Raw genomic sequence first — 57671 nt, 5'->3', positions numbered from 1 at the left:
CCTTGGATTAGAAGGCCAGATGCAAAAATCGGGGACACCAACAATGGGTGGTATCATCATTATCCTTGGCATCCTGATCCCCACATTGCTGTTTGCTAAAATTGATAACATCTACATCATTATGATGCTGGTTACCACCATTTGGCTGGGTGCCATAGGTTTCCTGGACGATTACATTAAAGTATTTAAAAAGAACAAAGAAGGCCTTGCGGGCAAGTTTAAAATAACAGGCCAGGTTGGTTTGGCGCTCATCATCGGGTGGACGATGTACTTCCATACCAACATCACCATCAGGCAGGAAGTTAAGCTGCCGGTGAAGTATGATGTACCGGTTGACTTTCATATGCGTGGCGATAAACAGGTTTTGACCCAGGATATAAAATCTACCAAAACCACCATGCCGTTCTACAAGAACAACGAGTTTGACTACGCCAAGGTATTAAAATTTATAGGGCCGGGTTATGAGCATTATGCCCTGTTGGTATTTATGCTTTTTGTGATCGTTATTATCACCTCGGTATCAAACGGGGCTAATATTACTGATGGTATCGATGGCCTGGCGACAGGAACATCGGCTATAATTGGGTTGACGTTAGCCATATTGGCCTATGTATCCGGTAATACATTCTTTGCCGATTACCTGAACATTATGTACATCCCCAACTCTGGCGAGCTGGTAATTTTTGCCGGTGCGTTTGTTGGTGCTTGTGTGGGCTTCTTGTGGTACAACTCGTACCCCGCGCAGGTATTTATGGGCGATACAGGCAGTTTGGCTATCGGTGGTATTATAGCTGTGTTCGCTATTATCATCCGTAAAGAATTACTGGTGCCGGTACTATGCGGCGTATTCCTGGTAGAGAACCTATCGGTAATAATGCAGGTGGGCTGGTTTAAATACACCAAAAAACGTTTCGGCGAAGGCCGCAGGATCTTCCTGATGGCGCCGCTGCACCACCACTATCAAAAGAAAGGTTTCCATGAATCCAAGATCGTAACCCGGTTCTGGATCATCTGCATCTTCCTGGCGATAATAACAGTGATAACGCTGAAATTAAGATAAGAGAATCAAGAATCAAGATACAAGAATCAAGAAATAAGACAAAAGCAACATTGACCGGGAACAAAAACATATCAACTCCATCAACTCCCTCTCCTTCGGAGAGGGCCGGGGAGAGGCTATGTATTCTTGGTGCCGGCGAAAGCGGCGTAGGGGCGGCATACCTGGCTTTGCAGCAGGGTTATGATGTTTTTGTATCGGATTTTGGTGCGATAGCAGCGCATTACAAACAGCAGTTGAAAGACTGGAATGTAAAATTTGAAGAGAACGGCCATACCGAAGCGGAGATACTATCTGCTGCCGAAGTGGTTAAAAGCCCCGGCATCCCGGATAAGGCGCCAATGGTGAAAAAACTGTTGGAAAACAACATTCCGGTGATATCCGAGATTGAGTTTGCAGGGCGCTACACAGATGCTAAAATGATATGCATAACAGGCTCTAACGGTAAAACAACTACCGCCAGCCTTACATATCATATCCTTAAAAACGGGGGCTTAAACGTAGGCCTTGCGGGCAACATCGGTAAAAGCTTTGCCTACCAGGTAGCTACCGAAAAGTACGATTACTACGTGCTGGAGATTAGCAGCTTTATGCTGGATAGCATGTACAAGTTCAGGGCGGATATAGCGGTGTTGCTGAACATCACCCCTGACCACCTTGACCGTTACGATTACAAACTAGAAAATTACGCGGCATCTAAATTCAGGATAATGCAGAACCAAACCGGCCACGACCATTTTATATACTGCGCGGATGATGCAGAAACAAAAAAGGTAATGGAAGGCAAACTGATACCGGCAAAACAACTGCCTTTTTCAATAGAAGATAAAATTGAAGCGGGAGCATATCTCGACGACGATAACCTAATTATAAACGTACACCAAGAACATTTTCAAATGTCAATAAACGAACTGGCCCTGCAGGGTAAGCACAACATCTACAATTCAATGGCATCTGGTATTGTTGCCAAAGTGCTTGAGCTGCGCAACGAAACGATGAGAGAGAGCATGGGCAATTTCCGGAACATTGAGCATAGATTGGAGTCGATAGGTAAAATATCGGGCATCAGTTTCGTTAATGACTCCAAGGCTACAAACGTAAACTCTACCTGGTACGCGCTGGAGAGCATGAGTAGTGATGTGGTATTGATTTTAGGCGGCGTTGATAAAGGCAACGATTATAGCATGCTTAAATCGTTGGTTAAGCAAAAGGTGAAAGCCATTGTATGCCTGGGTAAAGACAATAAGCGCATCCACGATGCCTTTGAAGATGATGTAGAAATCATAGTAAACACCATGTCGGCAGCAGAGGCAGCACAGGTAGCGTACCACCTGGCAACCAAAGGCGATACGGTATTGCTATCACCAGCCTGCGCAAGTTTCGACCTGTTTAAAAATTACGAAGACAGGGGACAGCAATTTAAAGACGCGGTAAAGGAACTGTAATTAGCCCCACCCAAACCCTCCCCGATGGAGAGGGCTAAAAAAGGCTGAAGGAAAAATAAGATTAACAATTAAATAAAAAGTCTCCCCTATCGGGGGAGATTTAGAGGGGGCTTTATGAATCAAATACTCAGTAACGTAAAAGGGGACCGCTGGATATGGCTTATCGTCATTGTGTTGTCTGTACTGTCATTGCTGGCTGTGTATAGCTCAACGGGTACCATCGCCTACAAAAACCATAAGGGTGCAGAGTCGTACCTGTTGAAGCATACTTTAATGATAGTAGGCGGTATCGCACTGATGTATTTTTCGCATTTGTTAGATTACCGTTATTACGCCGGGATCTCTAAAATACTGATGGTGGTAACCATCCCTTTATTGTTGTACACATTGATATTTGGTAGTCACGTGAACGATGCAAGCCGTTGGATAGCTATCCCTGGCACAGGCTTAACCTTCCAAACATCCGATTTGGCTAAGCTGGCTTTAATAACCTTTTTGGCGCGTACACTATCGCGCAAGCAGGAAAACATTAAGGACGTTAAAAACTCCTTCCTGCCTATCATGGGCTCGGTGTGTGTGGTGTTTATATTGATCGCGCTGGCTAACCTTTCTACAGCGTTGATGCTGTTTGGGGTGAGTATCTTATTGCTGATTATTGGCCGTATCAGCATCAAGCAAATAAGTGTGGTTTGTTTGGCAGGCGCCGTATTGCTTGCAGGGGTAATGTTATTAGGCCCGCGCCGTACAACCTATATGTCGCGGATCCATGCCTTTATGCACCCGGAGCTGGCAAACCCCGATAAGTCGTTCCAGTCAGATCACTCTAAGATAGCCATAGCTACCGGCGGTGTGTTTGGCAAAGGCCCCGGCAACAGTACCGAGCGTAATTACCTGCCGCATCCGTACTCGGATTTTATTTATGCAACCATTGTTGAAGAATATGGTTTAGTAGGCGGGTTTATGCTGGTAGGCATCTATTTGTTCTTGTTATATCGATGCATCAAAATTGTAACTAAAGCACCAAAAGCGTTCGGGGCATTACTGGCCGCGGGCTTAAGCTTTAGTTTAACCATACAGGCATTTGCAAACATGGCGGTTGCCGTGGGCTTAGGCCCTGTAACAGGGGTGCCGTTGCCATTGGTAAGTATGGGTGGTACATCCATCTTATTTACGAGTGTGGCCTTTGGTATTATCCTATCGGTAAGCAGGGATATAGACGAACCGAAGAAGGTTGTAGTAGGAGAGATAAGTATAGCTTAAGCCCCCCGGCCCCCTGAAGGGGGAGCAGGATTATTATAAAGACAAAAAATAAATTTATAGAGTGGCATCAGATAATAAAAATATTGCAAATCAAAAGCTCCCCCTTCAGGGGGCGGGGGGGGCTGCGCCACGTATTATCATAAGCGGCGGCGGTACAGGGGGGCATATCTTCCCGGCTATTGCTATAGCCAATGCTTTGAAAAAGCTTGACCCTGAAACGGAGATCTTATTTGTTGGCGCCAGCGGCCGTATGGAGATGGAAAAAGTACCGGCGGCTGGTTATAAAATTATTGGGTTAGATATCCAGGGCATCCAGCGTAAATCAATTTGGAAGAATGTGATGTTCCCGATCAAACTGCTCAAAAGCGTGCGCAGGGCTATCCAAATCATTAAAGATTTTAAGCCTGATGCCGCTGTAGGTGTGGGTGGTTATGCATCCGGTCCGTTGTTGTACGCCGCATCGTTAAAGGGCATCCCAACGCTGATCCAGGAGCAAAATTCGTATGCCGGTATCACCAACAAATGGTTGGGTGCCAAGGCGAAAAAGATTTGTGTGGCATTTGATGGGATGGAGAAGTTTTTCCCGTTCGATAAGATTATCAAAACAGGCAACCCTATCCGCAAAGAATCGGTAAATATTGCCGGGAAACATATGCAGGCGCTGGAGCTTTATAAGCTATCATCGTTCAAAAAAACGATACTGATAACCGGGGGCAGCCTTGGCGCACGTACGTTGAATAATAGCATACTGGCAGGCATGGATAAAATAATTGCTGCCGATGTGCAGGTGATCTGGCAAACAGGCAAGTTTTACCATAAAACCATTATGGAACAATTAGGGCCAAATAAGCACCCGGATATTTGCGTGGTGGAGTTCTTGAACCGTATGGACCTGGCTTATGCAGCTGCGGATGTAGTGATATCGCGCGCAGGGGCGGGCACCATAGCAGAGCTTTGTGTGATCAAAAAACCGGTGATACTGGTGCCATCGCCAAACGTGGCCGAAGACCACCAGACCAAGAACGCGCTGGCATTGGTAGAGGAAAACGCCGCCTTATTTGTGGCCGACCGCGATGCCGAAACAAAATTAATAGATAAGGTGCTTGCACTTTTAAATGATAAAGATTTACAAAAAACATTAAGCAATAACATTGGCAAGCTGGCACTGCCCATGGCTGATGAGGTTATTGCGAAAGAGGTTATCCAAATAACAATCAACAATTAAATGGCTAATCTCCCCAAAAACGATTGGGGAGATAGCCTTTTTTAAAAAAGACAAATGGAATTAAACAACATAAAAAGAGTTTACCTGGTAGGTATAGGCGGCATAGGCATGAGCGGCCTTGCGCGCTATTTCCACCATTTAGGCTGTGTTGTTTGCGGGTACGATAAAACCCACACGCCACTTACAGATGACCTGCATAACGAGGGTATCTATGTGGTGTTTGAGGACAGGCAGGACTGGATCCCGATGAGTTTCCAAAATATTGACGAGGGTACGCTTATTATCTATACCCCGGCTATCCCAAAAGATTCGGAGATCCTCAATTATTTTAAAAGAAAAGGGTTCGATCTGCAGAAGCGTTCGCAGGTGTTGGGAATCATCAGTAAAAGCATGTACACCATCGCGGTGGCAGGCACACATGGTAAAACCACCACATCTTGCATGATAGCGCATATCCTAAAAGATTCGGGTAAAGATTGCTCGGCTTTTTTGGGTGGCATATCATCCAATTACCAAACCAATGTGCTGTATGGCGCTAATAATATTGTAGTGGTAGAGGCTGATGAATACGACCGTTCGTTCCTGACCCTGCACCCTGATATTGCCATCATCACCTCGATGGATGCCGATCACCTGGATATCTATGGCGATCACGCACAGTTAGAGCAATCGTTTAAGCTTTTTGCTTCGCAGATAAAACAGGGTGGCACATTAATATACCATAAAGGCTTGCCATTGGGCGAGGGTGTAACCTACGCCATGAATGCCGAGGCGCAGGCAATGGCAACCAATGTTCGTATCGAAGAAGGTAACTTCTACTTTGATTTTAACGACGGCAAAACCAGCATCCCTAATATAAAAATGGGTATTGCCGGTTTACATAATATAGAAAATGCTACGGCGGCTATTGAGGCTGCCCTGCATGTGGAGGTTTCTGCGGATGCTATCCACGAAGCGTTAGGCTCGTTCAAAGGCGTTAAACGCAGGTTTGAATACATTGTGAAGAACGACAGGCATATTTATATTGATGATTACGCGCACCACCCCGAGGAATTGAGGGCCGCCATCACATCAGTGAAACGTTTGTATCCGGATAAGAAACTAACGGTAATGTTTCAGCCGCACTTGTTTACCCGCACCCGCGACTTTGCCGATGGCTTTGCCGAGGTGTTGGATATGGCTGATGAATTATTGTTGTTAGATATTTACCCGGCGCGCGAGCCGCCAATAGAAGGTGTGGACAGCGACATGATCCTAAACAGGATGAAAATGTTGAATAAACGCAAATGTGGAAAACAAGAAAGCGTTGATATTGTGGCGTTTGAAAAACCTGAGTTACTTTTAACGGTGGGCGCAGGCGATATCGATACATTGGTTTCGCCGTTAAAACAAGTATTAGAAAATGTTTAAGAAACACATTTGGAAACCGCTGCTTATTGGTTTTGGCTGGCTTATTAGCCTGGCAGGCCTGGTGGTGCTTATGAGTTTCATAGAGATCAAAAAAAATGAACTGGTTTGTAAAAAGGTAAATGTGTTTATCCCGGGCAACCAATATTTTCTGGATAGGCAAGAGGTGGATAACATTCTGCAAACCACCAGCAATTCGCTTATTGGCCGCAGGTTAGAGAATATAGATATTCACCGCCTCGAAAACAAATTGAAACACAATCCCTTTGTTGAGTTTGCCACGGTTTATGTAGATATGGATGGTGTTATACAAGTGGAAGTGAGCCAGCGCCAGCCTATCTTGCGTATGATGAACCGGTTTGACCAGGACTTTTACGTGGATATGCACGGTTTAAAAATGCCGCTATCGCAAAACTTTACAGCAAGGGTATTGGCCGTTAATGGGTATATCGACGAGCTGTTTGCCAACAAGGTAGATTCGTTACGTACGCCGCTGGCTAAAGAGATCTTTAAAACGGCCGATTTTATCCGCAAAGATTCACTATGGGACGCGCAGATAGCACAGCTGTACATCAATCAGGATCATGAGATTGAATTGGTGCCGCGTGTAGGCAACCAGCGCATACTGCTGGGCAATGCCGATTCGCTTGCTACCAAATTTGCCAACTTAAAAGTATTTTACAAGCAGGCTTTACCTTTGGTTGGGTGGGATGCGTATAAACTGATCAACATTAAATATATAAACCAGGTAATAGGGGTAAGGAACGAAACATTGATCGATTCGCTAAAACACCGCAAACAGTTTATGGCCGATTCGGCAAAGACGGCAACTATCAAGGCATTTAAGGATTCGACAGGAACGGGCGATGATATCCCGGTATTACAAAATAACAAAGAGAAGATATCTATTAAAAACTAATTATATGGACAAAAGTTCAACACAAGAAAAAAGTTCGCCAATTGTAGTAGGCCTTGATATAGGAACCACTAAAATTTGCGCGATAGTTGGCCGCAGAAGCAAAAACGGCAAGATAGAGGTATTAGGTATTGGCAAGGCCGAGTCGGCAGGGGTAACGCGCGGGATGGTATCAAACATCGATAAAACCGTGCAGGGTATCACCGCCGCGGTTGAAATTGCAGGTACGCAGTCAAATGTCGAGATCAGGATAGTTAACGTAGGGATTGCCGGCCAGCATATAAAAAGTTTGCAGCACCGTGGTTTAATTACCCGTAAGGATTTGAGCTCCGAAATAAGCCGCAAAGATATTGACAAGCTGGTTGAGGATATGTATAACCTGGTAATGCCCCCGGGCGAGGAGATCATCCACGTATTGCCGCAGGAATTTACGGTAGATAACGAGCCGGGCGTAAAAGACCCGATAGGCATGGCAGGTGTGCGTTTAGAAGCCAACTTCCATATTATATCCGGCCAGGTAACCGCCATCAAAAATATTGTTAAGTGTGTAAACAAAGCCCAGCTGGAAAGCCAGGAATTGATATTGGAGCCTTTAGCATCGTCAGAATCTGTGTTGAGTGACGAGGAAAAAGAAGCCGGTGTAGTTTTAGTAGATATAGGCGGTGGTACAACAGACGTGGCAATCTTCCACGAAGGCATCATCCGTCATACCGCGGTTATCCCGTTTGGTGGTAACAGCGTAACCGAAGATATCCGCGAGGGTTGTTCGGTAATGCGCAACATTGCAGAGCAGTTAAAAGTAAGGTTTGGTTCGGCTTTAGCAGAAGAGAACAAAGAGAACGAGATAGTTTGCGTACCGGGCTTGCGCGGCCGCGAACCCAAAGAGATCTCGGTTAAAAACCTTGCCTTTGTTATCCAGGCCCGTATGGAAGAAATTGTAGAACATGTGTACTACGAGATAAAATCATCCGGCTACGAAAAGAAACTGATAGCGGGTATTGTAGTAACGGGTGGTGGTGCGCAACTGAAGCACTTAACCCAGCTTATTGAATACGTAACAGGTTTAGATTGCCGCGTAGGTTACCCTAACGAGCATTTGGCTAAGAACGAGTTTTTACCAAAAAACATCTACGAAGACCTGCAAAGCCCGACTTTTGCAACAGGTATAGGCCTGCTTATAAAAGGGATCCAGAAAATGGAGTACAACGGTGTTAAAGAGGTGCCTGCCGCGGCAGCAATCAAAGCCGAAAAAACTAAATATACCGACGACAGGAAGTTTGGCCTATTAGGTAAGATCCTGGAATCGGGCAAGAAATTTATTAAAGACGATATTAAGGACGAGGACTTTTTGAAATAGGGAGGCCTCTCCCCAGCCCTCTCCGAAGGAGAGGGAGCAATAAAAAAGAAGTCTCCCCTATCGGGGGAGATTTAGAGGGGGCTGCTTATTTATTCACATCCATAAACTTATCCACATTATGCACATTTGTGGATAAACCTTGTGGAAAAAGTCATAATATTACAATAAGAAAATCTATCTATTCACCAGAATATACATAGCTGAAAATAAGGATTATGCAGTTTGAGATGTTAAAGGAAAAGTCGTCGATCATCAAAGTAATTGGTGTTGGCGGTGGCGGCGGTAACGCAGTAAACCATATGTACAGGCAAGGGATCACCGGTGTTGATTTCATTATTTGTAATACCGATGCCCAGGCGCTCGAGCTGAGCCCTATCCCCAACAAGGTACAGTTAGGTGCAAGCCTTACCGAAGGTATGGGTGCAGGTTCGATACCAGAAGTTGGTAAAAACTCTGCCATCGAAAACATCGACGATATTAAGCAAATGCTTGGTTCAAACACCAAAATGCTGTTCATTACAGCAGGTATGGGTGGTGGTACCGGTACAGGCGCAAGCCCTATCATTGCCAAAGCAGCCCGCGAAATGGATATCCTTACCGTAGGTATCATCACTACCCCGTTCTCGTTTGAGGGCAAACGCCGTAAAATGCAGGCCGATGCGGGTATGGAAGAGCTGAAAAAATATGTAGATTCTTTCCTGGTGATCTCTAACGACAGGTTGCGCCAGATCTTTGGTAACTTAACCATGAGCTCGGCTTTTGGCCAGGCCGATGATATCTTAACAACTGCCGCTAAAGGTATTGCCGAGATCATCACACTGCCGGGTTACATAAATGTGGATTTTAAGGATGTGCGCACCGTAATGAAAGACAGTGGCGTATCTATAATGGGTAGCTGCACTGCCGAGGGCGAAAATCGCGCTTTAAAAGCTGTAGAAGGTGCTTTATCATCTCCACTATTAAAAGATAACGAAATTGAAGGTGCACGTTACATCTTGTTAAATATAAGTTCGGGCCTTAAAGAGGTTACCATGGATGAGGTAAGCGTAATTACCGATTACATCCAGGAAGAAGCCGGTTTGGCTGCCGACCTGATATGGGGTAACTGTGTGGACGAAAACCTTGGCGAAAAATTATCTGTTACCATTATCGCTACAGGTTTCCAAACCAAAGACGAGCGCGAGAAAGAAAACAGTAATAAAAAAGTAGTATCGATGCTGGTGCCTGAGAGCGAGCCATTGGTAAAACCTGTGAATGAGTTTATCACCCCGGTTAAAGCTGATGCCGAAATGGATGCTAACCCATACATAAAGCTTAAGGACGAGCCAAAACAGACCGGTTTATTTGACCTGTTTGCCCGTGCCGAAGAGCAGGATGCAGCAGATAGCGGTATCATCAAATACGACCTTAACGAAGAAACACCTGCCGCTGCCGAAGAGAATGAAGTATCTGAGTTTACCTTTAAAGTGACAGAAACGGTAATGAACTTTGAGCCTGTTGTTGCCCAGGTACAAGCGCCTGAGCCTGAACCGGAGGTTGTTAATGCCGACGAAAATAAAACAGACGAATCTATAGAGGAGCAGTTACGCAAATCGCGCGAGCGCATTATGCGTTTGAAAGACCTGAGCATGAAGCTGCGTAACGGTAACATCCAGGAACTGGAAAACATCCCTGCCTATAAACGTAAAGAGATCGCTTTACAGCAAACCCCTGCCAGCGACGAAAGCCAGATATCAAGGTTCTCATTATTGCCGGATAGCGATGGCAAAACAGAGATCAGGAACAACAACTCGTTCCTGCACGATAACGTTGACTAATTGATCTGAACCCAAATATGAAGCCCCTCGCAACAATGCAGGGGCTTTTTTGTTATAGGTTTAAAACGCGGATAGTATTTATATTTGCAAAAATTTACATTCAGCAAAACATTCAAAATTGGACCTGTTTAAAAAGATAAACAAAAGCATGGGCGGCCCCATCGGGCAGCACCAAAAGTGGTCGCACGGTTACTTTTCCTTCCCTCGTCTGGAGGGTGAGATCGGTCCCCATATGATATTCAATGGCAAAAAACAGTTGGTTTGGAGCCTTAACAATTATCTTGGTTTAGCAAACCACCCCGAAGTGCGCCAGGCCGACGCGCAGGCCGCTGCCGATTATGGCATGGCATACCCAATGGGCGCCAGGATGATGTCTGGTAATACTAAACACCATGAAGAACTGGAAGATAGCCTTGCCGAATTTGTAGGCAAAGAGGCGGCTTTCCTGCTTAATTATGGCTACCAGGGTATGGTATCTATTATAGATGCACTTGTGGACCGTAAAGATGTAATCGTTTACGACGCCGAGTCGCACGCCTGTATCATTGATGGTGTACGCCTGCATATGGGTAAACGCTTTGTGTACCAGCATAACGATATCGATAGCTTTGAGAAACAACTGCAACACGCGCAGCGCATGGTAGAACAAACTGGCGGAGGCATCCTGGTGATAACCGAAGGCGTTTTCGGCATGTCGGGCGCGCAGGGCAAACTCAAAGAGATCATCCAACTTAAGGAAAAATATACCTTCCGATTGTTGGTTGACGATGCACACGGCTTTGGCACTATGGGGCTTAAAGGTTCGGGCACACACGAGGCTCAGGATTGTGTTTACGGGGTAGATCTTTACTTCGGCACCTTTGCTAAATCAATGGCAGGGATAGGCGCGTTTATAGCGGCCGATACCGGGATCATCAATTACCTGCGATATAATATGCGGTCGCAAACCTATGCCAAAGCATTACCTATGCCGATGGTGATTGGGTTGAAGAAACGATTTGAAATTTTAAAATCTAACCCGCAACTCCGCGAAAAACTTTGGACTATTGCCCGCGCGCTTCAGAACGGGTTAGTTGAGCAAGGCTTTGATATTGGCGTAACCAACAGCATGGTTACCCCTGTATTCCTGAAAGGCGACCTGACCGAGGCAACAAGCTTAACTATGGAACTGCGCGAGAAACACGGCATATTCTGTTCTATTGTAGTGTACCCGGTTATTCCTAAGGGCTTAATTATGCTTAGGCTGATACCAACAGCGTTACATACCATTGAAGACGTACAGCAAACGCTGGATGCATTTAAGGCGGTATCAACCAAACTAATGGAAGGGCATTATAAAATGGCCGCGGCATAGCAGCATTTGTAGCAGTATTATTAAAAAGCCCCGCAAATATTTGCAGGGCTTTTTGTTTGGGGCCCAAATATCTGATTAGTACGGTTTTAATAATAAAAAAGTGGAATTGTTAAGCGATAAATAAAATTATCGCCACTTAGGCAATAAATCCATAACAATATGGTTGTTGGGTTGAAATTGGAGAATTTAACGGTTAGCAAATTAAGCCGGTTTTTTGATTGTTTAGGCGCATAATGTGGAAAAAAACCACTTTAAAGGCACTATTTTTATATTGCAAAAGTTTTTTATTACTAAAAAACACATTAGATTAGCTTTTACAAAACAATAAACCTCAAAAATTAAAGGAGAGTCACAATGAAAAAATTCACTGAAGTAAAAGAGCTGGTTGCATCACTTGAAGCTGATGCCGACAAATTTTATAACAAAGGTAACAGCGCTGCTGGTACCCGTGTGCGTAAAGGCATGCAAGACCTAAAAAACTTGGCGCAATCTATCCGTCTTGAAGTTCAGGATTCGAAAAATAAAGCGTAATTAAATAGTCGAAAGGTTATTTTACTTTAAATAAAAATCCGGGTAGCTGTTGGCTATCCGGATTTTTTATGTTTGTGTATCCCCTTTGCGTCATTGCGAGGTACGAAGCAATCTCTACATAGGCCGAGCGGCTCTGTAAAGCAAAGAGATTGCTTCGTACCTCGCAATGACGGGTTTGTAATTGAAGTGTTACTTCACTACTTTTAACTGTTCCTCTATCTTCTCCTCAGCATCGGCGCCAACATTTACCAATGGTAAACGTAAAGTATCGCCACAAACGCCTAAAGCTTTCAGTGCAGATTTGACGCCAGCCGGGCTGCCTTCGGCAAACATCAGGCGGGTAAACTCAATCATGCTGTAGTGCGAAGGCTGTGCGCCTTTAAAATCGCCGGCAAGGCATTTTCTGATCATGTTACTAAACTGCTTTGGCAACGCGTTGCCCACAACAGAGATTACACCAACACCACCCATCGCGATCATTTGCAGGCTAATGGGATCATCGCCTGATATCACCAAAAAGTCCTCGGGCTTATCGCGGAACAGATGGTTCAGTAACTCAAAATTACCGGATGCCTCTTTAATGCCGATGATGTTCTTAAAATCGGTAGCCAGCCTAACGGTAGTTTCGGCGCTAACGGTGCTGCCTGTACGGCTTGGTACGTTGTATAAAATTATCGGCAAGGTGGTAGCTTCGGCAATTGCTTTGTAATGCTGGTAAATCCCTTCCTGCGTTGGTTTATTATAATGCGGGCTTGCCGATAGTATGGCATCGTATCCTGTGGTATCAAAAGCTTTAATTTCTGCAACGGTTTCAAGGGTGTTGTTACCTGCAATACCTGCAACTAACAACACACGTTTATTCACGGCTTTGGCAGTAAAGGCGAAGACCTGCTTCTTCTCTTCTTTACTCAATGTGGCGCTCTCGCCGGTTGTACCAAGTGACACCAGGTATTCTACCCCGCCGTCGATCAGGTGGTCTATCAGCTTTTGTAAAGCATCATAGTCTACCTGTCCATCTGCCTGAAAAGGAGTGATCATCGCAACTCCTGTCCCGTGAAATTTGTTCATGTGCTCGAAATGTTATATGGCCGCTAAGATAGTAAAATGTGCAGATGTGCGGATATGCGGATGTGCAGATAATTTTGACTGATTCAATAACAGCTCAGCATAAATTACCAGTTAAATAGTATTTTGCCGGCATGTGTAAAATCTTAAAGATCTTATTATCAGACCAATACGGTCGTTCGCTGCGCGTTATAAAATATAAATCACTGATTATAAGGTAGATACTCGTGTTCACGGGGCGCACATGGCCGTGAACGTGAACACGTTGGTGTTACAAAGGCCGTTTTTAGGATGATTTAGGTCGCGCTTTCTTCCCTTATATCAACCCGTGCAGCACTCCACCTTTTTCGCCCATCTTATCTACCAGTTTCTCAACTTCCGGGTCGCGTTCTAATACTGGGGCGTGGTGTGGTTTTATGCGGGCATCAATAATGAGCGGGCCGTTGCAGCCCCAATGCTTATGTTCGGTAAAGCTGTTGATGCCGTAAATGTCGTGGCTTGGGTTGCTGCGGGTAAAGGTTACCCATACAAAGTTATTCAGGGTTTGCGCGGTAAAAGCTGCATCATCACACAAAACCATTAGTGGTAAGCCACTTAATTCGGCTTCTGCTAAATGTTCCTGCAAAATCTCCAGCATTAAGGGCATATCGCTGGTGCGGATGTTTTTTGGTACTTCTACAGCCAATATACCCGGCATCACCATTTTGTAGTTCACAAACGGGCGGGGAAGGGTAAAGGTAGCCGGTAATTCGTTCCAAAGCTCGCGTTTAATATCGCCGGCTACGGTAATGGCAACCTTGCTGCCGCTGTTTAGGCCGTCGCCGCTGTAATCAAGGGTATCTATGGTGGTACGGGTATGGAAATGCAAGTCGCGGGTAAGGTCTATGCGTTGCAAAATATGTTTCAGGAATGCGCCGATATCGTTCACATCCAGGCTTGGGTTATCTTCCTTAGCGGCGATGAACAAGTATTTAGCCAAACTCAATTGCCCTTTGCCTAAAATATGATTGGCAATAGTGATGATCTCCTGCGGATAACGCTCTTTAACATAAGGCGTGTATCGCTCGCTGCCAATGGCGAACAAAAGCGGGTGCACGCCTGCCGCGTCAACCGCGTTTACGGCATGCAGGCCGGGGATCTCTTTTGGTATCGCGCTGCCGGTTATCTCGTGGATCAAGGCGCCAAAGCTTGTATCTTCCTGCGGCGGGCGGCCAACTACCGTGAACGACCATATCGCATCCTTCTTGTGATAAACGTTGTGCACTTTCATCAGCGGGAAGGGATGCGCCAAACTATAGTATCCTAGGTGGTCGCCAAAAGGGCCCTCGGGTTTATTCTCCATCGGCATCACGGTGCCGGTTATCACAAAGTCTGCATCCGCAGAAATGCAGAACCCCTCGTCATCATAAAAATAACGGAACCTGCGGTTACCTAAAGCACCGCCAAAGGTCATTTCGCTTAAACCTTCGGGTAATGGCATCACCGCTGCAACAGGGTGCGCCGGTGGGCCACCTACAAATATGCTCACCTTAAGCGGCTGGCCTTTTGCATTGGCCTTGGTTTGGTGCACGCCAATACCGCGGTGCAGCTGGTAGTGCAGGCCAATTTCTTTATCCTGTACGTAATCATTGCCACCCAGTTGGATGCGGTACATCCCCAGGTTGGCGTTCATAATGCCGGGCATATCGGCATCCTCGGTGTAAACCTGTGGCATAGTTACAAAAGGGCCGCCATCTTTAGGCCAGTTCACTATTTGAGGTAACTCGCTTACCAACGTTTTGCCGAAGCTTATCGGGGAGTCCTTGCGCACTTTCATGGGGAGTGCCGATAGCGCGGTTAAGGCAGTATTGGCATATTTAAAAGGATGTTTAATAGCCTTCATCGGATCGTTTTTAATGTCGACCAATGTTTTGATCTTATCCAGCGTGTCCCTGAAAATAAACCGCGACCTATCCAGCGTGCCAAACAAATTTGATACCGCCGGGAACTTACTCCCTTTTACATTCTCGAACAATATGGCAGGGCCTTCATGCTCAAAAACACGGAGGTGTATGGCAGCCATTTGCAGGTAAGGGTCAACCTCTTCCTTAATGCGGATGAGGTGGCCGTTTTTTTCAAGATCGGTAATGCAAGCCTGTAAACTTTTGTAACCCATGTTTGCTATTTAAAAGCCAAAGATATTACACATTTTATTGTTTTTTGCGATATTGAGGTCATGAAACCGCTTATCGTATTACTGGCCGTGTTTGGTGTGAGTTCGTTGGCAACATTTATTGCCGGCCATCCGCCCGATTATTATTTCTGCGGCAGGCTGGCCATGGGGGTGATGCTCATCTTCGCGGCCACAGCCCACTTTAAATTTACCAGCGGTATGATGCTGATGGTGCCCACGTTCATCCCATACAAAAAGGCGGTTGTACACATCACCGGTTATATCGAGATCCTGGCTGCTATAGGGATGCTCGTCAAAAACGTGCGCGAACCTGTAGCATGGTTTGTGATATTCTTTTTAGTGATGTTGTTGCCTGCCAATATCCACGCGGCGAAAAACGAAGTAAACCTGGAGAAACCGGATGCCTGCGGAAACGGCTTAAACTACCTTTGGTTCAGGGTCCCGCTGCAAATATTTTTTATTGCCTGGGTGTACTTCTTCGGGGTGATGCATTAAGTATCCGGCCAAGAAAAGTTAGACGATAGATTTACTTCCTTTTTTTCATTAAAAAAGTTATATTACTTTTACGGTTCAAACCAATTGATGGCCGTATGTCGGTACTTATTTTTACTTTAATTATTCTTGTTGGGGCGTATTTTGCGGGCTTGCTGGGTTCACTTACCGGGCTTGGTGGTGGCGTTGTAATTATTCCTTTGCTTACGCTTGTATTAGGCGTTGATATCCATTATGCTATTGGTGCTTCGTTGGTTTCGGTTATAGCAACATCATCGGGCTCGGCAGCGGCATATGTAAAAGAAGGCATTACAAACATACGGCTTGGTATGTTTTTGGAAATAGCCACAACAATTGGGGCTTTGGCAGGCGCGTTAATAGCAGTTTATATCCCTGTGCAGTATATCGCTGTATTGTTTGGGGTGATCTTGATCTTCTCGGCTATAATGTCGTTACGTAAAAAGGCAGAGAATATCCTTACCGAACCAACCTACCTTGCAGCAAAACTAAAACTTTATGGTAGCTACCCGGATGGTAATGGCGGACAGATCAATTATGGTGTAACCCGTGTGAGCGGCGGTTTTTTCATGATGCTTTTTGCGGGGATCATCTCCGGTTTATTGGGCATTGGCTCGGGTGCGTTAAAAGTGCTGGCGATGGATACTATTATGCGCATCCCTTTTAAAGTATCAACCACCACCAGTAATTTTATGATAGGGGTAACGGCAGCCGCAAGCGCGGTAGTTTACCTGCAACGTGGTTACATTGATCCCGGTATTGCCATGCCGGTGGTAATAGGCGTCCTCTTCGGCGCCATGACGGGTTCCAAGATCCTCGTCCATACCAAATCATCGCGGTGGTTGCGTTGGGTATTTGCCATTGTGGTAACCTTTTTAGCCAGCCAGATGATTTACAACGGGTTGAATGGAAAGATATAATTTTGTGAGTGGTGAGTAGAGGGTGGTAAGTAGTTTTTGATTTTTATCGTTTATATTGCAACCACACTCCAATAAACCACCCATTATTCAACAACCCATGAAACGCCTGTTTAGCAACCTTACCTTCCAGGTTATTATCGCCATTATATTAGGGGTTTCGGTGGGTTTGTATTTTAAAGACTTTGCGCCAACGGCGCAGATGATCAGCAAGATCTTCATCAGCCTGATAACAATGCTGATAGCGCCCATCATTTTCTTCACCATTGTGCTGGGTATTGCCGGCATGAGCGATATGAAAAAGGTTGGCCGCGTAGGCGGTAAGGCCCTGCTTTATTTTGAACTGGTGACCACGCTGGCGCTCATTATAGGTGTAGCTGTTGCTAATATTATTAAGCCGGGTGCCAATTTCATCAATAACCACGTTAAGGTTGATGCTGCCAAACTTGCCGCTTATGAAAAAGCCGGCAACGAAATGAAATGGGGCGATTTCATCACCCACATTGTACCAAACAACACGTTCGAAGCTTTTGCCAAAGGCGATATTCTGCAGATCCTTTTCTTTGCCATACTTTTTGGTTTCGGCTTAAGCCGGATGGGTGAGACGGGGCAATCCATCATCACCACATTTGATAAACTCTCTAAAGTGTTCTTCAACATCATGAAGATAGTGATGAAGGTAGCACCGCTCGGCGCCTTCGGTGGCATGGCTTATACCATAAGCACCTATGGGCTGGCGACGCTTAAACCTTTGGCTTTGCTAATGGGTTCGGTGTACCTCACCATGTTCCTGTTCATTTTTGTGGTGCTGAACGTTATTGCCTACCTATATAAATTTAGTTTGTGGCAATATCTGAAGCATATCAAAGAGGAGATCCTGATCGTGTTGGGTACATCTTCGTCAGAATCGGCGCTACCGGGGATGATGGAAAAGCTGGAAAAGTTCGGCTGTTCAAAATCGGTAGTGGGTTTGGTGATCCCCGCGGGATATTCCTTTAACCTGGATGGTACAACCATTTACTTGTCTATGTCTGTAATATTTTTAGCCCAGGTTTTTAAGATAGATCTTTCTATCGCGCAGCAGCTAAGTATTATCGGTATCCTTATGATCACCTCTAAAGGCGCGGCAGGGGTAACCGGTAGCGGTTTTATTGTGCTCACATCCACATTGGCGGCCATCAAAATAATCCCCGTTGAGGGCGTGGCTATTCTATTAGGTGTAGACCGTTTTATGAGCGAGGCCCGCGCCATCACCAATGTAATAGGCAACGGGGTGGCAACTATTATTGTAGCGAAAAGTGAGGGGGAGTTTGAAACGCCAACTCCTGAAGGGAGAGTTTTTGAATAGCTTAATCGCTATTGTTTGTCGTATCTACCTTAAAATCCGGCTTTGTAATTTTCGCAGTTACGGCTTTACTGTTATATTTCTGTAGGCAATCTTTAATGTATAGCACCATATTATAGTCGGTCATTACATCAATTTGGGCAGGGGTGGGGCGGTATTCGGTGATGAAATCATTTAATGGGTCGCCACGCAGGTTGGTAACACGGCCAACTAAAGCCTTGTTAAAACGTTGCGCGGTATGGTCCTCGCGTTCGTAACGCAGCATGTTTTGTTGCAGTTTGTAGGCGTTGGTATTCTTTTTATTCGCCGCTTTAAATAACGACAGCAGATCTACCGTTGCCCAGGCAAAAGGCACATTCACAGCAGTTGGGTGCACCACTTCAACAAAGCTTGGGCCTTTAAATGCAAACTCTTTGGCAAACTGCTTGCGGTTGTTCACGCTATCGCGGACGAAGTTGCGTTTAGCCACAATGGCTACTTCGTTCAGCCGGATGGACGCTGTTTCAAGTTCTATCAGCTTTAAATTTCCGCTCCAGGGACTGATAATTTTGGTGTAGGGTTTGTACCCCATGGTTTTGATACGCAGGGTATCGGTCACTTTAGAAATGCGAAGAACAAACGCGCCCTGCTCGTTGGTAATAGTATTTGAAGTAGTTGCCGAAACTATTATATACTCGATAGGCTTGCGGGTCTTTTTATCGATAACAAAGCCTGTAACTGTTTGGGCGTGGGCGTTAAAGCACAAGCAAACAAATAGCACAAATAGTAAATACCTCATATCCGATGCAGCTATATGATAAAGATAGTTCTTATGATAGGTATTAAGTGCTGATTAACAAAAATTTAACATTAGCAGATTAATAAAAAACTGCAGCAAAATTACTGCAGTTTGTTTATGCTTTATCCGATGCTTAATTGCAAACGATCTTCAGTTTTTTGGTATAGTCGGGGTCAAGCGGCTCGTTAGTTTGTGCAAGGCGTTGGGCGCCTACATTAGCGGGGCAGGCAATGCCGTTTGGTGCATCGTAAATTAAACCCGGTTTAGTACTTACCAACTCCTGCGGTACAAAGATCTGTACCCTGGTAATGGAATACCCACTCGGGAAATAACGGATGTAATAACCATCGGGGTGTAACGACCACGTGCCAGATGGTACATCAGGGTCTGGTTGCGAGGCAATGCCAGCCAGTACCGCGTATTTCTCCATTTCCTCGTAAGATGAATTCCCCGATGCCGCCAGCCTGCGGATGTTGTTTTCGGCTTCAAAAATGCTTTGTATGGCAGATGGTAACTGCCCTTTGGCTTTATCCATAAGGCTTGCCGGCAATACACCAAGCGCGCCGCCTTCCAGCATAAGCAGTTCCTGCGGGGATAGTAATGTATTTGCAGTCAGTTTAATATCGGTACCCATGTCTACAAAACGGGTGCGGGCAATAATAGCCCATAATAATACCTGTATATCGTGCTGTTTAACGTTGGGGTGCAGTTCGGCATGTTTTAAAATCAGTATCACCACGTTACTTTTAGGGCCTAACACGGGTGCAAGCATGTAGCCATCGCCTTTACTTGGTCCGCGTGTGCCCGCATGCAAGCAGTAGCTTTTGTTGGTCATTTCGAAAAAGCCGGCGCAAAGTTTAAAACCACCACCCGGTGCTTTTGGCAACAAGTATAATGGCTGGGGTTGCTGCCCGTCTAAATAAGAAGGCGGCCTGGAGCCTGTTTTGTTTACATCTTTAAAACTGGTAGTAATAGCCTGTGGCTGCTTTAAAATTTTGTTGAGCCCGCCGCCGGATACCATGTCGGTACCCTTATCAAGTAGTTTTTTTCCAAATTCGCCAAATTGCGCATGAGCCGTTGTAGTAAACAGCAGGGTCATAAATGTGCTAAGGATCAGTAGGTTGTATTTTTTCATGAGGTTAGATAGGTGTGTTTATCGAGGCTAAATTAACTAAAAAGATATTAAAGCAATATTATGCTTAAGATTTATTCCTGTTGTCTATTAAACAGCCACCATAACCGATAGATAACTTAAAAGTAATTTTTTGACGAAATCTGATTTTGTTCACATTGGCAGATAAATATAATTTGACTTTAAGGGCAATAACTTTAGATTTGCCATACAAAAACTAAAAAGCCGATGAGCGTTCTCGTAAACAAAGATTCTAAAGTTATAGTACAGGGTTTTACCGGTAAAGAAGGTAGCTACCATGCCGAGCAAATGATTGCTTATGGCACCCAGCTTGTGGGTGGTGTTACACCGGGTAAAGGTGGCCAAAGCCATTTAGACAGGCCTGTTTTTAACACCGTTAAAGACGCGGTTGATAAAACAGGTGCCGATGTATCTATTATTTTTGTTCCGCCTGCTTTTGGTGCAGATGCCATTATGGAAGCCGCCGAAGCCGGTATCAAAGTTATTGTATGTATCACCGAAGGTATCCCTACAAAGGATATGATAGCGGTTAAAGAATATTTGACTGATAAAGATAGCCGCCTTATTGGTCCTAACTGCCCGGGTGTTATCACTGCCGACGAAAGCAAAATTGGTATTATGCCGGGCTTTATTTTCAAAAAAGGCCATGTTGGTGTGGTTTCAAAATCGGGTACGCTTACTTACGAGGCGGTTGACCAGGTTGTTAAAGCCGGTTTAGGTATAACTACCGCTATTGGTATTGGTGGAGACCCAATTATTGGCACCCCAACCAAAGAGGCTGTTGAGTTATTAATGAATGACCCTGATACACATGGTATTATCATGATAGGTGAGATTGGTGGTGGTATGGAAGCAGAAGCCGCCCTTTGGATCAAAGAGAATGGTACAAAACCGGTTGTTGGTTTTATCGCCGGTCAGACTGCGCCTCCGGGCCGCCGTATGGGCCACGCGGGTGCAATTGTTGGCGGTGCCGATGATACAGCTGCTGCCAAAATGAAGATCATGCGCGAGTGTGGGATCCGGGTAGTAGAATCTCCTGCCGAAATCGGCGCTGCTATGGCAGAGGAATTAGCGAAATTGAAATAAGAGACTCAGGATTGTTAGAATCAAGAATCAAGAGATAAAAGAAAATCCCGGTCATATTTGGCCGGGATTTTTTTGTTTAGCCCAATATATCTTGCCGGAAATGAAGTGCTATCGCCCAGCGACATGGATGGATTTATTCTAAAAATTCCTAAATTCGATAAATTAAGGTTCAGATAAATTACCCGCCATGAAAAAGTACCTAACCCTTTTCCTTTTCGTATCAACGACATCCTTCGCCCAGTACAAACCTGCTACATTTACCGACCCTGACAGGCTCAGGAAGATAGAGGCGATCTTCCCCGTTATAGACAAGTTGTATAAACAGTATGCCGAGGAGAACCACTGGCCCGGGATGGCTTACGGTATTATGGTGGATGGAAAGCTGGTGCACACGGGTAACACCGGCTATACAGATTTGGATGCTAAAACCCAGGTTACCTCAAAGTCCGATTTCAGGATAGCATCCATGACGAAGAGTTTGACCGCCATGGCAATACTAAAGTTGCGCGATGCCGGTAAACTAAAACTGGATGATGAGGCGTCGCTATACATCCCCGAAATGAAGAATAACAAGTATCTTACTAAAGATGCCACGCCTATAACCATTCGCCATTTGCTTACCCATTCGGCAGGCTTCCCTGAAGATAACCCATGGGGCGACCGCCAACTGGCTGTAAGCGATGAAGAATTACTAAACATCTACCGCAAAGGGGTGACATTTTCCAATAATCCCGGTAATGGTTACGAGTATAGCAACCTTGGTTTTGCAACGCTTGGCTACATCATTAAAAAAGTATCGGGCAAAACTTATGAGCAATACATCACCGATAATATTTTAACTCCCCTGGGCATGACCCACACCTACTGGGAATATACAAAAGTACCAAAAGAGCAACTTGCCCACGGTTACCGCTGGCTGGATGATAAATGGGTAGAGCAGCCGCTACTGCACGATGGTGCCTACGGCGCAATGGGCGGGTTGATAACCACTATAGAAGATTTTAACAAGTACGTGGCGGTACACCAAAACGCCTGGCCTGCAAGGGACGATGCTGAAACGAGCCCGGTAAAGCGCAGCTCTATCCGCGAGATGCAATACCCCTGGGATGTTAGCTCTTTAAATGCTAATGCCAAAACTACCACCGGCAGGCTTTGCCCCGCGGTATCGGCATATGCGTACGGTTTGGGCTGGACCAAGGATTGCGATAACCACATTTTTATTGGGCATACGGGCGGCTTACCCGGCTTCGGCAGTAACTGGAGCATCCTGCCCGAATATGGTGTCGGAGTGATGTGCTTTGCCAATTTAACTTATGCCAACGCAGGACGGGCAAACAGGATAGCTTTAGACACCTTACTGGCCCTATCTAAAATTGAACCACGCCAGCTACCCGCGTCAAACATCCTTACCCAACGCCGCGACGAACTGGTAAAACTGTTACCAAACTGGAGCGATGCAAAAACGACAGGCATTTTTGCCGATAACTTTTTCATGGATTATTTCCCCGATAAGCTAAAAGCCGAAGCAACCGACGCTTACGCTAAAGCAGGCAAGATTATTAGCGTGGGTGAGGTAGTGCCAGATAACAATCTGCGCGGTTATTTCATCATGAAAGGCGTGAATGGTAACATTAAAGTGAGCTTTACCTTAACGCCAGAGAACCCGGCGTTGATACAGGAGTATCGCCTTGGGTTGGTGAAGCCTTAAAGGAGGAACTAAAATGCTGATAAATTTTTGTTAACTGAACGATAGGGAAGTATTTGATCGTTAACTTACATATTCGCGAACAGATCTTTCATTAATCCGGATGACAATTCCTGCTTAGTCAACCCCATGTAAACATCCATTCCACAAACAAAAACTGCCCTCAAATTGTCGTATATTTATGTAAAGCGAAGGACGATTAAGTTATATTCTTAATTTGAGAAATCTTTCTTAATCATTTAATCATAACCAATACATGGCATATAATCAATTAACACCAGAAGAAGAATATATCATATTGCACAAAGGTACCGAGCGCCCGTTTACCGGCGCTTTGCTGGATAACAAGGCCGAGGGCGTTTACGTTTGTAAGCGTTGCGATACCCCGCTATACACTTCCGAATCTAAATTTGAATCGCATTGTGGCTGGCCAAGTTTTGACGACGAGATAGCCGGTGCCGTAAAATGGGAAACCGATGCTGATGGCCGCCGTACCGAAATACTTTGCGCTAATTGCGGTGCTCACCTGGGTCATGTTTTCCAGGGCGAATACCTTACGCCAAAAAATACAAGGCATTGCGTTAACTCGGTTTCCATGAAATTTGTTCCGGTTGACGAATTGAAAAAATAAGTCAGCACGACAGGTTTGCAGGGCCGCTAAAATTTAAATCCTTGTCAAGTTTTGGCGGGGATTTTTTCTTTTTCCACATGTTGTTTTGTTAAATAATCAGTCACTCAATGTTAACTTTTCGGCGCGGATAAACGGCGTTTTTGAGGGCTTTTACCTTAGGTATTCCTTTGATTTTTAGGGCTGTTAACAACGTGTTTATATCCTTCAAGGGTTATCCGTTTTTTATTTTCCGATTATCAATTTAACGCTTTAACGGGTGGTAACAGCTTGTTTTTTAACTCATTGATTTTTTTGTCATCCCATAATAATATTGTGTTATCGAAATATATTGTGGACAACTTATAGGGGATGTTAAAAACTTAGACTAACATACAAAGGCCTGTTACACTATCTTTGAATTAGAAGTTCTTTTAACGCTATCAATGTTGTCGATAGTTCTATCGAAACAGAAAAGACAGACCATGATTAAACATGGGCTAATGTGCAACTAAAAATAGTTTAGAAACGATTAGTGAGGGTGTAAAAAGTGAGTAAAATAAATGCGAAAAAGCAATTTTTTCGCCGTTTAGTGAAATACTCGCATGGTACACCTATCTGCTGTCGGTTCGGTACAGAAGCAAAGGGATAACGTTAGCAGGCTTGAAGAATTTAATACATAATATATAAGGAACCGTTTGATATGGCAGAGGAAACAGAATTACTACTAAAGGAAAACAAAGACCGCTTTGTGATCCTCCCAATAAAATACCCCGCTATTTGGGAAATGTATAAAAAAGCCGAAGCCAGCTTTTGGACAGCAGAGGAAATTGACCTGTCTGACGATATGAAACACTGGGAATCCCTTAACGATGGTGAGCGCCATTTTATCTCGCACATCCTGGCTTTCTTCGCGGCAAGCGACGGTATCGTTAACGAGAACCTGGCCATCAATTTCATGAGCGAGGTGCAGTTACCCGAGGCGCGTTGTTTCTACGGTTTCCAGATCATGATGGAAAATATCCACTCAGAAACTTATGCGTTATTAATTGACACCTATATAAAAGACCCGGCCGAAAAAGACCGCCTTTTCCACGCTATAGATACCGTACCATGTGTAGGTAAAAAAGCGGAATGGGCATTGCGCTGGATCAATAACGGCAGCTTTGCCGAGCGTTTGGTAGCATTTGCGGCGGTAGAGGGTATTTTCTTTAGCGGTAGTTTCTGCTCTATCTTTTGGTTAAAAAAACGTGGCTTAATGCCCGGCTTAACTTTCAGTAATGAGTTGATTTCTCGTGACGAGGGTTCGCACTGCGAGTTTGCTTGTATGCTTTACAAAATGCTGGATACAAAACTATCTACAGAAGCGGTAACCAAAATTATAAGGGACGCGGTAGAGATAGAAAAAGAATTTGTGAACGATGCATTACCGGTAAGCCTGATTGGTATGAACGCCAAATTGATGAGCCAGTACATCGAGTTTGTGGCCGACAGGTGGTTAGACGAATTGGGTTACCCTAAAGTTTACGGTGTATCGTGCCCGTTTGATTTTATGGAAATGATAAGCCTGCAAGGCAAAACCAACTTTTTTGAAAAACGCGTTGGCGATTACCAAAAAAGCGGCGTAATGAACAGCACTGCAGAAAGCAAGGCATTCTCGTTAGATGAGGATTTTTAGGTAGAGATTAGAAGTTAGTGTCCCGATAGCTATGGGGTGAAAATCAATAAGAATAAAATAATTAAACAATAAAAAATAAGCCCTGTCGGGTTGGCAGGGAATAAAGGAGGTGGCAAAATGTTCGTATTAAAAAGAGACGGAAGAAAAGAGTCGGTTAAGTTCGACAAGATCACAGCACGTATTGAGAAACTGTGCTATGGGTTTAACCTGGTTGACCCAATAGATGTGGCAAAAAAAGTAATTGAAGGTTTGTTTGATGGTGTTACCACCTCCGAACTGGATAACCTTGCAGCCGAGACGGCAGCATCGTTGACCACCAAACATCCGGATTACGCTTTGCTTGCCTCACGTATCGCGGTATCCAACCTGCACAAAAATACCACAAAGTCTTTCTCTGAAACCATGAAACGTATGTATGAGTACGTTGACAAAAAAACAGGCAAAAATGCCGCTTTACTGGCCGATGACGTTTACGCGTTAATCCGCGATAACGCCGACATCCTGGATAGCAGCATCATATATGACCGCGATTTTGGTTTCGATTACTTTGGTTTTAAAACCCTCGAAAAATCGTACCTGTTAAAAATAGACGGTAAAATTGCCGAGCGCCCGCAGCATTTATTCATGCGTGTATCGGTAGGTATCCACAAAGAGGATATTGAAAGCGCCATCAAAACATACCACCTGATGAGCGAGCGCTGGTTTACCCACGCTACACCAACCCTTTTCAATGCCGGTACACCAAAACCTCAAATGTCGTCTTGCTTCCTGTTAACCATGAAGGATGACAGCATCGAGGGAATCTATGATACACTTAAACAAACTGCCAAGATCTCGCAAAGCGCGGGTGGTATTGGCCTAAGCATCCACAATGTGCGTGCTACAGGTTCATACATCAGCGGTACAAACGGTACCAGCAACGGTATCATCCCAATGCTAAAAGTATTTAACGATACCGCACGTTACGTGGATCAGGGTGGCGGCAAGCGTAAAGGTGCTTTCGCTATCTACCTGGAGCCATGGCATGCAGATATATTTGAGTTTTTAGACCTGCGTAAAAACCACGGTAAAGAAGAAATGCGCGCCCGCGATCTGTTCTACGCCCTTTGGGTATCTGACTTATTTATGCGCCGTGTGGAAGCTAATGAAGAGTGGACATTGTTTTGCCCGCACGAAGCCCCGGGTATGGCAGATTGCCATGGTAAAGAGTTTGAAGAATTGTACGAGCGTTATGAGAGAGAAGGCCGCGGCCGTAAAACTATTAAAGCACAAGAGCTTTGGTTTGCAGTGCTTGATGCACAGGTAGAGACCGGTACACCATACTTGCTGTATAAAGATGCTGCCAACGCAAAATCTAACCAGCAAAACCTGGGTACTATAAAAAGCTCTAACCTTTGTACCGAGATCATGGAGTTTACTTCTGATAAAGAAGTTGCGGTATGTAACCTTGCTTCATTAGCGTTGCCACGTTATGTAATTAACGGCGAGTTTGATCACGCCAAGCTTTACGAAGTAACCTATCAAGCTACTTTGAACCTTAACAAGATCATCGATAATAACTATTACCCGGTTGTAGAGGCCGAGTATTCTAACCTGCGCCACCGCCCAATTGGTTTAGGCGTACAGGGCTTGGCTGATGCCTTTATCCTGTTGCGTTTACCATTCGAAAGCGAAGAGGCAAAACAACTGAACAAAGACATATTTGAAACCATTTACTTTGCCGCCATGACGGCTTCTAAAGATCTGGCTATAAAAGATGGCGCTTACGAAACTTTTAAAGGTTCGCCTTTATCAAAAGGTAAGTTCCAGTTTGATCTTTGGGATGTAAAACCGGAAAGCGGCCGTTGGGATTGGGAAAACCTGCGTTTAGATGTAATGAACCACGGTGTGCGTAACTCCTTGTTAGTAGCACCAATGCCAACTGCATCTACCTCACAGATCCTGGGTAACAACGAGTGTTTTGAACCATACACCTCAAATATTTACACCCGCCGTGTGCTAAGTGGCGAGTTCATTATTGTGAACAAGCACTTGCTGCGCGATCTTGTGAACCGTGGTATCTGGACAACTTCGATGAAAGACAGGATCATCACCGCTAACGGTTCTATCCAGGACATAGCCGAGATCCCTCAGGATATCAAAGAGATCTACAAAACAGTATGGGAAATTAAGATGCGTAACATTATAGATATGGCTGCCGATAGGGGCGCTTACATCTGCCAGTCGCAATCATTAAACCTGTTCATCAATGCGCCAAACGCGTCAAAACTTACATCGATGCACTTCTACGCATGGAAGAAAGGCTTAAAAACAGGTATGTACTACCTGCGTACACAAGCAGCATCGCAAGCGGTTAAATTTACTGTTGAGAACCAGGGCGGTGGTAAAAACATGGAAGCCGTTATCCCGGAAGTTGTTTCGGACAGCAACCAGGAAGAAATGCCGGCCGGCCCGTCTTGCTCAATGGAAGAGGGTTGTGTTACCTGCTCTGCATAAGTAGTAGCCTAATATCATATAAATAATTATAAGTAGTCGGAAAGTCAGAAAGTCCGCACAAGTCCGAAAGTTAAAAGATGTTTTCTCATCTTTGCTTTCGGACTTTTTATTTACAAAAGATAATCTTTCCGGACTTTCGGTCTTACCCGACTCCGGCCACATAAAAATGCTCACCTCACCCAAACACGAAATACTCCACTGCGACCGCTGCGACGCGCCATTTGAATGTAAAGCAAACTCATTCACCAAGTGCCAGTGCAGTACCGTGCAATTAAGCATTAACGAGGTGCAATACGTAAGTGAGTTATATGATGGCTGCCTGTGCGCCAATTGCCTGCTGGAGTTGCAGAAGGAGTATCAGGAAGGTTTGTAATCGTATAAACTGCTACACCTAACTTATAAGTTTATATATCACTTAGTGTTGCTACTTTACCTGTAAAGGCTCACTTTTAATTGCATAAATGAAACATATTATATACATTAGCAGTATAAACAACAAAACCCCTGTCCAGCAGTTTGCGCTATCCGACCTTTGGAAGCTCTACTGATACAGAGGAAATGTTGCGGTGGTCGCATCTATCCTGTAGATGTTCACCTTGGCCGGGAGACCAATATTTAATAAAGCTGGATTTGTCCGGCTTTTATTTTTTCTATATATTCGGGTTTTAATGACTCTCCGTTAAACCATTCAGGTAGCCCATAAAGAAACTTTTCCTTAATTGGTGCGCCTTCAATTATAGCTATTTTAACAATACCTCTTTTTTTTAATTGTGAAATTCGGGGAGAGAAATTAGTTACGGTTATCTCTTTATAGGTGACTTTATTGTATTCAATCCTAAAATGTTCTGCACTATAGGGTATTTTGTCTTTATTAAGAATGGAGATAACCAAATTCAATAATTGATTGCTATTAGCAATTTTGCTTTTAGCTTTCTTTATATAAATAGGTTTAGCTACATCGCCTTTTTCTTTTATGATAGAAGGAGATGTAATTTCATTAACACTCAATTCTGAAATGTGTTTCTTGTACAAAGTTACAAGTTTGGTGTACGTAACTGCCAATGGTTCTACCTCTGCAAGTTTAGTCTGATATAATTGTATCAAGTCCTTATTGTCTTCCATCGCTCTTGTGTGTTATTATCTTCTAACAAAGATATGTTCCATAGTAATACAAACCAAATAATTAATAATTTATTTAGGAACTTTTTTTGGAATGAGATACATTCTGTCATTTTAAATTGTTGAATTTGTGTGTATGTTATTTAAATGTCTGTAAGTCAAATAGATATATTATTTAGGATTTGTATTTATTGCTAAAAACAGACAAAAAAAAGTTATTGCACAAGAAATTATATTAAATACAATAAACGATAATGAAAAGCTGTGAAAAAAATCATACAAAGAGTTCTAAGAAAATATACAAAATAAGATGCAGTAGAAAGAGTAAGAAAGAAGGAATAAAGGAAGCAGCAGAGGAAGGAGTAAGAGAAGAATCAGAAGAAGGAGTACAAGGAGAAGCAGGAGAAAGAGTAAGAAAGAAGGAGTAAAAGAAGCAGCAGAGGAACGAGTAAAAGGAGAAGCAGAAGAAGGAGTAAAAGGAGAAGCAGAAGAAGGAGTAAAAGGAGAAGTAGAAGAAGGAGTAAAAGAAGTAGCAGAAAAGGAGTAAAGAAGAAGTAGAAGAGAGAGTAAAAGAAGAAGCGGTAGAAAAAGCAAGAGAGAATAATAGAAAAGCAGGAGAAAGAATAATAGAAGATAAAAGAAATAACAAATAATGCGACGTAAATTAAAGTTGTAAGGATGGGGCCGAATCTCCGCCCTCTGCTTCGAAAATACCTGGCAAACACTTTGCTATAAAAAAGTACAAACTTAATACATACTACCATGGCAAAATATTCTGCAAAGGCAAGTGAAAAGGTTGAGGAAACCATGCACGAAATGAAAGAAGGTAAGCTAAAAAGCGGCACCGGTAAAAAAGTTACCAGCAAAAAGCAAGCGGTTGCAATAGGTTTATCTGAGGCACGTAAGGAAGGTGCTAAAGTGCCTAAAAAGAAAGATCAGTAAAAAAAACCTCCGGAAATCAGGCTTTTTTATTGGAACGAAAACTCGCTATTGATCCAACTCTCCAGCCGGTTTTCTTTATCCATTTGTATCAGCTTCTCTACATCGTTATCGCGCCTGTGTTTGGGTTCTGCGTTGTATTTACTGATAATAGCCCTTAAAGCAGCTACATTTGCGTGTGTTTTATCAAAGTCCTGCTTGTGTTGAATGGCGTATTTTGAGAATTGCGCCATGTAGATAAACCCAAGTTGAGGATTGGTGTCCGATAGGTCCATGATGGCTTGTTTCAACTCAATAACCACATCAGGTGTGCCTTCCGCCCATTGCAGAATAAACTGGTTGGCAGTTTCGGTTTTAGCGGCTTCCGTGCCCCAGTGGGTACGCATCATCCAGTCGGCAGTTTTTACAACGTCGGCTTCATACTTAACGTAGTCTTCGGGTTTAGTAAAATGATAATCTTTAGGTACTTCAAAGTTTTGGGCAAAGGCCTTTGTGCTGATGAATAATGTTAGCAGTAAAGCAGTCCTTAAAATATTTTTCATTTTATTAAGCTGATGCTAAGATAATTCTAATTTTTGAGAGATGGTGAACGAATCCATTACTTTCATTAAAACTACCGCTTCGTCAATTGTGCACGGGTTTGGGCATTCGCCTTTGAAGTATGATACAATTTTGGTGATCATCGGTTGCTGGATATGCTCGGGATGGGTAAAGTTTATTGTTTCCTCGCCCTGCTCGTTCTTCAGGGTAACAAACGTACCAAAAAATGGGAAGGTTATTTTTCCTTTTGTTCCGATGATCTCGCAGATATCAACCGCCTCCTCCGGGGACACGTTAAAACACCAAGAACCATTAACCACCACCTTGTTTTTGAAAACGATCTGCCCGCAAACATGGTCAACGGCCGGGCTAAAGCCACCTTGGTTTAAACTATAACCTGTTGAAGATGCCGGTTCACCAAAGTAGTATAGCATCAGGTCGAGCTGGTGGGGCGCAAGATCGTGAAAGTAACCACCACCAGAAAATTCGGGTTGTAAACGCCAGTTGTTTGCATCGGCCAGTGGGTTTGGGTTTTGATATTTCCACATACGAATCTGTACCGTACGGATATCGCCAATAGCATTGCTATCAATCAAACTCTTCACATGCAAAAACATAGGCAAAGCTCTACGATAATGCGCTACGGTTAGTTTCGCGCCACTTTCGCGGACAGCATCGGCCATATCCAGTGCTTCCTGCGCGTTGCGGGTAACGGGTTTCTCTACGTAAATGTTCAACCCTTTTTTAATAGCACGCAGGGCGTATTCCAAATGCGAGGCAGGCGGCGTAGCTATCGATACGGCATTTACCTCCGGGTCGTTCATCAAGTCATCGGCATCGCTGTACCATTTGTCCACGTTATGGCGTAGGGCGTAATCGGCAGCCTTTGCGGCATCGCGGCGCATTACGGCAACCAGTTTGCTATCGGCTATTTTGTTATAGGCTTGTCCGCTCTTTTTTTCGGTTACGGCGCCGCAGCCTATGATTCCCCAATTGATTTTAGTCATGTATAGTTAGCTTAACATTGCCAGCAATTCTTCATCGCTGATGATAGGTATATTCAGTTTATTGGCTTTCTCCAGTTTGGCAGGCCCCATATTCTCACCGGCGACCAGGTAATTCAGCTTGGCAGAAATACTGCTTAAGATCTTTCCGCCGTTTTGCTCGATGATATCCTTCAACTCATCGCGCGAGTATTTTTCAAACACGCCCGAAATAATAAAACTTTGCCCGCTAAATTTTTCACTGGCCAGGTTCACCTCTTTTTCTTCGGCTACAAATTGCAGGCCACTTGTCCTTAACTTTTTAATTTCCTCGCGATGCTGTTCATCCGCAAAATATTCGGTGATGCTTTCGGCTATGCGGCCGCCAATTTCCTCGGCAGCGGTCAGTTCCTCGGCGGTGGCAGCCATAAGGTTATCGATGGTTTTGAAATGCGCCACCAGCTTCTTGGCAACGGTTTCGCCAACGTAGCGGATTCCCAGGCCAAACAATACTTTTTCGAATGGTTGCTGTTTCGATTTCTCGATCCCATCCAACATATTATTGATGGATTTCTCGCCAAAACGGCCAAGCTTTTTAAGGTCGTCGGCACGTTCAAACAAATGATAAATATCGCTGATGTGCCTGATGAATTCCTGGCGGTAAAGGGTTTCGATAGTTTCGTCGCCAAGCCCGTCGATATTCAGGGCCTTTCGGCCAATATAATGCTGCATTTTACCCATTATTTGCGGCGGGCAACCCTCGTCGTTAGGGCAATACCATGCGGCTTCGCCTTCGGCGCGTAATAGCTTGGTGTCGCAAGCCGGGCAGTGGGTAATGTATTCGATAGCTTTAGCGCTGGGCTGGCGTTTATCTAAATTTACGCTGATGATCTTGGGGATGATTTCACCGCCCTTTTCAACGTAAACCGTATCGTGCTCGTGCAGTTTAAGGCGTTCTGTTATCTCGTCGGCGTTGTGCAGGGTTGCTCGTTTTACGGTTGTGCCTGCCAGCAGTACGGGCTTTAAATTAGCAACCGGGGTTACCGCGCCTGTGCGGCCAACCTGATAGGTAACCGCCAATAGTTGGGTCTCTACACGTTCTGCTTTAAATTTATAGGAGATAGCCCAACGTGGCGATTTAGCGGTAAAGCCAAGTTCCTGTTGCTGGGAGTAGTTGTTTATTTTGACAACAATGCCGTCGATATCATAACTTAACTCATGCCGGGCGGTATCCCAGTGGTTAATAAACTTCAACACACCGCTAATGTCGCTCACCAAACGGCTGTGGTTATCTACATGGAAGCCCCAGCTTTTTACAGCTTCCAGGCTTTCCCAATGGGTTTTAAACAATGTTTTTTCGGTATATAAACCGTATAAGAAACAATCAAGCGGGCGGCGCGCTACCTCTGCCGAGTCCTGCAGTTTCATGGTGCCCGATGCAAAATTACGGGGATTGGCATACGGCACTTCTCCATTGTCAACGCGTTCTTTATTCAACCTTTCAAACGCCTTAAGGTGCATAAACACCTCGCCACGGATCTCGAATAACCCGGGGTAGGTGCCCGCCTCCAGTTTCTTGGGGATGCTATGGATGGTGCGCACGTTAGTGGTTACCTCGTCGCCCTGTGTGCCATCGCCACGGGTTACGGCGCGGGCAAGTTTGCCGTTCTCGTAAGTAAGGCTCATAGATAGGCCGTCGAACTTCAACTCGCATACATACTCAAAATTATCGCCAATGGCCTTACGGATGCGCTGATCAAAATCTACCAGTTCCTGTTCGTTATAGGTATTCCCTAACGAAAGCATGGGCCAGCGGTGTTTCACTGTTACAAACTCCTTGGTTATATCGCCACCAACCACCTGCGTGGGCGATTCGGGGTCCAAAAACTCGGGGAATTGTTTTTCCAGCTTACTTAGCTGCTCAAGTTTTTGGTCGAAATCGAAATCGGTAATCGTGGGCATAGCCAGCACATAATAGTTGTAGGTGTGCTGTTTTAGCTCGGCAGTAAGGGCCTTTATCTGGTCTTTAGCTTCGTTGGGCGACATGGTAGCGAAGATAGTTTTTTTAGATGATGGTTCATAGTTGATGGTTCATAGAGGTAGAATCAAATAACATTTGGGGTGACAACAACTCACTAAATCTCCCCCTCGCGTTTCCTCAAGAACCATTCGGCGCTAAGCAGTAACAGTATCAGCACGAAAACCCATTTTACGTCTATCAAGTCGCTGTAGCGTTTGTCTTCATAAACAACGGTTTTAACGTTTTCGTTTTTGCGGATAAGGTCGGCAAGTTTATTGAGTTGCGATGGCAGCAGCATTCGCCCACCCGACTGCACCGCCATACTACGAAGCAACCCGTGATTTGCCGCACTTTGCCGCGATTCTAAATTCAACTGTTTTACGGTCAACTGGCCGTTGGCTGTGAACGCCTGCTTGCCGTTGTTTGTGGTGGCTGTGTAAGTGTATTCGCCAACCGGCAATGTGCCCGCGTTTAACTGGTAGCTTTGCCCGTTGCGCGTGAACAGGAAACTGTATTTTTTTCCCGACTGGCTCTTCAGGTTTATCTTAACATCGGGTGTGTTGATCAGTTCCAGCGCGTCGTTGTATAATTCGGCATTCAGCATCACGTTCTCGCCCTCATCGAAAACATTTTTAGAGGTGTACACCCTAAAGCGCTGGCGGTTAGCATCGGCGGTAAGGTATTGCACGGTTTGGCTCAGCAGTTCCTCAACCGCATGGTGGTTGCCATACTCGCGGTACTCAGCCAGTTGCCAGCGCCAGATCCCCTCGCCGGTAAGCACGGCAGATTTGCGCCCACCCTCAACACTAAAGGCGAGCAGGGGATAAGCGGTTTCCACATTGCCTATCTTTTGTTTCAGCAATACAGCAGATGTGCCGGAAGCCTCATAATTGCCAAAAGCGGCAATCAAGGGTGGTAACTTGCCCAGTTTATTTTGGGTAGAGTCCGTCAAAGTAAATGCGGAGAATGTGCTAACTGGCTGCGCAAACACTTCCTGCAGTTCCTGACTGGCAGAGTTTACCTTCACCACTTTTTGTGCGGCATTAAATGCCGAAAGGTTTATTTGCGTACCCGCTACGTGCCAAAGCGGCGTTTTACTTTGCAGCAGGGTTTGCAGTTTACTATAGCTTGCGGCAGATAATTGGTAAAGGATAGCCATGCTATAATCTGGCAGATTAATCGAACCCATGTCGCTAACCAGGCTTGTTTTTACCCCGAAGTTTTTATTGCTTTCGATGCCTTGTTTAATCACGGCGAGATCGGGGTGGGGGCCGTCATAAAGTAACAGGATCTTTTGGCGGGCATCCAGCACGTCTATATAAATAGTTTCGGTATTGTTTTGTACCGATAGCTCATTTTTAACAGGTGCCAGGTTAATGGTGAACTTACGGACACCTTTTTTATCGGCATTCAATTTTATCGGGATAATTTTTTTAAACGCCGCCGAGGTAATGGCAACGTTTTGCGAATACACCTGCCTGCCATCCTGCTTAATGCTCAAACGCATTTGTTCGCCTGCACTTTGGTAAGCCTCGGCCATGATCTCTACCTCAAAATCATTCCCCAGAAAAGCCGTTTTATTGTAGCTGACATTGCTGATGAGCAGATCGCGGCGGGGAATGGTATCGCCCAGGGCGATCGTATAAATGTTGGTTTTGAAGTTACGCGCTTCATATTGCGGGTCTGCCCCTAAGTTGTACAGGCCATCGGTAGCTAATACCAGCGCGCCAACGTTGCGGTTCACAAAACGTTCGTTCAGTTGGTGCAAGGCATTTGATATATCGGTTTGGCGCCCGTTGTATTTAGTCGACAGGCTGTCTTTAAGTTCCTTATCAAAATGAAACTCGTGGACCTCGTATTCTGAGCCGAGTTGCTTTTTGAGAGCTTCTCCCCAGCCCTCTCTGAGGGAGTGGGAGCCTTTGCCAAATAATTTTATTGATTCCGAATTATCCTGCGCGATAAGCACAACCGGTTTTTGCGGCAGGTAACTGGTAGTGCGTACCAATGGCGAAACGATAAGCAGCGCTAAAAAGCTGACCACCAAAGCCCTGAACGCGGACAATGCATAACGCATGCTGTTAATCAATTGCACGGGTTTGCGATACATCAGCCAGGCATAAAGTAAGCCTAATATGATGCACGCAGGCACCCACCACCCCGAAACCGATCCCCAGGTTAGCGACATTGGTTTAGTGCCGGATGAGTTGTGAAATTTGTGTTAAAGTGCATAACATCCATACCCGCAAAATGCGAAAATATTGTGGAACGGTTTAATTAATTTTTATGCGGATGGGCCCTTTAATACTGTCAACATCCACCTGCAGGCCTTTTTGGGTAATGGTTACTTTCCCATCTTTCTGCAATGTAATTGCCGCATCCCTAACCTCCTGCATATGCTTACGCCAATTTTTGGGGAACAGCTCACGCGCAATTTCACTCGGGCATACGGTTTTGTCCGCGCCGCGTTCAGTTGCCATGGTTAGGATGGTTTGGGAGATGGAAGTGATGGACATGCCGTTATAACAAATAAGGCAAGCTTATTGCTTGCCTTATTTGTTAATTTATATGCCTTGGGTTGCCTAAATGTTCACGTTCACGGCCGTGAACACAAATTATTATTTGCAATTAATTAATAATCAGTGATTTGTATTTTTAATGCTACTGACAAAATGCTGCCACCAACACATATTGTTTTTTTACTTGAAATTATAACATCCCGCTATTAAGAAGGATTATTTTGCCGAATTAACGTTGTTGTATTCGTTAAATGCTACTGCAATTGCGTCTGCTTCCTTGGGTTTAAAAGCTGCTTTTCGGGCCATTGCCATCATCCTTGCACCAAGGCCCATTTTTACAATAGGTTCATTGCCATATTCCCCCTTTTTGTATTTATCCAGTATAGCGGGCGTATCTTGAAAATATTTCTGTAGGTCGTAATCGAAGGCATTACGTAGCTTGTCGCCATCCTTACTACTAAGAATTTTGTATCCCCTTAACAACGCGTCTGTTTTTTGTTGGGTTTTTTCAGCAACTTCTGCCGATGATAAATTCACATAAACTTCTATCTCTTCCGGATAGGAATAAAATTTAAAAGAGTTTATTTTCCCTGACGAAATCTTTTCCATCAAATGATCATTAGAACCCAAAGTTTTGAATTGGATGTTCTCTATATCAACATAATGCACTTTTTCGAAAGCCCGATCGCTCACCTGGTAGGCTTTAATATCACCTACTTTATATTTTTTGGGTTTTGCTGTAGAGGTTGAATCTTTGAACCAAATAAATCGTTGGTTTAACCAAGGCGCGTTTTCATACAGAGCAATGCTTCCGGCAATTTTGGTTCCGTCATTTAACATAACAGAGCCTGGCAGGTAGTTCTCTTGCGCCTTAACGGTTGTTAAGCCGGTTAAAAACAATAAGCAAATGCTCATAAATAGGTAAAGTTGTTTCATGTTTTTTATTTAAAGGTATATTTATTAACCGGTTTTGGTAAAATAAAAAGGCTTCTATGTATTATCTACATACAAGCCTTTTGGTTTTTAGAGGATAAAAAAAGTCTTTACTACAACATCCCGCCATCAACAGGAATAACCTGCCCGGTGATGTATGCTGCCATATCTGATGCCAGGAATACGCAGGTGTTAGCCACATCTTCGGGCTCGCCGGCGCGTTTCAGGGGGATTGCCGCTGTCCATCCTTCAACTACTTTAGGGTCAAGCACTTCGGTCATTTCCGTGCGGATAAAGCCCGGTGCCACCACGTTGGTACGGATGTTACGAGATCCTAATTCTTTAGCGATCGATTTTGAGAAGCCGATAATACCTGCCTTAGAAGCAGCGTAGTTGGCCTGGCCTGCATTACCCTGCACACCCACAACCGAGCTCATGTTGATAAAAACGCCTTTACGGGCTTTCATCATAATTTTTGAAGCGGCCTTGGTAACGTTGAAGATCGATTTTAGGTTAACGTTCAACACGTCGTCCCATTGTTCTTCGGTCATGCGCATCAGCAGGCCATCTTTAGTGATCCCGGCGTTGTTCACCACTATATCTAAAGCGCCAAAATCGGCAACAATATCGTTGATCAGTTTTTCGGCTTCGTCAAATTTAGAGGCATCGCTGCGGTAGCCTTTTACCTGGGTGCCAAAGCTTTGCAGTTCCTGCTCAAGCGCCTGGCCCTTTTCAACAGACGATAAATATGTAAAGGCAACGTTAGCGCCATGCTCAGCAAATTTCTCTGCAATTTTGCGGCCTATACCTTTTGATGCACCTGTAATAAGCGCGGTTTTTCCTTCAAGTAGTTTCATGATTTAGTATGAGTTTTCGAGAGGGTGAAGGTAATAAATTTTGAATTGCTACAAAAGCTGTGATTTACCTGCGGCAATATTTAAAACCGGTAGATCAAAAATAAGTTGCCCGCAAACGTATGAAAGCCCGGAGAAATTGAGCCGCCTTCTCTCGAATTATAGTTAGCGCCAACAGCGCCAAGGCTATATTTAGCTTCTAAACCCAGGCTAATGTTTTCGCTTAAAAAAATGTTGAACCCTGCCTTTAGGGCGATGTAAGTCGCCTTTTCACTTGCCGATGCGGATAGGAATGTTGACGTGCCGTCGCCCGCAGTCATCTCAAACTTAGTGAACACAAAGCCGGCATCTGCACCGCCATAAATACTTACCAAACCGCTAATTGGCAATTCGTAGGCTATACCAAGATAAACGCCCAAGCCGCTGTAATTACTGTAGGATGCTGTGTAATAATTTACATCATCTTCCGTATAGGTAAAGGTGCTTTGCTTAGGCTTATAAGAGCGGTAATCGATAGTGCCGGAATAAAGTACATTGCCCATTCTACGCCTAACGGATGCGCCAAATACTTTAGAGCCTTTATAGATTTCCTTCAGATCGCCCTGCGGTGATTCGTAACCGCCGCTTATAGCCATAGCCCAACCGTCCTGTATCACATAGCCGCCGCTGTTGTAGCTACTGCCGCCAAGCATATCGCCATCTCCATTTATACCCTGGGTACGGCGTTGGGCATTAACTGTTGAACAAATGGTGATGAATAAAAAAGAAAAGACAAAAGCTACCCAACGGGTGGATATTTTAAACTGGAGGAAATACATCTGTGTTAGATAAGGTGTGGTTTTAAACCTCTAAAATAACAGAATTATTTTACCTGTAAGCAATTTTTTATTGCCACAAATATCTTATCGACACAAATAACAATTAATTAATTGCACATTTATACAAGCGGATAAAAACATATAAAACCCCTGTACGTTCACCACTACAAATAAATTCCCTGTATGCCCACAAAAAGACTAATTGCCCCCTTTTACGAACGCCTGGCCCTTATCCTGATAGGGGTTTGCATATTGGGATACGTTGTTGTTGCCGGTAAAGAGATACTCGATCCTATGATCTTCGGTTTCCTGTTCGCGGTGTTACTTCTTCCGGTTTCTAACTTTTTCGAAAAAAAATGCCGCTTGCCACGCAGTGCGTCCTCGTTCATTTCTATACTGTTATTGGTGGGTTTTGTAGGCGGGATCTTATACCTGATAGGCTCGCAGATCTCAAACATAGCCAACGACTGGCCAATGCTGCAAACGCAGGTGAAAGAGTCGATAGGTAACTTACAAGTTTGGGTGCAGGAAACATTTCATATAAATGCCCACAAACAAATAACTTATGTAAACAGCACCGCCGATAAAATTATGGCATCGGGCACGGCGGTATTAGGTACAACATTTGGCGCGGTATCATCCCTGCTATTGTTTTACGTGTTTATACTCATCTTTACCTTTTTTATATTGTTTTACAGGCGCCTGCTGTTCCGTTTTGTTATCCAGGTTTTTAGTGACGACCATAAAGAGGTAGTGGTTGATATTGTAGAGAACATTCAAAAAATATTGCGCCAGTACATATTTGGTTTACTGATAGAGATGGTGATCGTATCGGGAATGGCAATTACAGTATTCTACATTCTCGGTATAAAATACGCTGCCTTGCTGGGCATCATTGTCGGCGTATTTAACATCATCCCGTACATCGGTATTTTTACCGCGCTTTTGTTAAGCGTTATAGTAACGTTTGCTACAGGCACCATTAGCCAAACCCTTACCGTTGCCGTAAGTGTGGTAGGTATCCACGCTGTCGACGCTAACTTTTTGCTGCCCGCTGTGGTAGGTTCGAAAGTTAGGCTCAACGCTTTGATATCATTCATCGGCATCATCATTGGCGAAATGATCTGGGGGCTATCGGGCATGTTCCTGTCGATACCTGTGATAGCTATCTTTAAAATAATATTCGACAGGATAGAAGGCCTTAAACCGTGGGGCTATTTATTAGGCGGCGATTATGAGTACAAGGAATCGGCAGAGAAAAAAATGAAAACGGAGTAAAACTTAACTGATTAACTTATAAATGCTGATATAAACGGTGATGCCGTAAGCCATCAGCACAAGCGTGTTCAAAACTAATAGCCAGTTCAGATCTGTTTTGCTGAACTTTTTGATGGAGCAGATAATAAGCAGGGCAATAAACCCCAATATAAGCAGGATAGGAAACACAAAAGTCCATGCGTGTTTGGGTGATAAGTAAATGTGCTCCAATTTAGCGGTATCGCCTTGCAGGAATGGTACTATCGCTATCAGCAACAAAAAGAAAAATAAACGGGTTGCAACTTTAGCGGCTATCTGGCTTGTTTTCATTCGCGGCCAAAATTGGTAAATTTGGCGTAATGAATAACCAACGCAAACTATCGCTCCTTATATTTTTACTGTTGCCTGTGTTTGCTTTTGCGCAGGTAAAGCCGGAAACATCGTTCCGCATAGTGCCTTTAGGTGTTTTGGGCGGGGCCGATGAAAGCAACCTATCCGCTTATATGCTGGCACCCAAAGGCAGCGACAATTACATATGTCTCGACGCCGGGACAATCCACTCGGGCATAGCCAAAGCGGTAGCCAACAAAGCATTTGCCGTGCCCACAGAACAGGTTTTAAGAAAATACATCAAAGGATATTTCATTTCGCATGCCCACTTGGACCATTTGGCGGGAATGGTGATGAACGCGCCCGATGATACGGTTAAGAATATCTACGGATTGAAAAGCACCATTGAAACCCTCAAAACCCATTATTTTACCTGGGAAAGCTGGGCCAACTTTGCCGATGACGGTGCTGCGCCGCAACTCAAAAAATACCATTACAAACAGTTAGAGCCGGGAGTGGAAACGCCAATTGAAAATACCGAAATGCAGGTGCAGGTATTCCCGCTGGCGCATTCAAATTTAACCAGTACGGCTTTTTTGGTGAGGAGCAAGGATAGTTACATATTGTACTTGGGCGATACCGGTGCCGACGAGATAGAAAAGAGCCGAAACCTGCACAACCTTTGGGTAGCTGTAGCGCCATTGGTAAAGACCGGCAAGCTAAAGGCTATTATGATAGAGGTTTCATTCCCCAACAGCCAGCCCGATAAAAGTTTGTTTGGGCACCTTACACCAAGGTTACTGATGGGTGAAATGGGAGAATTAAGCAAGCTTAGCGGTGCATCTTTAAAAGGATTAAACGTTGTAGTTACCCACCTAAAACCACCTTATAAAAGCATCGCTCAGATAAAGGCCGAATTGAAGGCCGCCAATGAATTACAGCTGAATTTGATTTACCCGCAACAGAGTAAGGCGCTGATGTTTTAACCGTTTATTTATCGTCCAAAAGGTCTATACAGTTTTTTGAGAGTGCCTTTAACCGCGCGGTAAGTGTGGCTGCGCCTTGCACATCATTCATGTTTTTGTAGAGTGATTTTATACGCGATAAAGTATCGTCGTCCGGGTCGCAGGCCTGGGCTTTTTCCAGGTGTGGCAGGGCTTTTTTCGCTGCCGCGGAGTATAATGCAGTTAGGCGTTTATTTTCGTTAATGTCACTTTTAGCCGCGTTTAGTTTTGTGGTGATGGCTTCTACATCCTTCAGGTATAAATAGCCAAGGGCGCGTTGCACCACGTAATAATTGGGAACGGCTGCGTCAACCTTTTCATAATATTCGATGGCTTTCACAGACTGTCCGTCGTTCTCAAACAAGTTGCCTATCGAGTAATAAAAGCTTACGCGGGCGTTTTGCTTTAGCTTATCTACGTTGGGAATCAGGTCTTGCCCAAGGGTGAGGGCTACATCATTTTCGCCTTGCAAGCGATGTAGGTTAAAATCGAGATATTTGTTGTAAACCTCATCGGCGGTTTGGGCGTGAGTAGTAGCGGCGGCAAATAATATAAATGAAATAATAATGAGTTTCTTAGACATAAGCAGTTATGTAATAACGAATATCGAATTTAGATAATGAACTAATCAGGTTTTTTTATCCTTCAATATTCAACATTTAAAATTCAGTGTTCGACATTATTATGTGTTAGACAAGCTAAACTAATATTAGTTTAGTGCCTTCCACTTTTGATATACTTTCCGCATACAGTGCCCACAGGGGCGGTAGCCGTTTGCTTTAGCTTCCTGCTCATCCGTAAAAAACACCCGGTTACCGGCTTTCATCCTCTTGCCCGATGCGCATTGGAGCGTACCATAAATCTTTAACTTACGGTTGCCTCCCAATCCTATTTTGCCAGCATCAATCAATGATTTTAAGGCTTTCGAACGACTAAAAACAGATTTGCCCAGCTCGATGTGCCTTATCATGTAGCATCGTGGAAAATGATGCCAAGGGTGTGCCTGTCGCCGCTGGATACTTCGCTTACACCGTGTTTCATATTTACTCTATAGTAGCCTTTGGTACCCATCACCGGCCTAAAGTTGGTGGTAAATAACAGCACCTCGCCTTTCTTTGGGTTCAGCACCATCGCTTTCGACTGCATCCTTGGCCGTTGCTCCACCAGTACAAACTCACCACCCTCAAAATCTTTCCCCGTCTCGTTCAGGCAAACCACCAGTTGCATAGGGAAGTAAACCTCGCCGTACAGATCTTGGTGCATAGCGTTGTAGCCGCCTTTGTGGTACTTTAATATCAGCGGGGTAGGGCGCAGTTGCCCTGCCTGGTGACAAAGGGCTGTCAACTCATTCAACGTTGGCGGGAACTGATTGTCAATTCCTAAGACCTCCATCCATTTATTGCCGACGGGGGCGATGTTTGGATAGACTGCTTCCCTTAATTGCTGTACCACGCCGGGCAGCGGGTAACTGTAATATTTGTACTGACCCAAACCGTAGCCGTGGTTTTCCATCACTATCGTTTTACGGTAGCCGGCTTCATTTGAGTATTGAGTTACCAGTGCATCACATTCATCCGCAGATAATATATTAGGGATGGATGCGTAACCTTTGGCATGCATGCTTTCGGTAACCTGCGCCCAGTCTGTCTGTTCAATTCTTTGTTGTAATTCCATAATTATATGGCAGTTATTAACTCGTGTTGTGCCGCTTCCCAGCCTATCATGGCTGTTTTGCGGGTACTGCCCCAATGGTACTGCCCAAATTCACCTGTAGATTTTATGACCCTATGGCAGGGGATCAAAAAAGCTACCGGGTTAGCACCTATTGCACTCCCAACGGCCCTGCTGGCGGTTGGCATCTGCACGGTATGGGCCACGGTTGAATAAGTGTTTAACCCGCCCATCGGGATCTTCAACAGTGCTTCCCAAACCTTCAACTGGAAGTCCGTACCCTTCAGGTGTAATTTTATGTTTGATAACTGCGACCAGTCTTTTTTAAATATGAACAGGGCGTTTTGCTGCGCAAGGTCTACCACCTGGTAATAGCTTGCATTTGGAAACTGCGCGTAAAGTTCGTTAAAAGCCGCGTCCTTATCGTCGGCGAAAGCCATATGGCAAATACCTTTTGGAGTTGACGCTACGAGGATATTCCCGAACGGTGTTTCGGCGTAGCTAAAGTTTATAGATAGTGCCTTTCCGCCGTTCTTGTATTCGGCGGGTGTCATCCCTTCAATGTTGATGAACAGATCGTGCAGGCGGCCGGTACCGGATAGGCCCGTTTCAAAAGCGGCGTCAAAAAGGGTGGCTTGTTGTTCTTTCAGGATGCCTTTGGCGTAATCTAGGCTCAAATATTGCAGGAATTTCTTGGGACTGATACCCGCCCAATCCGTAAACATGCGTTGAAAGTGGAAGGGGCTAAGGTTTACCTTTTCGGCAACCTCGTCCAGGTTGGGCTGGGCTTTAAAGTTTAGTTTGATGTAGTCTATCGCGCCGGCAATACGCTCATAGTTAATGTTGTTTTGTGTTTCCATTGTTTGATTATTATAACACAAAAGTACTTTGGCAGCATAGAGCGTAAAACCCGAAACTTGCGGAGTTGAACCTCTATAGTATCGATGTGGTAATCTCGTCGCGTTTAATATGCATGCGACGAGATTGCCGCGCTGTCGCTCGCAATGACAAATGTGGTTTTATCTTGTCTCTTGATTCTTATATCTTGACTCTATCTCTTACTTCAACTCATCCAACACCTTAAACATTTTCGCCCTGATGCTGCTGCCTGGGCCATTGTAGTTGTTCACCATTATAGAGAAACAAAGCTGGCGGCCGCTATGCGTTTGGAAACCGGCGTAGGCTTGTACGCTGTTGATGCTGCCGCTTTTCATCTTCATATCGTTATATACGGGCAAGCTCTCGTAAAAATCATTAAACCAGGCCGCGCCGCGTGCCGATTGCAGGATGTGCGCCATGGCGGAGGTGGTTATCCTATCCTGGGGAGAAAGGCCGCTGCCGTCAAATATATTCATGGACCGTTTGTCGATCCCTTTTAGCTGCCAAAAGTCCTTCATGGCGTCCACACCATCGTTGGTGGAAACAACTTTGCCCGTTTTTGCCGCGATGGTTGCCAATAACTGCTCGGCATACAGGTTAACACTTTTTTGGTTAAGCCAGTAAACTATCTTGCTTAACTCGGGCGATAGGATGGTGGTGATATTTTGTGTAGCGGTTGCAACTGTTTTTCCCTTATCTGCCAGTATTACAGATGATGTTGGCTCAACACTTACGGCAATGCCGATGCGTTTTAAAGTGTCATTCAGTCGCAATGCCGCATCGTAGGCGGGGTCGGGGATGGCGGCGGCCACGCGTTTCTTGGTTTGGTCTATAGCGTAGGTGCCGCGCAGGTACATTACCTTGCTGCCGTAAGCGGGCAGGTAAGGATAAGCCAGGTCGCCGGTTTTGGCGGCGCCGTTGGTTAGTTCGCTTTTGTATTGCAGATAATTAGTTTCGGGGTAAGTGCCGGCAATGCCGATGGTGCTGCCCACAGCACCTGTGCGTAGCAAAATGTCAAACTGGTTTTCGCGCCAGCATAGGCCTGCTATGCCTGCGCCGTAGTAAGTCCCCAGGTCCTGCCAGATCCATCCATCGGGGATGCCCTGGCTTTTGAAAGCCCCGTTATCGCCAATAATCCTTCCGTTGATTTTTTTGATTCCCGCTTTTTTAAGGGCGGTAACCATGGTGTTTAAAACCACGCCCTCGCGGGTGGTAGCCCAGCGCCAGCTGCCCAGGGTAGGGTCGCCGCTACCTTTGATAATGACATCGCCGGTAAGGGTGCCATCGGCACTGATAGTGCCCGTGTAGCCTAATTGGGTCTGGTATTGGTAATCCTTCCCCAAAACATTAAAGGCGGTTATACTGGTAACCGTTTTTAATGTAGAGCCGGGTGCGAGGCCCATATCCGGGTTGGCGGCAAAGACAAGTTCGCCCGTTTTAGCGTCAAGTACCGTTAGCGATACCGATGCGTATCGGCACTGGCTATCCTGCTGTAGGTGGCCAAATGCCTTTGTTATACTCTGCTGCAGGGTTTGCGCGCCTGCAATGTTGGCTATAAATAAAAAACTAACTAAGCACGTCCGTTTTATCCTCATTGGTAACGTTGCGTTGTGATATATAATAAATAGGGATGCCTATCAATACGATGATCAATCCCGGCCAGGTAAATTCCGGCTTGTAAATAATTAATAACGTACAAAATGCCAGTCCCATTATAATGTAAATGGCAGGGAGCACAGGGTAACCAAAGGCTTTGTAAGGCCTTTCAGCATCAGGCATTTTTTTGCGCAGGATAAAAATCCCGAATATAGTAAGCACGTAAAACAGCACTACCACAAAAGAGATCATATCCAGTAAATCGCCGTACTTACCGCTCAGGCAAAGTATCGAAGCTACAACCGCCTGGATCCATAGGCCAAATTCGGGTACGTCATTTTTATTTAGTGTACCTGTCCTTTTAAAGAACAGACCGTCTTTAGCCATAGAGTAGTACACACGTGAACCCGCAAGGATCAAACCATTGTTACAACCGAAGGTAGAGATCATGATCATCACCGCGATAACCAGCGCGCCCTTGCTGCCAAATATTACATAAGATGCGGCAACGGCCACACGGTCTTTATCAGCATTAACAATATCATGAAGGGAAAGTACACCGGTATAAACCACATTGGCAGATACATAAATAAGCGTAACGATCATGGTTCCGAAGAACAGGCTCAACGCCACATCGCGTTTTGGGTTCTTCATTTCGCCGGCTATAAAGGTTACGTTGTTCCAGGCATCGCTGCTGAAAATAGAACCCACCATGGCTATCGCGATAGCACCTAAAGCGGCGCTCATGGTATAGTCGGTTGTGGTGCCGTCTTTAGCCAGTTTGTGCATATCCCAGGCATTGGTCCAGTTGGCGTTCCAGATCTCGCTTTTAAAGGCGATGAACCCGAAAATGATCAACCCGAATAAACTTAAAAGCTTGGTAAGGGTAAATGTAGTTTGGATGATCTTACCGCCTTTAACACCCTTAGTATTAATATAGGTCAGGAAAACTATCAATATGATAGATACGATCTGCGCGGCACTTATCTTAATAAAGCCCGCGTTAAGCAAAATATTATCCTCGCTTAAAACAGGGAGCAGGTATGCCGCAAATTTGGAGAACGCCACACCCACGGCGGCTATTGTCCCGGTTTGGATCACCGCGAAAAAGCTCCAGCCGTATAAAAAGGCTATCAGCTTGTTGTATGATTCTTTCAGGTAGATGTACTGGCCGCCTGCCTTTGGGAACATGGCGCTTAGTTCGCCATAGCTTAAGGCCGCGGTAAGGGTCATGAAACCGGTGATGAGCCAAACGGCTATCAGCCAGCCCGCCGAGCCTACGTTGCGGGTAATATCGGCACTTACTATAAAGATCCCGGATCCTATCATGGAACCTGCTACCAGCATGGTGCCGTCAAGCAGGCCTAATTCGTGTTTTAATTTGGGTTGAGAAGTCTCGTTTGGCATCAGGGTCTAGTTTAAAGTACTAAACTATTCAAAAACTTTAAATTGACAGGCTATTGTAAAGAAATTAATTTACTATTTTGCGGCTACCAAACTATGAACGCGCCCTGCGCCAACCAAATTGCACACTTATAAACTAATATACAATATGGATCTTTTGAACACTTACTTAATTTATCTGATCCCTGTTTTTGGCCTTGTCGGTATCCTGGTGATGGCGATCAAATCGGCATGGGTAACCAAACAGGAAACAGGCGATGCCTCCATGAACCAGCTTGCGGGTTATATTGCTGATGGGGCAATGGCTTTTTTACGCGCGGAGTGGAAAGTATTAGGCTACTTTGTTGTTGTTGCAGCGATGTTGTTGGCCTGGAGCGGTACAACCGTAGCTACATCAAGCCCGGTTATCGCTATTTCATTTATTATCGGCGCTTTCCTGTCTGCATTTGCTGGCTATTTGGGGATGCGCATCGCAACAAAATCCAACGTGCGGACTACACAGGCGGCTAAAACAAGCCTGGCACACGCGTTAAAGGTATCGTTTACAGGTGGTACTGTTATGGGCCTTGGTGTTGCCGGTTTGGCAATAATAGGTTTAGGCTCGTTATTCATTGTGTTTTATACCATGTATGTAACCAGCAAGGGCGAAAGCGTTAACGGCGAGGCTATGGCAAAGGCACTTGACGTGCTGGCAGGTTTCTCGTTAGGTGCCGAGTCTATCGCGTTATTCGCGCGTGTAGGTGGTGGTATATATACCAAAGCTGCCGACGTAGGTGCGGATCTTGTAGGTAAGGTTGAAGCAGGCATCCCGGAGGATGACGTACGTAACCCTGCAACTATTGCAGATAACGTGGGCGATAACGTGGGCGATGTTGCCGGTATGGGCGCCGATCTTTTCGGTTCGTACGTTGCTACCATGCTTGCTACCATGGTATTGGGCCGAGAGATCGTATCACATGATAAATTTGGTGGTATCGCACCTATCTTGTTACCAATGGTGATAGCAGGTTTAGGCTTGATATTCTCTATCGTTGGCGCATCGTTGGTTAAAATATCTAAAGAGACCGATAGCGTACAAAAAGCATTGAACCTGGGTAACTGGGCTTCGATATTGTTAACAGCTATCGCTACTTATTTTGTGGTGCAGTGGATGTTACCTGCCGATAGTTTCCACATGATACGTGACGAAGATGCTTCTGGTGCTATAAAAGCAGGTTCGCTCGTATTTACAAAGAACGGCGTATTTGGTTCTATCCTGGTGGGTTTAGTGGTGGGTACTTTAATGTCTATCATTACCGAGTATTATACTGCCATGGGCAAACGCCCGGTGATGAGCATCATCAGGCAATCATCAACAGGCCATGCTACCAACATCATAGCGGGTTTAGCTGTGGGTATGGAATCGACCGTGTTACCTATCCTGGTATTGGCGGCCGGTATTTATGGTTCATACTTCTTCGCAGGTTTATACGGTGTGGCCATCGCTGCTGCCGGTATGATGGCGACAACTGCTATGCAACTGGCTATCGACGCGTTCGGCCCTATTGCCGATAACGCGGGTGGTATTGCCGAAATGAGCCGCTTACCCGAAGAGGTGCGTGGCCGTACAGATAATTTAGATGCCGTAGGTAATACTACCGCTGCAACAGGCAAGGGTTTTGCTATCGCTTCGGCGGCGTTAACCTCACTGGCCTTATTCGCGGCATTTGTGGGTGTTGCCGGTATAGAGCACATCGATATTTACAAAGCCAACGTTTTGGCAGGTTTATTTGTTGGTGGGATGATCCCTTTCATCTTCTCGGCATTGTGTATCTCGGCAGTAGGCCGCGCGGCAATGGCGATGGTAGAAGAAGTTCGCCGCCAGTTCCGCGAGATCCCCGGCATTATGGAGTACAAGGCACGCCCCGAATATGAAAAATGTGTGGAGATCTCTACCAAGGCATCTATCCGTGAGATGGTTGCCCCGGGATTGATCGCTTTGATCACGCCAATCGTTATCGGTTTTTTATTCGGCCCCGAAGTATTGGGTGGTTTGCTGGCAGGTGTTACCGTATCTGGTGTGTTAATGGGCATCTTCCAAAGCAACGCGGGTGGTGCATGGGATAACGCTAAAAAATCGTTCGAGAAAGGTGTGGAGATAAACGGCGAGATCTACTATAAAAAATCTGAACCGCACAAGGCTTCGGTTACGGGCGATACTGTTGGTGATCCGTTCAAAGATACTTCAGGCCCGTCAATGAACATCCTGATCAAGTTGATGTCGATCGTATCATTGGTTATTGCGCCTCACTTAAACAGTGCCGATAATACCAGCAAAATGATGCAGAAACAAGAGAAAGTACAATCAATGAATGTGCACCAGATTCACATAGATAAAAAGATCTAACAAGGATTTGTTAAATAATAGGAAAGCCCTTCGAGTTATCGGAGGGCTTTTTTTGTTGGTATATAGTTTCGGCTATATTGTGTTATCGATCCTGAAAATCTTTCAAAAGTTCAAGAGCTCTTCCCATGTCTTTATCAGATATCATCACCTTTACCGGGGCGACCCCGCCTGCAGATACTTGCCAGGGTGCGATTGTTCCCATTAATCCATTTTCGATAAAAGATTCGATGCCCTCGTTTTCGAGCAAAAATTGAACTTCGGATGCATCGGTAAAACTACCGGCATAAACTTGCACCATCATATCATTATTGGTAGCCATAATTTTGTTTTTAATTGTAATACAATATCATAAAAAATATTCGGTTAAAATTGATAAAGGTTTATATTAGGGGTGATGGAGAAACCCGTAATTCGCTATATCCTTTATGCCCTCTCTCTGTACGACATCTATCTATACCTTCCGGATATCTTCGATATTTTTAAATCCGACATCCAGCCACCAACCACAGATTACCTGCTTTACTTTGATGCCGCCATGTTGCTGTTTGGAGGAATAGTTATCGGCACCATGTTGATACGTGCCGGTGGTAAATTAAATAGGGTTTTAGGCATCGCTATGATATTGAATAATGTAGTGTTGACGCCCTGGTTTATTTTGAGGGGATTGCCGGGTTGATAACGCCGGGTTGTCTATATTGATTTAGATTATTAAATTTGTTATACAAGACAAACTGACTATGCTTACCGTTCATCCGCAATACCTTAAAGATAGTAATGGAGATAATTCATTAGTTGTGCTACCCGTTAGCGAATTCAATTCAATTATAGAGGAATTGGAAGAACTGGAAGACGTAAGGTTATTTGATGAAGCTGCGAAGGATGACACCGGGGAACCTATATTATTTTCTGAATATCTAAAAAGCAGAAAAAAAGACAATGCCTGAATACGTTGTTGTATTATCTAAAAATGCTAAAAATTATTAGATAAAATCCCGGATAATATTGCCGCACCTATTTTTGAGGCTATTATAGGTTTAGGGCACAATCCAAGACCTTCCGGGCATAGAAAATTAGCAGGTAGGGAGGGTTATCGGATAAGGGCTGGAAACTATCGAATTATCTACAGTATTATTGATGATGAATTGATCATCAAGGTCATAACGCTTGGGCATCGGAAAGATGTTTACAAATAGCAACACTTACAGTCACAAAACATCGCCCTTAGTGTTTTCAAAACAGCAATTTGTTTCGATATAAGTAACCACTAATTACCTCACTCTCACCCGCTTTAATTCTGTTAAAAACAGCTATACCCTTGTTACATTCTGCACTTTAACTTTTCAAAAAATTTAAGTACGTTTGGGGAAACTGATTTCAAGACTATTATAACTGATCTTATTAAATTAAAACATGAAGGTATTTGTAAAAAAATCTATTGAACAATTAACCAACTCGGTTGATGCGGAAGGAAGCCTGAAGCGAACGCTTGGGGCCGGTAGCCTTATCGCCTTGGGTATTGGTGCAATTATCGGCGCGGGTTTGTTCGTACGTACAGCTGCAGCTGCCGGTGAGCATGCCGGTGCGGCGGTAACTTTATCATTTATTGTGGCTGCAATTGGTTGCGCGTTCGCGGGCCTTTGTTATGCCGAATTTGCTTCAATTATCCCAATTGCAGGTAGCGCGTACACTTACGCATACGCAACTATGGGCGAAATCGTAGCCTGGGTAATTGGCTGGGCATTAATATTAGAATACGCGCTTGGTGCGGCAACGGTATCCATAAGTTGGAGCGAATATGCCAACAAGCTCCTCGGGGGCAGGATACCATACGAGTGGTGCCACTCGCCAATGGAAAAAATACTTGTAGATGGCCACATGGTTCATGGTATTGCCAATCTTCCTGCCTTGTTGATTCTTGTTATATTATCATTGTTATTGATAAAAGGCACACAGGAATCTGCTACCGTTAACGGTATTATAGTATTTATTAAAGTGGCCATCGTATTGGTGTTCATCGCTATAGGCTGGCAGTTTATTAACCCTGCTAACCATACACCATACCTTATCCCGGCTAATGCGCCGGATATCATTCAGCAGGATGGTAAATCATATTCATACGCGCCATTCTTCAACCACGGTTGGGGTGGTATCATCAGCGGTGCCGGTGTGGTGTTCTTCGCCTTTATTGGTTTTGACGCCGTATCAACTGCCGCGCAGGAAGCTAAAAACCCTAAACGCGATATGCCAATTGGTATCTTGGGTTCGTTAGTGGTTTGTACTATCCTTTACATCCTGTTCTCATGGGTGTTAACAGGTGTTGCTCCTTATACGGATTTTATGAAATCTGGTAAAGAGGCTTCTGTAGCATTTGCTATCACTAATTATATGCATGGTTACGGTTGGTTATCAACCATGGTTACCATAGCTATCCTTGCCGGTTTCTCATCGGTTATATTAGTGATGTTAATGGGCCAGTCGAGGGTGTTTTATACCATGTCAATGGATGGTTTATTACCAAGAGTATTTTCAGACCTTCACCCAAAATTCCGTACGCCATACAAAAGCAACATGATCTTGTTCCTGTTTGTGGGGGCATTTGCGGCATTTATACCGGGTAGCGTAGCCGGCGATTTAACGTCAATCGGTACCTTGTTCGCATTTATACTGGTGTGTGTGGGCGTGATTTTACTCCGCAAAACCAACCCGGATCTGCCAAGGCCTTTCAAAACCCCGCTTGTACCATTGGTGCCTATTTTAGGTATTATTGTATGTGCCGGTATGATAGTTGGCTTACCACACGAAACCCAATTGGGTGCTTTGGTATGGATGGTGTTCGGTTTGATAATTTACTTTGGTTACAGCAAGAAACACAGTAAGCTGGGTAACGTGGCAGATATATTGCCTAAGGCTTCAGATTTCGAAAAACAGTAATATTATTATTACCATATTAAAAAAGGTTCTGCAATTGCAGAACCTTTTTTGGTTTAAACCCTTTTGTAAACATGAATTCTAAACGGATCCTATGGGTGCTTGTATTTATTGCCATTATAAACTCTATGGGGTTCGGCATTATTATACCCCTGCTGTACCCGTACGGTAAAAAGTTTGGCGTTACCGAGCATACCATAGGCTTGCTTACAGCGGCTTATTCCATCGCCCAATTTTTTGCCACGCCGGTTTTGGGCTCATTGTCTGATAGGTTTGGCCGTAAGCCGTTGTTGATATTTAGTCTTATTGGTACCTGTGCTTCCTTCATCTTGTTCGGCTTTGCAGAGAGTATCTTCGTGCTTTTTGCCGCGCGGATCTTAGACGGGTTAACGGGCGGTAATATCTCGGTTGCCCAGGCCATGGTTTCAGACATTTCATCACCTAAGGAGCGCGCCAAAAACTTCGGGATCCTGGGCTCGGCATTTGGGTTTGGCTTTGTGATTGGACCTGCGATAGGAGGGGTGCTGAGTAAGTTTGGCATGAAGGTGCCGTTTTTCTTCGCCGCGGGGATAGCCATCTTAGGCGTGCTGCTTACCCTGTTTTTCCTAAAAGAAACCAACCAGAATAAAGGAGGCCAATCATCCTCTAAGAAACCTAACTTCAGCTTTGCATCACTTTATACCATATTGAAAATGCCGGTTGTAGGCACCGCTATATTCACCGGGTTTTTACTCACGATGGCTCAGTTTACCATGCTGATAGGTTTCCAAACCTTCAGTGTGGATGAACTTAAACTTAATCCCACCCAAATAGGCCTATTTTACGGGGGCTTTGGCGTTAGCGGCATACTAATGCAGATGCTTGTCCCCGCCATTAAAAAGGTGATCTCATCGCAAGCGGTTATCCTGCTTATCTCCACATTATTTTGTTTGGGCATGATGGTACTGGCTGGGTTTGCTACCGGGTTGATGCTCTTTGCAGTATCGGTAGGCATCTATGGATTGTTTAACGGATTGCGTAACCCCATGCTCAACGCCATCATAGCCGACCGTAACGAAGGCGACGGGAAAGGGGAGGTAATGGGCGTTAATCAGTCGTACGCGTCGATAGGGCAAACCCTTGGGCCTGTAACGGCGGGGTTAATTACAGCCATCTCCATACATAGTGTTTTCTTTTTAGCATCTTTATATATTTTAATTGCACTTTTGTTTAGTATTCGTTTGATTACAAAAGAAAAACAATCCTAAGCTTATGCATCCACTTATCTTTAAAGAGGTATTATCTGTAACGATGATCCTTTTCGCCATTATAGATATCCTTGGCGCTATCCCGGTAATTATTCAGTTGCGCCAAAGGGCGGGGCATATCGAGTCGGAAAAGGCAAGTATAGCGGTGCTGGTGTTGATGATAGGGTTTTTATTTGCCGGCGATGAACTGCTTGCGGTGATTGGGCTGGATATTTCCTCCTTCGCGATAGCAGGTTCTATCGTGATCTTCATTATCGCTTTGGAAATGATATTGGGTGTGAACTTTTTTAAAGAAGAAATGCCCGAAGCAGTATCAATTGTACCATTGGCATTCCCCTTAATTGCTGGTGCCGGTACCATGACCACCCTGTTATCCCTAAAATCTCAATACCAAACCCAAAACATCATTGTAGGGATAATCGTAAATACCCTGTTCGTTTACCTGGTGCTCAAAAATGTAAAATGGCTGGAGAAACTTTTTGGTAAAACCGGCCTGCATATTCTGCGCAAAGCATTCGGTGTGATATTGTTGGCTATCGCGATCAAATTGTTCAGAAGTAATTCGGGGTTGTAAGAGAGGCAAGAATCAAGACAAGGACTTAAAACTGTTATTGTTTCGCACCTAAATTTTATTTTTTGTCTTGATTCTTGCACCTTGATTCTAAGATCTATTCGCTCCTCAAACTCTTCACCGGGTTTGCCAGCGCTGCTTTAATCGTTTGCAGACTAATCAGTACAGCGGTAACGGCAAGTAAAGCGAACACGGCAATGGCAAACGGTGCGGCTGTTAAACTGATCTTGTAGGTATAATTGTTGAGCCATTTGTTCATCATCCAGTAGGCGGGCGGGCAAGCAACGAGCCCTGCTATAACGATTGTCCGCAAAAAATCTTTCAAGAAAAGCATCATTATGTCTTTCACTGATGAGCCCAATATCTTGCGGATACCGATTTCTTTGGTGCGCTTTTGAATGCTGAGAGAGATCAGCCCCAATACGCCTAACAACACAATAATGATAGCCAACCCTGTTGCCAGGTAAGAAGCTTTCTTAAGCTGTAACTCGGTTTTATACATTTTGGCAAGGGCATCATCCATAAAGGCGTATTCGAACGGTGAGCCGGGTAAAACTTCGGCCCATTTCTTTTGCAGGGCGGCCAGGCTGCTCTCCATATTGCCGGGTTTTAAGCGGATGGAAAAGTAGCGGTAAAGTGGTGTGCGATTAACGTTTATGAATGTAAGCGGCATAATCCTTGCCGACATGCCACCGAATACAAAATCTGAAACAACGCCGCATATAGTTAAGGGAGGCATATTTACCGAGTTAAATTGCTGCCCTATGGCATCTTTAGGGTGTGTAAATCCTAAAGCTTTCGATTGTGTTTCATTAATAACTACCAGTGCAGAGTCGGCTTGCGTGTACTGCGGTTTAAAAAACTCGCCGGCTATAAGTGGGATGCCGTAAGTTTTTGCATACTCGTTATCAGTAAGCAGCATTTGTGCCGAGATCGCCTGGTTTGGACTCCCGGATGTTTTATAGACCTGTAAACCACCACTGGAACCGCCGTCAGGGATTTCCCATGATAGCGAAACCGAACTTACCTGCGGCAGTTGCGATAACCTATATCGTTTATCCTCCATTTTTTGCACGCCGGGTTTGCTCCAGTCGCGCGGCAGTTGGGCGTACACCACATAGTCTTTATCGTAGCCCAGGCTTTTGCTAAAGAACAAGCTGATCTGATTAGAAATAACAATAGCACAGATCAACACCACAGCCGCAGTGCCAAACTGGAAAGCGATAAGCGACTTGCGGAACAGCACATTATCTTTCACCCTGTCCAGCTTGCCCTTCAGCGAGTCGATAGATTTGAGGGATGATAATACCAGCGCGGGATATATGCCTGCCAACAATCCGATTGTAAGGGCCAGCAGCACAGGCAGTATGTAAAAATATAGCGGAAACGAAAACAGGCCGTTTATATCTGTAGCCAAAAGTTCCGCAAAAAATGGCCTTGCCAATGCATAGATACCAAGGGCTATAAGCGTCGCGATCAGCACCATCAAAACAGATTCGGTGAGGAACTGCCAGATGAGTTGTTGTCGTAACCCGCCCAATACCTTGCGGATGCCCATTTCTTTCATCCGCTGCGATGAACGGCTGATGCAGATATTCACAAAATTGATAACCGCCATAAGCAGGATGAATAGCGCAACGGACGAGAGCGTGTAAAGCATCTTCTTAATAGTACCGCCCGAATTATCGATGTAAAACGATTTGAGGGGTACGATGTAAGGCGTAAGATTTTCTGCTACCTGCGGCGAAGCGTTCCTTTTAATAAGGCTTTTCATCGGCCCGGTCAGTGCTTCGGGTTTAACGCCTTTTTTCAGTTCGATGAGGCCAACTATGGCGGTGTTGTTCCAGCCGTCTAAACTTCTGCCTAAAAACTTGGCGGCGGCGGCGGCAGGTAAAAAGAAGGTGCTGTTGCTTGCATCGATAACATTGGTAACGGAATTCTTTTTCAGTTTATCCAACACACCGGTAATCGTAAAATCGTGCTTGGTGCCGGTGAAACTTTCGATGGTTACCGACTGCCCTACAACATCGGTTTTGCCAAAGTATTTAATGGCCATTTCTTGCGTTATCACTGCCGAAAAAGGATCATTTAAAGCCGTTTTTTGGTCGCCTTGTAAGAGCTTAAAACCATACATATTTAAAAATGTGCTGTCGCCAACCTGCAAACTTTCGCGAAAGTGTTTGTCGCCTTTAGATACGTTAGAGCTAACGCCATCCCAGTGGTAATAGTTGGCAACAAGGTTTGGATATTCCTCTTTCAAGGCCTTGGGCATAGCGGCCAATGCGGTAAGTACGTAACCCATGTTTGGGTCTTTCCACTTGCTTTGGATGATGTACTGGTTATCAATGTTCTTAAGGTCGGCATTCACGCTTACTTCGTGCCAAACATAGGCACCTATCAGCAAGGTAAACGCTATCCCAACCGACAAGCCGAAGATATTGATCAACGAGAAAAGCTTGTGTTTCCAGATGTTTCTCCAGGCAATGGTAAAGTAGTTGTGCAGCATAGGTAGCGGGTTTGTTAAAACTAATTTAGCTGCTAAATGGCAAGGAATGAAAAGATTAACATTTTTTAACGTTGGAAATTCTCACTTTGTCATTGCGAGGAGCGTAGCGACGTGGCAATCTCGTAGCCAGTGCATAGCCGCTGTGTATATGACGTGATTGTCATACTATCGCTATTACACGGCTTTATTGTCCTGTCTCTTGATTCTTATCTCTTGGCTCTTTCGCTTTAGCCACCATCCTCGCTACAAACATCGTATCTGCCTTGTTTTCATATCCAGTCAGCACTTTCATTTCTTCCAGTTGCAGGCCAAGCTGTTTGGTAATGTAGGTTACAGCATCCTCATTCTCGGCTTTAAAAGCCGAGCAGGTAATGTAGATGAGTGGCTTACCGGGCTTTAAGTGTTTGGCAACGTTGGTTACTATGGCCTGTTGCAGGCGCTTAAAAAAGTCCGTTTTATGGATGTCGAACTGGCTGATCATTTCGGGTGTGCGGCCCCAGGTACCCGAGCCGCTACAAGGTGCATCCAGTATAATCCCATCAAACTCGTAGTTGTATAAAAGCTGTTCGTTGTTTTCGGTAAGGTCCATTACCTTTTTCTGATATTTGCGCAGGCCCGCGTTTTGAAAGCGCTCGTCTAAATTGGAGAGGACGGATTCGCGGATATCAGATACCACCAGTTTTATATCGGGTTGAAGGCTATGCAATAAAAGGGATTTACCACCAGATGCCGCGCAGGCATCCCACCAGCTATCCCATTTCTGCGGTTTAAAGTAATTGGCTGTCTGTTGCGACGAAAGGTCCTGCACCTCAAACCAATGCTGTTTAGGAAAAATGGCTTCCAGTCGCGTACCATTCGGTAACGAGAGGCAATTGTTGCCTTCATCTTTAAAGGTAACACCTGCTTTGGTTAGCTCGGCTTTTACCTGTGTTTCGTAACCTTTTGCAACACGGATAAAAAGATCGGGCTGAATAAAAAATGATTTAAGGAAGGCATCTTTACCAATCCCTGCGGACAGTTGCCCAGCCCACGGGAAAACATCTTCCAGCTTAAAATTGGGGTAAGTGGTTTTTATCAGGTTTATTTTATCGTCGACACCAAAACCTACACAGGCTGCCCAGTCGGGTTTAAAGTGCTGCAAAAAAGAGTTTGATTGGGTGTTGCATAAGAACTCTGCTACCATCAAGCGGTCTTCAATAGCAGCATCAGGCAAGGCCCTGCCTAAGCGAAAATAGTTATAGATCAATCTGCCGGCAACACGCCTGTCGGTAGATCCCATCTGTTTGTT

The 57671-nt window shown here is 44.7% G+C and carries 53 protein-coding genes (2 of these 53 cut by a window edge); 30 read left to right on the top strand and 23 right to left on the bottom strand.

All coding sequences use genetic code 11. The features are described 5' to 3' along the window. The 10 genes from mraY to ACVW0P_RS18205 all read left to right on the top strand — a co-directional run. A protein-coding gene (gene mraY, locus ACVW0P_RS18250; RefSeq protein WP_354429133.1) for a phospho-N-acetylmuramoyl-pentapeptide-transferase crosses the window boundary here: on the top strand, positions 1-1060 show its 3' portion. Its footprint begins 182 nt before the window's first position; only the last 1060 of its 1242 coding nucleotides appear in the window; the start codon falls outside the window, past its left edge; its stop codon occupies positions 1058-1060. Between the two features lie 50 nt (positions 1061-1110). Continuing rightward, positions 1111-2502: a UDP-N-acetylmuramoyl-L-alanine--D-glutamate ligase gene (gene murD, locus ACVW0P_RS18245; protein WP_457133330.1), complete on the top strand. Its 1392-nt coding sequence runs from the start codon at positions 1111-1113 to the stop codon at positions 2500-2502. Between the two features lie 114 nt (positions 2503-2616). Further along, positions 2617-3762 (top strand): FtsW/RodA/SpoVE family cell cycle protein, encoded by a 1146-nt coding sequence (locus tag ACVW0P_RS18240; protein ID WP_354429138.1) that lies wholly within the window; start codon positions 2617-2619, stop codon positions 3760-3762. Positions 3763-3844: 82 nt separating this feature from the next. Continuing rightward, positions 3845-4987: an undecaprenyldiphospho-muramoylpentapeptide beta-N-acetylglucosaminyltransferase gene (gene murG / locus ACVW0P_RS18235; RefSeq protein WP_457133336.1), complete on the top strand. Its 1143-nt coding sequence runs from the start codon at positions 3845-3847 to the stop codon at positions 4985-4987. 54 nt (positions 4988-5041) lie between these two features. Continuing rightward, complete coding sequence (murC, locus tag ACVW0P_RS18230) at positions 5042-6397, top strand: UDP-N-acetylmuramate--L-alanine ligase (protein WP_457133329.1); 1356 nt, start codon at positions 5042-5044, stop codon at positions 6395-6397. Further along, positions 6390-7313, top strand: coding sequence for a cell division protein FtsQ/DivIB (locus ACVW0P_RS18225; RefSeq protein WP_457133328.1), 924 nt, complete (start codon positions 6390-6392; stop codon positions 7311-7313). Before murC ends, ACVW0P_RS18225 begins: the two co-directional genes overlap by 8 nt. 4 nt (positions 7314-7317) lie before the next feature. Further along, complete coding sequence (gene ftsA / locus ACVW0P_RS18220) at positions 7318-8667, top strand: cell division protein FtsA (RefSeq protein ID WP_354429142.1); 1350 nt, start codon at positions 7318-7320, stop codon at positions 8665-8667. A gap of 215 nt (positions 8668-8882) precedes the next feature. Beyond that, positions 8883-10484: a cell division protein FtsZ gene (gene ftsZ / locus ACVW0P_RS18215; RefSeq protein ID WP_457133327.1), complete on the top strand. Its 1602-nt coding sequence runs from the start codon at positions 8883-8885 to the stop codon at positions 10482-10484. Positions 10485-10602: 118 nt separating this feature from the next. Further along, entirely contained in the window at positions 10603-11838 is a 1236-nt protein-coding gene (locus tag ACVW0P_RS18210) for an aminotransferase class I/II-fold pyridoxal phosphate-dependent enzyme (protein WP_457133326.1), read from the top strand. Positions 11839-12192: 354 nt separating this feature from the next. Continuing rightward, the gene (locus tag ACVW0P_RS18205) at positions 12193-12369 is read left to right on the top strand and encodes a histone H1 (protein ID WP_354429148.1); all 177 of its coding nucleotides are present in this window, start codon (positions 12193-12195) and stop codon (positions 12367-12369) included. A 189-nt stretch (positions 12370-12558) separates the two neighbouring features. On the opposite strand, the gene dapA is transcribed toward ACVW0P_RS18205, so the two are convergent. Both dapA and ACVW0P_RS18195 read right to left on the bottom strand, forming a co-directional pair. Then, positions 12559-13437 (bottom strand): 4-hydroxy-tetrahydrodipicolinate synthase, encoded by an 879-nt coding sequence (dapA, locus tag ACVW0P_RS18200; protein ID WP_457133325.1) that lies wholly within the window; start codon positions 13435-13437, stop codon positions 12559-12561. A 313-nt stretch (positions 13438-13750) separates the two neighbouring features. Then, complete coding sequence (locus tag ACVW0P_RS18195) at positions 13751-15589, bottom strand: UbiD family decarboxylase (protein WP_457133324.1); 1839 nt, start codon at positions 15587-15589, stop codon at positions 13751-13753. A gap of 60 nt (positions 15590-15649) precedes the next feature. Between ACVW0P_RS18195 and ACVW0P_RS18190 the strand changes: the two genes are divergently transcribed. The 3 genes from ACVW0P_RS18190 (at position 15650) to dctA (ending at position 18382) form a co-directional block, all read left to right on the top strand. Beyond that, positions 15650-16102, top strand: coding sequence for a DoxX family protein (locus tag ACVW0P_RS18190; protein WP_457133323.1), 453 nt, complete (start codon positions 15650-15652; stop codon positions 16100-16102). A 95-nt stretch (positions 16103-16197) separates the two neighbouring features. After that, positions 16198-17037, top strand: coding sequence for a sulfite exporter TauE/SafE family protein (locus ACVW0P_RS18185; protein ID WP_457133322.1), 840 nt, complete (start codon positions 16198-16200; stop codon positions 17035-17037). Positions 17038-17134: 97 nt separating this feature from the next. Further along, on the top strand, positions 17135-18382 hold the full coding sequence (dctA, locus tag ACVW0P_RS18180) for a C4-dicarboxylate transporter DctA (protein WP_457133321.1): 1248 nt from the start codon (positions 17135-17137) through the stop codon (positions 18380-18382). Between the two features lies 1 nt (position 18383). On the opposite strand, the gene ACVW0P_RS18175 is transcribed toward dctA, so the two are convergent. Both ACVW0P_RS18175 and ACVW0P_RS18170 read right to left on the bottom strand, forming a co-directional pair. Further along, positions 18384-19157 carry a carboxypeptidase-like regulatory domain-containing protein gene (locus ACVW0P_RS18175; protein ID WP_457133320.1) on the bottom strand — a complete coding sequence of 258 codons (774 nt, stop codon included), beginning with the start codon at positions 19155-19157 and terminating at the stop codon, positions 18384-18386. Between the two features lie 133 nt (positions 19158-19290). After that, a complete protein-coding gene (locus ACVW0P_RS18170; protein ID WP_457133319.1) occupies positions 19291-20292 on the bottom strand; it encodes a hypothetical protein in 1002 nt (333 codons plus the stop codon). Positions 20293-20517: 225 nt separating this feature from the next. On the opposite strand from ACVW0P_RS18170, the gene sucD reads away from it, so the two are divergent. The 6 genes from sucD to ACVW0P_RS18140 all read left to right on the top strand — a co-directional run bounded on the left by sucD (position 20518) and on the right by ACVW0P_RS18140 (position 28255). Further along, positions 20518-21396, top strand: a complete 879-nt coding sequence (gene sucD, locus ACVW0P_RS18165; protein ID WP_354429165.1) for a succinate--CoA ligase subunit alpha — start codon at positions 20518-20520, stop codon at positions 21394-21396. Between the two features lie 187 nt (positions 21397-21583). Continuing rightward, positions 21584-23104, top strand: coding sequence for a serine hydrolase domain-containing protein (locus ACVW0P_RS18160; protein WP_457133318.1), 1521 nt, complete (start codon positions 21584-21586; stop codon positions 23102-23104). 253 nt (positions 23105-23357) lie between these two features. Then, the gene (locus ACVW0P_RS18155; RefSeq protein ID WP_354429168.1) at positions 23358-23732 is read left to right on the top strand and encodes a methionine-R-sulfoxide reductase; all 375 of its coding nucleotides are present in this window, start codon (positions 23358-23360) and stop codon (positions 23730-23732) included. A gap of 679 nt (positions 23733-24411) precedes the next feature. Beyond that, positions 24412-25386, top strand: a complete 975-nt coding sequence (locus tag ACVW0P_RS18150; RefSeq protein WP_457133317.1) for a ribonucleoside-diphosphate reductase small subunit — start codon at positions 24412-24414, stop codon at positions 25384-25386. 117 nt (positions 25387-25503) lie between these two features. Beyond that, positions 25504-27882 (top strand): ribonucleoside-diphosphate reductase subunit alpha, encoded by a 2379-nt coding sequence (locus tag ACVW0P_RS18145; protein ID WP_354429171.1) that lies wholly within the window; start codon positions 25504-25506, stop codon positions 27880-27882. A 166-nt stretch (positions 27883-28048) separates the two neighbouring features. Continuing rightward, positions 28049-28255, top strand: coding sequence for a cysteine-rich CWC family protein (locus ACVW0P_RS18140; protein ID WP_457133316.1), 207 nt, complete (start codon positions 28049-28051; stop codon positions 28253-28255). 242 nt (positions 28256-28497) lie between these two features. On the opposite strand, the gene ACVW0P_RS18135 is transcribed toward ACVW0P_RS18140, so the two are convergent. After that, entirely contained in the window at positions 28498-29004 is a 507-nt protein-coding gene (locus tag ACVW0P_RS18135) for a hypothetical protein (protein ID WP_457133315.1), read from the bottom strand. A 251-nt stretch (positions 29005-29255) separates the two neighbouring features. Here ACVW0P_RS18135 and ACVW0P_RS18130 point away from each other — a divergent pair, with 251 nt between their 5' ends. Both ACVW0P_RS18130 and ACVW0P_RS18125 read left to right on the top strand, forming a co-directional pair. Beyond that, positions 29256-29429, top strand: a complete 174-nt coding sequence (locus ACVW0P_RS18130) for a hypothetical protein (RefSeq protein ID WP_457133314.1) — start codon at positions 29256-29258, stop codon at positions 29427-29429. A gap of 334 nt (positions 29430-29763) precedes the next feature. Further along, complete coding sequence (locus ACVW0P_RS18125) at positions 29764-29943, top strand: DUF6496 domain-containing protein (protein ID WP_457133313.1); 180 nt, start codon at positions 29764-29766, stop codon at positions 29941-29943. A 26-nt stretch (positions 29944-29969) separates the two neighbouring features. Here the strand turns inward: ACVW0P_RS18125 and ACVW0P_RS18120 are convergent, their stop codons facing one another. The 8 genes from ACVW0P_RS18120 to ACVW0P_RS18085 all read right to left on the bottom strand — a co-directional run bounded on the left by ACVW0P_RS18120 (position 29970) and on the right by ACVW0P_RS18085 (position 38604). Beyond that, positions 29970-30482 (bottom strand): hypothetical protein, encoded by a 513-nt coding sequence (locus ACVW0P_RS18120; RefSeq protein ID WP_457133312.1) that lies wholly within the window; start codon positions 30480-30482, stop codon positions 29970-29972. Positions 30483-30497: 15 nt separating this feature from the next. After that, positions 30498-31487 (bottom strand): Gfo/Idh/MocA family protein, encoded by a 990-nt coding sequence (locus tag ACVW0P_RS18115; RefSeq protein ID WP_457133311.1) that lies wholly within the window; start codon positions 31485-31487, stop codon positions 30498-30500. A 6-nt stretch (positions 31488-31493) separates the two neighbouring features. Further along, the gene (gene ligA, locus ACVW0P_RS18110; RefSeq protein WP_457133310.1) at positions 31494-33509 is read right to left on the bottom strand and encodes an NAD-dependent DNA ligase LigA; all 2016 of its coding nucleotides are present in this window, start codon (positions 33507-33509) and stop codon (positions 31494-31496) included. Between the two features lie 89 nt (positions 33510-33598). Next, complete coding sequence (locus ACVW0P_RS18105; protein ID WP_457133309.1) at positions 33599-35668, bottom strand: hypothetical protein; 2070 nt, start codon at positions 35666-35668, stop codon at positions 33599-33601. A gap of 85 nt (positions 35669-35753) precedes the next feature. After that, positions 35754-35996: a DUF3253 domain-containing protein gene (locus ACVW0P_RS18100; RefSeq protein ID WP_457133308.1), complete on the bottom strand. Its 243-nt coding sequence runs from the start codon at positions 35994-35996 to the stop codon at positions 35754-35756. A gap of 219 nt (positions 35997-36215) precedes the next feature. Next, positions 36216-36935, bottom strand: a complete 720-nt coding sequence (locus ACVW0P_RS18095; protein WP_457133307.1) for a hypothetical protein — start codon at positions 36933-36935, stop codon at positions 36216-36218. A 110-nt stretch (positions 36936-37045) separates the two neighbouring features. After that, positions 37046-37789 (bottom strand): 3-oxoacyl-[acyl-carrier-protein] reductase, encoded by a 744-nt coding sequence (gene fabG / locus ACVW0P_RS18090; protein ID WP_457133306.1) that lies wholly within the window; start codon positions 37787-37789, stop codon positions 37046-37048. Between the two features lie 80 nt (positions 37790-37869). Beyond that, positions 37870-38604 (bottom strand): outer membrane beta-barrel protein, encoded by a 735-nt coding sequence (locus ACVW0P_RS18085; protein ID WP_457133305.1) that lies wholly within the window; start codon positions 38602-38604, stop codon positions 37870-37872. Positions 38605-38787: 183 nt separating this feature from the next. Here ACVW0P_RS18085 and ACVW0P_RS18080 point away from each other — a divergent pair, with 183 nt between their 5' ends. Further along, positions 38788-39882 (top strand): AI-2E family transporter, encoded by a 1095-nt coding sequence (locus tag ACVW0P_RS18080; RefSeq protein WP_457133304.1) that lies wholly within the window; start codon positions 38788-38790, stop codon positions 39880-39882. A 3-nt stretch (positions 39883-39885) separates the two neighbouring features. On the opposite strand, the gene ACVW0P_RS18075 is transcribed toward ACVW0P_RS18080, so the two are convergent. After that, positions 39886-40191, bottom strand: coding sequence for a hypothetical protein (locus ACVW0P_RS18075; RefSeq protein ID WP_457133303.1), 306 nt, complete (start codon positions 40189-40191; stop codon positions 39886-39888). A gap of 29 nt (positions 40192-40220) precedes the next feature. Here ACVW0P_RS18075 and ACVW0P_RS18070 point away from each other — a divergent pair, with 29 nt between their 5' ends. After that, a complete protein-coding gene (locus ACVW0P_RS18070; RefSeq protein ID WP_457133302.1) occupies positions 40221-41177 on the top strand; it encodes an MBL fold metallo-hydrolase in 957 nt (318 codons plus the stop codon). A gap of 4 nt (positions 41178-41181) precedes the next feature. Here the strand turns inward: ACVW0P_RS18070 and ACVW0P_RS18065 are convergent, their stop codons facing one another. The 6 genes from ACVW0P_RS18065 to ACVW0P_RS18040 all read right to left on the bottom strand — a co-directional run bounded on the left by ACVW0P_RS18065 (position 41182) and on the right by ACVW0P_RS18040 (position 46748). After that, positions 41182-41778 carry a tetratricopeptide repeat protein gene (locus ACVW0P_RS18065; RefSeq protein ID WP_457133301.1) on the bottom strand — a complete coding sequence of 199 codons (597 nt, stop codon included), beginning with the start codon at positions 41776-41778 and terminating at the stop codon, positions 41182-41184. Between the two features lie 126 nt (positions 41779-41904). Next, complete coding sequence (locus ACVW0P_RS18060; RefSeq protein WP_457133300.1) at positions 41905-42165, bottom strand: Ada metal-binding domain-containing protein; 261 nt, start codon at positions 42163-42165, stop codon at positions 41905-41907. Beyond that, positions 42162-42869, bottom strand: a complete 708-nt coding sequence (locus ACVW0P_RS18055; protein ID WP_457133299.1) for a 2OG-Fe(II) oxygenase — start codon at positions 42867-42869, stop codon at positions 42162-42164. The genes ACVW0P_RS18060 and ACVW0P_RS18055 overlap by 4 nt, the downstream gene beginning before the upstream one ends. Before the next feature lie 2 nt (positions 42870-42871). Continuing rightward, positions 42872-43726, bottom strand: coding sequence for a bifunctional helix-turn-helix domain-containing protein/methylated-DNA--[protein]-cysteine S-methyltransferase (locus tag ACVW0P_RS18050; protein WP_457133298.1), 855 nt, complete (start codon positions 43724-43726; stop codon positions 42872-42874). 198 nt (positions 43727-43924) lie between these two features. Continuing rightward, positions 43925-45340: a D-alanyl-D-alanine carboxypeptidase/D-alanyl-D-alanine endopeptidase gene (dacB, locus tag ACVW0P_RS18045; protein ID WP_457133297.1), complete on the bottom strand. Its 1416-nt coding sequence runs from the start codon at positions 45338-45340 to the stop codon at positions 43925-43927. Further along, positions 45312-46748 carry an APC family permease gene (locus ACVW0P_RS18040; RefSeq protein ID WP_457133296.1) on the bottom strand — a complete coding sequence of 479 codons (1437 nt, stop codon included), beginning with the start codon at positions 46746-46748 and terminating at the stop codon, positions 45312-45314. Before ACVW0P_RS18040 ends, dacB begins: the two co-directional genes overlap by 29 nt. A gap of 145 nt (positions 46749-46893) precedes the next feature. Here ACVW0P_RS18040 and ACVW0P_RS18035 point away from each other — a divergent pair, with 145 nt between their 5' ends. Further along, positions 46894-49131, top strand: a complete 2238-nt coding sequence (locus ACVW0P_RS18035) for a sodium-translocating pyrophosphatase (protein ID WP_457133295.1) — start codon at positions 46894-46896, stop codon at positions 49129-49131. 82 nt (positions 49132-49213) lie between these two features. Here ACVW0P_RS18035 and ACVW0P_RS18030 read toward each other — a convergent pair whose 3' ends face one another. Next, entirely contained in the window at positions 49214-49450 is a 237-nt protein-coding gene (locus ACVW0P_RS18030; protein WP_457133294.1) for a putative signal transducing protein, read from the bottom strand. 75 nt (positions 49451-49525) lie between these two features. On the opposite strand from ACVW0P_RS18030, the gene ACVW0P_RS18025 reads away from it, so the two are divergent. From ACVW0P_RS18025 to ACVW0P_RS18000, 6 genes are all read left to right on the top strand, one after another. After that, positions 49526-49807, top strand: coding sequence for a hypothetical protein (locus ACVW0P_RS18025; protein ID WP_457133293.1), 282 nt, complete (start codon positions 49526-49528; stop codon positions 49805-49807). 61 nt (positions 49808-49868) lie between these two features. Next, a complete protein-coding gene (locus tag ACVW0P_RS18020; RefSeq protein WP_457133292.1) occupies positions 49869-50075 on the top strand; it encodes a hypothetical protein in 207 nt (68 codons plus the stop codon). 45 nt (positions 50076-50120) lie between these two features. Continuing rightward, the gene (locus tag ACVW0P_RS18015; protein ID WP_457133335.1) at positions 50121-50324 is read left to right on the top strand and encodes a type II toxin-antitoxin system RelE family toxin; all 204 of its coding nucleotides are present in this window, start codon (positions 50121-50123) and stop codon (positions 50322-50324) included. Between the two features lie 217 nt (positions 50325-50541). After that, positions 50542-52062 (top strand): amino acid permease, encoded by a 1521-nt coding sequence (locus ACVW0P_RS18010; RefSeq protein ID WP_354429211.1) that lies wholly within the window; start codon positions 50542-50544, stop codon positions 52060-52062. Positions 52063-52133: 71 nt separating this feature from the next. Then, positions 52134-53306: an MFS transporter gene (locus tag ACVW0P_RS18005; RefSeq protein ID WP_457133291.1), complete on the top strand. Its 1173-nt coding sequence runs from the start codon at positions 52134-52136 to the stop codon at positions 53304-53306. Between the two features lie 4 nt (positions 53307-53310). Next, positions 53311-53880, top strand: a complete 570-nt coding sequence (locus ACVW0P_RS18000) for a MarC family protein (protein WP_354429214.1) — start codon at positions 53311-53313, stop codon at positions 53878-53880. Between the two features lie 94 nt (positions 53881-53974). Here the strand turns inward: ACVW0P_RS18000 and ACVW0P_RS17995 are convergent, their stop codons facing one another. Then, positions 53975-56383, bottom strand: coding sequence for an ABC transporter permease (locus ACVW0P_RS17995; protein WP_457133290.1), 2409 nt, complete (start codon positions 56381-56383; stop codon positions 53975-53977). A gap of 184 nt (positions 56384-56567) precedes the next feature. Then, positions 56568-57671, bottom strand: the 3' portion of a protein-coding gene (locus ACVW0P_RS17990) for an RsmB/NOP family class I SAM-dependent RNA methyltransferase (protein ID WP_457133289.1). The gene runs 99 nt beyond the window's last position; 1104 of the gene's 1203 nt are visible here — the last part of the coding sequence; the start codon falls outside the window, past its right edge; its stop codon occupies positions 56568-56570.

It is taken from the genome of Mucilaginibacter sp. UYNi724, assembly GCF_054057495.1.
This window is presented reverse-complemented; position numbering and strand designations above follow the sequence as displayed.

What these genes read in the sequence shown, in the direction of transcription:
- ACVW0P_RS18240 (WP_354429138.1), top strand. Translation starts at nt 2,617, where the DNA reads ATGAATCAAATACTCAGTAACGTAAAAGGGGACCGCTGGATATGGCTT.
- murC (WP_457133329.1), top strand. Translation starts at nt 5,042, where the DNA reads ATGGAATTAAACAACATAAAAAGAGTTTACCTGGTAGGTATAGGCGGC.
- ACVW0P_RS18225 (WP_457133328.1), top strand. Translation starts at nt 6,390, where the DNA reads ATGTTTAAGAAACACATTTGGAAACCGCTGCTTATTGGTTTTGGCTGG.
- ftsA (WP_354429142.1), top strand. Translation starts at nt 7,318, where the DNA reads ATGGACAAAAGTTCAACACAAGAAAAAAGTTCGCCAATTGTAGTAGGC.
- ftsZ (WP_457133327.1), top strand. Translation starts at nt 8,883, where the DNA reads ATGCAGTTTGAGATGTTAAAGGAAAAGTCGTCGATCATCAAAGTAATT.
- ACVW0P_RS18205 (WP_354429148.1), top strand. Translation starts at nt 12,193, where the DNA reads ATGAAAAAATTCACTGAAGTAAAAGAGCTGGTTGCATCACTTGAAGCT.
- dapA (WP_457133325.1), bottom strand. Translation starts at nt 13,437, where the DNA reads ATGAACAAATTTCACGGGACAGGAGTTGCGATGATCACTCCTTTTCAG.
- ACVW0P_RS18195 (WP_457133324.1), bottom strand. Translation starts at nt 15,589, where the DNA reads ATGGGTTACAAAAGTTTACAGGCTTGCATTACCGATCTTGAAAAAAAC.
- ACVW0P_RS18190 (WP_457133323.1), top strand. Translation starts at nt 15,650, where the DNA reads ATGAAACCGCTTATCGTATTACTGGCCGTGTTTGGTGTGAGTTCGTTG.
- ACVW0P_RS18185 (WP_457133322.1), top strand. Translation starts at nt 16,198, where the DNA reads ATGTCGGTACTTATTTTTACTTTAATTATTCTTGTTGGGGCGTATTTT.
- dctA (WP_457133321.1), top strand. Translation starts at nt 17,135, where the DNA reads ATGAAACGCCTGTTTAGCAACCTTACCTTCCAGGTTATTATCGCCATT.
- ACVW0P_RS18175 (WP_457133320.1), bottom strand. Translation starts at nt 19,157, where the DNA reads ATGAGGTATTTACTATTTGTGCTATTTGTTTGCTTGTGCTTTAACGCC.
- ACVW0P_RS18170 (WP_457133319.1), bottom strand. Translation starts at nt 20,292, where the DNA reads ATGAAAAAATACAACCTACTGATCCTTAGCACATTTATGACCCTGCTG.
- sucD (WP_354429165.1), top strand. Translation starts at nt 20,518, where the DNA reads ATGAGCGTTCTCGTAAACAAAGATTCTAAAGTTATAGTACAGGGTTTT.
- ACVW0P_RS18160 (WP_457133318.1), top strand. Translation starts at nt 21,584, where the DNA reads ATGAAAAAGTACCTAACCCTTTTCCTTTTCGTATCAACGACATCCTTC.
- ACVW0P_RS18155 (WP_354429168.1), top strand. Translation starts at nt 23,358, where the DNA reads ATGGCATATAATCAATTAACACCAGAAGAAGAATATATCATATTGCAC.
- ACVW0P_RS18150 (WP_457133317.1), top strand. Translation starts at nt 24,412, where the DNA reads ATGGCAGAGGAAACAGAATTACTACTAAAGGAAAACAAAGACCGCTTT.
- ACVW0P_RS18145 (WP_354429171.1), top strand. Translation starts at nt 25,504, where the DNA reads ATGTTCGTATTAAAAAGAGACGGAAGAAAAGAGTCGGTTAAGTTCGAC.
- ACVW0P_RS18140 (WP_457133316.1), top strand. Translation starts at nt 28,049, where the DNA reads ATGCTCACCTCACCCAAACACGAAATACTCCACTGCGACCGCTGCGAC.
- ACVW0P_RS18135 (WP_457133315.1), bottom strand. Translation starts at nt 29,004, where the DNA reads ATGGAAGACAATAAGGACTTGATACAATTATATCAGACTAAACTTGCA.
- ACVW0P_RS18130 (WP_457133314.1), top strand. Translation starts at nt 29,256, where the DNA reads ATGAAAAGCTGTGAAAAAAATCATACAAAGAGTTCTAAGAAAATATAC.
- ACVW0P_RS18125 (WP_457133313.1), top strand. Translation starts at nt 29,764, where the DNA reads ATGGCAAAATATTCTGCAAAGGCAAGTGAAAAGGTTGAGGAAACCATG.
- ACVW0P_RS18120 (WP_457133312.1), bottom strand. Translation starts at nt 30,482, where the DNA reads ATGAAAAATATTTTAAGGACTGCTTTACTGCTAACATTATTCATCAGC.
- ACVW0P_RS18115 (WP_457133311.1), bottom strand. Translation starts at nt 31,487, where the DNA reads ATGACTAAAATCAATTGGGGAATCATAGGCTGCGGCGCCGTAACCGAA.
- ligA (WP_457133310.1), bottom strand. Translation starts at nt 33,509, where the DNA reads ATGTCGCCCAACGAAGCTAAAGACCAGATAAAGGCCCTTACTGCCGAG.
- ACVW0P_RS18105 (WP_457133309.1), bottom strand. Translation starts at nt 35,668, where the DNA reads ATGTCGCTAACCTGGGGATCGGTTTCGGGGTGGTGGGTGCCTGCGTGC.
- ACVW0P_RS18100 (WP_457133308.1), bottom strand. Translation starts at nt 35,996, where the DNA reads ATGTCCATCACTTCCATCTCCCAAACCATCCTAACCATGGCAACTGAA.
- ACVW0P_RS18095 (WP_457133307.1), bottom strand. Translation starts at nt 36,935, where the DNA reads ATGAAACAACTTTACCTATTTATGAGCATTTGCTTATTGTTTTTAACC.
- fabG (WP_457133306.1), bottom strand. Translation starts at nt 37,789, where the DNA reads ATGAAACTACTTGAAGGAAAAACCGCGCTTATTACAGGTGCATCAAAA.
- ACVW0P_RS18085 (WP_457133305.1), bottom strand. Translation starts at nt 38,604, where the DNA reads ATGTATTTCCTCCAGTTTAAAATATCCACCCGTTGGGTAGCTTTTGTC.
- ACVW0P_RS18080 (WP_457133304.1), top strand. Translation starts at nt 38,788, where the DNA reads ATGCCCACAAAAAGACTAATTGCCCCCTTTTACGAACGCCTGGCCCTT.
- ACVW0P_RS18075 (WP_457133303.1), bottom strand. Translation starts at nt 40,191, where the DNA reads ATGAAAACAAGCCAGATAGCCGCTAAAGTTGCAACCCGTTTATTTTTC.
- ACVW0P_RS18070 (WP_457133302.1), top strand. Translation starts at nt 40,221, where the DNA reads ATGAATAACCAACGCAAACTATCGCTCCTTATATTTTTACTGTTGCCT.
- ACVW0P_RS18065 (WP_457133301.1), bottom strand. Translation starts at nt 41,778, where the DNA reads ATGTCTAAGAAACTCATTATTATTTCATTTATATTATTTGCCGCCGCT.
- ACVW0P_RS18060 (WP_457133300.1), bottom strand. Translation starts at nt 42,165, where the DNA reads ATGATAAGGCACATCGAGCTGGGCAAATCTGTTTTTAGTCGTTCGAAA.
- ACVW0P_RS18055 (WP_457133299.1), bottom strand. Translation starts at nt 42,869, where the DNA reads ATGGAATTACAACAAAGAATTGAACAGACAGACTGGGCGCAGGTTACC.
- ACVW0P_RS18050 (WP_457133298.1), bottom strand. Translation starts at nt 43,726, where the DNA reads ATGGAAACACAAAACAACATTAACTATGAGCGTATTGCCGGCGCGATA.
- dacB (WP_457133297.1), bottom strand. Translation starts at nt 45,340, where the DNA reads ATGAGGATAAAACGGACGTGCTTAGTTAGTTTTTTATTTATAGCCAAC.
- ACVW0P_RS18040 (WP_457133296.1), bottom strand. Translation starts at nt 46,748, where the DNA reads ATGCCAAACGAGACTTCTCAACCCAAATTAAAACACGAATTAGGCCTG.
- ACVW0P_RS18035 (WP_457133295.1), top strand. Translation starts at nt 46,894, where the DNA reads ATGGATCTTTTGAACACTTACTTAATTTATCTGATCCCTGTTTTTGGC.
- ACVW0P_RS18030 (WP_457133294.1), bottom strand. Translation starts at nt 49,450, where the DNA reads ATGGCTACCAATAATGATATGATGGTGCAAGTTTATGCCGGTAGTTTT.
- ACVW0P_RS18025 (WP_457133293.1), top strand. Translation starts at nt 49,526, where the DNA reads ATGGAGAAACCCGTAATTCGCTATATCCTTTATGCCCTCTCTCTGTAC.
- ACVW0P_RS18020 (WP_457133292.1), top strand. Translation starts at nt 49,869, where the DNA reads ATGCTTACCGTTCATCCGCAATACCTTAAAGATAGTAATGGAGATAAT.
- ACVW0P_RS18010 (WP_354429211.1), top strand. Translation starts at nt 50,542, where the DNA reads ATGAAGGTATTTGTAAAAAAATCTATTGAACAATTAACCAACTCGGTT.
- ACVW0P_RS18005 (WP_457133291.1), top strand. Translation starts at nt 52,134, where the DNA reads ATGAATTCTAAACGGATCCTATGGGTGCTTGTATTTATTGCCATTATA.
- ACVW0P_RS18000 (WP_354429214.1), top strand. Translation starts at nt 53,311, where the DNA reads ATGCATCCACTTATCTTTAAAGAGGTATTATCTGTAACGATGATCCTT.
- ACVW0P_RS17995 (WP_457133290.1), bottom strand. Translation starts at nt 56,383, where the DNA reads ATGCTGCACAACTACTTTACCATTGCCTGGAGAAACATCTGGAAACAC.